Origin of the sequence: Thalassolituus alkanivorans (assembly GCF_020447205.1) — a bacterium.
Taxonomy (GTDB): domain Bacteria; phylum Pseudomonadota; class Gammaproteobacteria; order Pseudomonadales; family Oceanobacteraceae; genus Venatoribacter; species Venatoribacter alkanivorans.
This window is the reverse complement of record NZ_JAJAEL010000008.1, coordinates 1-41,481: the sequence shown is the minus strand read 5'-3', so window position 1 is coordinate 41,481 and position 41,481 is coordinate 1. Positions and strand designations below refer to the sequence as shown.

General features: G+C 55.2%; 45 protein-coding genes and 1 tRNA gene. 22 read left to right on the top strand and 24 right to left on the bottom strand.

Features of this window, described 5'->3' with window-relative positions; translation table 11 throughout:
* Positions 1-23 precede the first annotated feature (23 nt).
* The 7 genes from LGT44_RS05730 to LGT44_RS05700 all read right to left on the bottom strand — a co-directional run bounded on the left by LGT44_RS05730 (position 24) and on the right by LGT44_RS05700 (position 4,983).
* Positions 24-845, bottom strand: coding sequence for a hypothetical protein (locus LGT44_RS05730; protein WP_230332186.1), 822 nt, complete (start codon positions 843-845; stop codon positions 24-26).
* Positions 846-847: 2 nt separating this feature from the next.
* On the bottom strand, positions 848-2,143 hold the full coding sequence (locus tag LGT44_RS05725) for a dicarboxylate/amino acid:cation symporter (protein WP_225691207.1): 1,296 nt from the start codon (positions 2,141-2,143) through the stop codon (positions 848-850).
* Positions 2,144-2,226: 83 nt separating this feature from the next.
* On the bottom strand, positions 2,227-2,598 hold the full coding sequence (locus LGT44_RS05720; protein WP_145467543.1) for an SCP2 sterol-binding domain-containing protein: 372 nt from the start codon (positions 2,596-2,598) through the stop codon (positions 2,227-2,229).
* A gap of 35 nt (positions 2,599-2,633) precedes the next feature.
* Positions 2,634-3,200, bottom strand: a complete 567-nt coding sequence (locus LGT44_RS05715) for a DUF1415 domain-containing protein (RefSeq protein ID WP_268866396.1) — start codon at positions 3,198-3,200, stop codon at positions 2,634-2,636.
* 14 nt (positions 3,201-3,214) lie between these two features.
* Complete coding sequence (locus tag LGT44_RS05710; RefSeq protein ID WP_145467539.1) at positions 3,215-3,487, bottom strand: HU family DNA-binding protein; 273 nt, start codon at positions 3,485-3,487, stop codon at positions 3,215-3,217.
* A gap of 94 nt (positions 3,488-3,581) precedes the next feature.
* Entirely contained in the window at positions 3,582-4,739 is a 1,158-nt protein-coding gene (locus LGT44_RS05705; RefSeq protein ID WP_145467537.1) for an FAD-dependent oxidoreductase, read from the bottom strand.
* A gap of 79 nt (positions 4,740-4,818) precedes the next feature.
* Positions 4,819-4,983 (bottom strand): rubredoxin, encoded by a 165-nt coding sequence (locus LGT44_RS05700; protein ID WP_145467535.1) that lies wholly within the window; start codon positions 4,981-4,983, stop codon positions 4,819-4,821.
* A gap of 209 nt (positions 4,984-5,192) precedes the next feature.
* Here LGT44_RS05700 and LGT44_RS05695 point away from each other — a divergent pair, with 209 nt between their 5' ends.
* From LGT44_RS05695 to phoR (LGT44_RS05680), 4 genes are all read left to right on the top strand, one after another.
* Entirely contained in the window at positions 5,193-5,759 is a 567-nt protein-coding gene (locus LGT44_RS05695; protein WP_230332187.1) for a chorismate--pyruvate lyase family protein, read from the top strand.
* 36 nt (positions 5,760-5,795) lie between these two features.
* Positions 5,796-6,695: a 4-hydroxybenzoate octaprenyltransferase gene (gene ubiA / locus LGT44_RS05690; RefSeq protein ID WP_230332188.1), complete on the top strand. Its 900-nt coding sequence runs from the start codon at positions 5,796-5,798 to the stop codon at positions 6,693-6,695.
* A gap of 158 nt (positions 6,696-6,853) precedes the next feature.
* Positions 6,854-7,552, top strand: a complete 699-nt coding sequence (gene phoB / locus LGT44_RS05685; RefSeq protein ID WP_145467530.1) for a phosphate regulon transcriptional regulator PhoB — start codon at positions 6,854-6,856, stop codon at positions 7,550-7,552.
* A gap of 5 nt (positions 7,553-7,557) precedes the next feature.
* A complete protein-coding gene (gene phoR / locus LGT44_RS05680) occupies positions 7,558-8,967 on the top strand; it encodes a phosphate regulon sensor histidine kinase PhoR (RefSeq protein ID WP_230332189.1) in 1,410 nt (469 codons plus the stop codon).
* Here phoR (LGT44_RS05680) and LGT44_RS05675 read toward each other — a convergent pair.
* Both LGT44_RS05675 and cysZ read right to left on the bottom strand, forming a co-directional pair.
* Positions 8,904-9,842 carry a response regulator gene (locus tag LGT44_RS05675; protein ID WP_145467526.1) on the bottom strand — a complete coding sequence of 313 codons (939 nt, stop codon included), beginning with the start codon at positions 9,840-9,842 and terminating at the stop codon, positions 8,904-8,906. The genes phoR (LGT44_RS05680) and LGT44_RS05675 overlap by 64 nt on opposite strands.
* Complete coding sequence (cysZ, locus tag LGT44_RS05670; protein WP_230332190.1) at positions 9,814-10,617, bottom strand: sulfate transporter CysZ; 804 nt, start codon at positions 10,615-10,617, stop codon at positions 9,814-9,816. The genes LGT44_RS05675 and cysZ overlap by 29 nt, the downstream gene beginning before the upstream one ends.
* 118 nt (positions 10,618-10,735) lie before the next feature.
* Between cysZ and trmH the strand changes: the two genes are divergently transcribed.
* Entirely contained in the window at positions 10,736-11,419 is a 684-nt protein-coding gene (gene trmH / locus LGT44_RS05665; protein WP_230332191.1) for a tRNA (guanosine(18)-2'-O)-methyltransferase TrmH, read from the top strand.
* Here trmH and LGT44_RS05660 read toward each other — a convergent pair.
* Positions 11,383-12,198, bottom strand: coding sequence for a hypothetical protein (locus LGT44_RS05660; RefSeq protein WP_230332192.1), 816 nt, complete (start codon positions 12,196-12,198; stop codon positions 11,383-11,385). The genes trmH and LGT44_RS05660 overlap by 37 nt on opposite strands.
* A gap of 531 nt (positions 12,199-12,729) precedes the next feature.
* Positions 12,730-13,050, bottom strand: a complete 321-nt coding sequence (locus LGT44_RS05655; RefSeq protein ID WP_225691213.1) for a DUF3392 family protein — start codon at positions 13,048-13,050, stop codon at positions 12,730-12,732.
* Between the two features lie 193 nt (positions 13,051-13,243).
* Here LGT44_RS05655 and LGT44_RS05650 point away from each other — a divergent pair, with 193 nt between their 5' ends.
* A complete protein-coding gene (locus LGT44_RS05650; protein WP_230332193.1) occupies positions 13,244-13,714 on the top strand; it encodes a hypothetical protein in 471 nt (156 codons plus the stop codon).
* Positions 13,715-13,772: 58 nt separating this feature from the next.
* Here LGT44_RS05650 and LGT44_RS05645 read toward each other — a convergent pair.
* Positions 13,773-13,848: transfer RNA gene (locus tag LGT44_RS05645), tRNA-Thr, on the bottom strand.
* A 267-nt stretch (positions 13,849-14,115) separates the two neighbouring features.
* On the opposite strand from LGT44_RS05645, the gene phoB (LGT44_RS05640) reads away from it, so the two are divergent.
* Positions 14,116-14,820: a phosphate regulon transcriptional regulator PhoB gene (phoB, locus tag LGT44_RS05640; RefSeq protein ID WP_145467515.1), complete on the top strand. Its 705-nt coding sequence runs from the start codon at positions 14,116-14,118 to the stop codon at positions 14,818-14,820.
* 10 nt (positions 14,821-14,830) lie between these two features.
* On the top strand, positions 14,831-16,111 hold the full coding sequence (gene phoR / locus LGT44_RS05635) for a phosphate regulon sensor histidine kinase PhoR (protein ID WP_225691216.1): 1,281 nt from the start codon (positions 14,831-14,833) through the stop codon (positions 16,109-16,111).
* Positions 16,112-16,196: 85 nt separating this feature from the next.
* On the opposite strand, the gene LGT44_RS05630 is transcribed toward phoR (LGT44_RS05635), so the two are convergent.
* From LGT44_RS05630 to LGT44_RS05605, 6 genes are all read right to left on the bottom strand, one after another.
* A complete protein-coding gene (locus tag LGT44_RS05630) occupies positions 16,197-17,165 on the bottom strand; it encodes a porin (protein WP_230332194.1) in 969 nt (322 codons plus the stop codon).
* A gap of 303 nt (positions 17,166-17,468) precedes the next feature.
* Positions 17,469-18,182 (bottom strand): phosphate signaling complex protein PhoU, encoded by a 714-nt coding sequence (gene phoU / locus LGT44_RS05625; RefSeq protein ID WP_145467509.1) that lies wholly within the window; start codon positions 18,180-18,182, stop codon positions 17,469-17,471.
* Positions 18,183-18,194: 12 nt separating this feature from the next.
* On the bottom strand, positions 18,195-18,998 hold the full coding sequence (gene pstB, locus LGT44_RS05620; protein ID WP_230332195.1) for a phosphate ABC transporter ATP-binding protein PstB: 804 nt from the start codon (positions 18,996-18,998) through the stop codon (positions 18,195-18,197).
* A 41-nt stretch (positions 18,999-19,039) separates the two neighbouring features.
* Complete coding sequence (gene pstA, locus LGT44_RS05615; protein ID WP_230332196.1) at positions 19,040-20,320, bottom strand: phosphate ABC transporter permease PstA; 1,281 nt, start codon at positions 20,318-20,320, stop codon at positions 19,040-19,042.
* Positions 20,313-21,686 (bottom strand): phosphate ABC transporter permease subunit PstC, encoded by a 1,374-nt coding sequence (gene pstC, locus LGT44_RS05610; RefSeq protein WP_230332197.1) that lies wholly within the window; start codon positions 21,684-21,686, stop codon positions 20,313-20,315. Before pstC ends, pstA begins: the two co-directional genes overlap by 8 nt.
* 89 nt (positions 21,687-21,775) lie before the next feature.
* On the bottom strand, positions 21,776-22,819 hold the full coding sequence (locus LGT44_RS05605; RefSeq protein ID WP_230332198.1) for a PstS family phosphate ABC transporter substrate-binding protein: 1,044 nt from the start codon (positions 22,817-22,819) through the stop codon (positions 21,776-21,778).
* 233 nt (positions 22,820-23,052) lie between these two features.
* Between LGT44_RS05605 and LGT44_RS05600 the strand changes: the two genes are divergently transcribed.
* The 3 genes from LGT44_RS05600 (at position 23,053) to LGT44_RS05590 (ending at position 25,503) form a co-directional block, all read left to right on the top strand.
* Entirely contained in the window at positions 23,053-23,595 is a 543-nt protein-coding gene (locus LGT44_RS05600) for a TRAP transporter small permease subunit (protein WP_230332199.1), read from the top strand.
* Positions 23,588-24,964, top strand: coding sequence for a TRAP transporter large permease (locus LGT44_RS05595; RefSeq protein WP_230332200.1), 1,377 nt, complete (start codon positions 23,588-23,590; stop codon positions 24,962-24,964). Before LGT44_RS05600 ends, LGT44_RS05595 begins: the two co-directional genes overlap by 8 nt.
* A 95-nt stretch (positions 24,965-25,059) precedes the next feature.
* Positions 25,060-25,503, top strand: coding sequence for an acyl-CoA thioesterase (locus tag LGT44_RS05590; RefSeq protein ID WP_230332201.1), 444 nt, complete (start codon positions 25,060-25,062; stop codon positions 25,501-25,503).
* A 46-nt stretch (positions 25,504-25,549) separates the two neighbouring features.
* Here LGT44_RS05590 and glmU read toward each other — a convergent pair whose 3' ends face one another.
* The 4 genes from glmU to LGT44_RS05570 form a co-directional block, all read right to left on the bottom strand.
* Positions 25,550-26,914 carry a bifunctional UDP-N-acetylglucosamine diphosphorylase/glucosamine-1-phosphate N-acetyltransferase GlmU gene (glmU, locus tag LGT44_RS05585; RefSeq protein WP_230332202.1) on the bottom strand — a complete coding sequence of 455 codons (1,365 nt, stop codon included), beginning with the start codon at positions 26,912-26,914 and terminating at the stop codon, positions 25,550-25,552.
* 99 nt (positions 26,915-27,013) lie between these two features.
* On the bottom strand, positions 27,014-27,976 hold the full coding sequence (egtD, locus tag LGT44_RS05580; RefSeq protein ID WP_230332203.1) for an L-histidine N(alpha)-methyltransferase: 963 nt from the start codon (positions 27,974-27,976) through the stop codon (positions 27,014-27,016).
* A 63-nt stretch (positions 27,977-28,039) separates the two neighbouring features.
* Positions 28,040-29,200: an ergothioneine biosynthesis protein EgtB gene (egtB, locus tag LGT44_RS05575; protein ID WP_230332204.1), complete on the bottom strand. Its 1,161-nt coding sequence runs from the start codon at positions 29,198-29,200 to the stop codon at positions 28,040-28,042.
* A gap of 109 nt (positions 29,201-29,309) precedes the next feature.
* Entirely contained in the window at positions 29,310-30,140 is an 831-nt protein-coding gene (locus tag LGT44_RS05570) for a metal ABC transporter solute-binding protein, Zn/Mn family (protein WP_230332205.1), read from the bottom strand.
* Between the two features lie 61 nt (positions 30,141-30,201).
* On the opposite strand from LGT44_RS05570, the gene LGT44_RS05565 reads away from it, so the two are divergent.
* From LGT44_RS05565 to znuB, 3 genes are read left to right on the top strand one after another with little or no spacing between them, the layout of a single operon-like run.
* Positions 30,202-30,678 (top strand): Fur family transcriptional regulator, encoded by a 477-nt coding sequence (locus tag LGT44_RS05565; protein WP_145467485.1) that lies wholly within the window; start codon positions 30,202-30,204, stop codon positions 30,676-30,678.
* On the top strand, positions 30,675-31,460 hold the full coding sequence (gene znuC / locus LGT44_RS05560) for a zinc ABC transporter ATP-binding protein ZnuC (protein WP_230332206.1): 786 nt from the start codon (positions 30,675-30,677) through the stop codon (positions 31,458-31,460). The genes LGT44_RS05565 and znuC overlap by 4 nt, the downstream gene beginning before the upstream one ends.
* Before the next feature lie 2 nt (positions 31,461-31,462).
* Positions 31,463-32,269, top strand: a complete 807-nt coding sequence (gene znuB / locus LGT44_RS05555) for a zinc ABC transporter permease subunit ZnuB (RefSeq protein ID WP_371736702.1) — start codon at positions 31,463-31,465, stop codon at positions 32,267-32,269.
* A gap of 360 nt (positions 32,270-32,629) precedes the next feature.
* Here znuB and yihA read toward each other — a convergent pair whose 3' ends face one another.
* Entirely contained in the window at positions 32,630-33,283 is a 654-nt protein-coding gene (gene yihA, locus LGT44_RS05550) for a ribosome biogenesis GTP-binding protein YihA/YsxC (protein ID WP_145467481.1), read from the bottom strand.
* A gap of 141 nt (positions 33,284-33,424) precedes the next feature.
* Between yihA and LGT44_RS05545 the strand changes: the two genes are divergently transcribed.
* The 8 genes from LGT44_RS05545 to LGT44_RS05510 all read left to right on the top strand — a co-directional run bounded on the left by LGT44_RS05545 (position 33,425) and on the right by LGT44_RS05510 (position 41,289).
* The gene (locus LGT44_RS05545) at positions 33,425-33,724 is read left to right on the top strand and encodes a c-type cytochrome (protein ID WP_255605696.1); all 300 of its coding nucleotides are present in this window, start codon (positions 33,425-33,427) and stop codon (positions 33,722-33,724) included.
* A 48-nt stretch (positions 33,725-33,772) separates the two neighbouring features.
* Positions 33,773-34,375: a c-type cytochrome gene (locus LGT44_RS05540; RefSeq protein ID WP_230332207.1), complete on the top strand. Its 603-nt coding sequence runs from the start codon at positions 33,773-33,775 to the stop codon at positions 34,373-34,375.
* A gap of 156 nt (positions 34,376-34,531) precedes the next feature.
* Positions 34,532-35,179 (top strand): thiol:disulfide interchange protein DsbA/DsbL, encoded by a 648-nt coding sequence (locus tag LGT44_RS05535; RefSeq protein WP_230332208.1) that lies wholly within the window; start codon positions 34,532-34,534, stop codon positions 35,177-35,179.
* A 1-nt stretch (position 35,180) separates the two neighbouring features.
* The gene (locus LGT44_RS05530) at positions 35,181-35,969 is read left to right on the top strand and encodes an endonuclease/exonuclease/phosphatase family protein (RefSeq protein WP_225691225.1); all 789 of its coding nucleotides are present in this window, start codon (positions 35,181-35,183) and stop codon (positions 35,967-35,969) included.
* Positions 35,970-36,083: 114 nt separating this feature from the next.
* Entirely contained in the window at positions 36,084-37,739 is a 1,656-nt protein-coding gene (locus tag LGT44_RS05525) for a GGDEF domain-containing protein (RefSeq protein ID WP_230332209.1), read from the top strand.
* Between the two features lie 108 nt (positions 37,740-37,847).
* On the top strand, positions 37,848-38,654 hold the full coding sequence (locus LGT44_RS05520; RefSeq protein ID WP_145467474.1) for a DeoR/GlpR family DNA-binding transcription regulator: 807 nt from the start codon (positions 37,848-37,850) through the stop codon (positions 38,652-38,654).
* Between the two features lie 3 nt (positions 38,655-38,657).
* Positions 38,658-40,472: a glutamine--fructose-6-phosphate transaminase (isomerizing) gene (gene glmS / locus LGT44_RS05515; protein ID WP_230332210.1), complete on the top strand. Its 1,815-nt coding sequence runs from the start codon at positions 38,658-38,660 to the stop codon at positions 40,470-40,472.
* A 139-nt stretch (positions 40,473-40,611) separates the two neighbouring features.
* Positions 40,612-41,289 (top strand): TnsA endonuclease N-terminal domain-containing protein, encoded by a 678-nt coding sequence (locus LGT44_RS05510; RefSeq protein ID WP_230332211.1) that lies wholly within the window; start codon positions 40,612-40,614, stop codon positions 41,287-41,289.
* Between the two features lie 32 nt (positions 41,290-41,321).
* Here the strand turns inward: LGT44_RS05510 and LGT44_RS05505 are convergent.
* A partial coding sequence (locus LGT44_RS05505; RefSeq protein ID WP_230332215.1) for an IS3 family transposase occupies positions 41,322-41,481 on the bottom strand: 160 nt, incomplete at its 5' end.

Here is a 41,481-nt window from a genome sequence, read left to right as displayed (position 1 = left end):
TTTTTTTTGCTCAGAAACAGGCGTTACCCAGCCTGCCCGCTCAGGCTTTGTTTCACACCCGCCAGCCATTGCTGCAGTACCGGTTCACGGTAGGCCTGAGCCAGTCGCTGCAGTTCGTCATTCGGGGTGGTGCGGTGAACGTAGAGCAGAAACTCCGTCACGTCGCGCTGCAGACCGGCCTGCCAGTTTTCCGGTGGCTGCCAGTCGCGCAGCACCGCCTGCAGTTGCGGATACACACTGCTGCGGGTAACGCTGAGCAAGGCCGAGAACTGCATGGCTTCGTCCAGCTGCTTAATCAGCGCTACCCGCGCAGGTGCTGGCGGCTGCTGACGCAGACGGCTGATATAGTCCTGATAGTTACGGCTGTTCTGATCGGCAATGGCGCTGAGTTCTTTGTTACGCGCATTCTGCAGACGACGGCTGTTCAGCGTGCTCTGCAGCAGTTCGCGCTGCTGATCATCGAGAGAGGCCAGCGCACTGGCCAGAGTGTTCTGCAGAGCGTCCGGCGCCCACAGCGGCGTCAGCCGGTCGACAACATCGTACTGAAAACCGAGCGGAGCCTGGGTTTCATTCAGAACCTGCTGCGCCAGATTACGTGCCTGTTCCCCCAGTCCCTGCAGACCAGAAGCGCCGATAATGGCTTCGAGCTGTTGCTGCGCCTGCTCGGCGGCCTGTTGCCTTGCCAGCTCCTCAGCACTCAGCTGAGCATCCGCTTCAGCATTGCTTGCCACCGGCATGGATATGGCACTAATTCCCTGCGCGGCATTAATACCGCCCTGCTCCGCACTGATTGCCGGCATCGCTATCGTGCTGACCAGCAGCACGGCCAGCATAGAACGCTGCATCTTCAATTCTGTTCTCCCGCTTTGGGGTTGTTGTAAGTGTCATGGTCAAGCGCCCCTTCACTGCGCGCCACCACCACCGAAACCATAGCATCGCCGGTAACATTCACGGCGGTGCGCATCATATCGAGAATCCGGTCAACGCCGATAATCAGCGCGATCCCTTCGACCGGTAATTGTACCTGTTCCAGCACCAGCGCCAGAGTAACAAGGCCAACCCCCGGCACACCGGCGGTACCGATTGAGGCCAGCATGGCGGTCAGTACCACCAGCAGATACTGGCTCAGAGTCAGGTCAATACCATAGGCCTGGGCAATAAAGGCTGTCGCCACGCCCTGCATAATCGCCGTGCCATCCATATTGATGGTTGCCCCCAGTGGGACGGAGAACGCCGCCACACGATTCTGAACCCCGAGACGCTGCTCAACCGCACGCAGGGTAACGGGCACCGTGGCCGTACTGGAGGCGGTGCTGAAGGCAAATAACTGCACATTGCGCATTTTACGCAGAAAAACTCTCGGTGACAGACCAGACAGGCCTTTCAGCAATAAGGGGTAAACCACAAAGCCATGCAATAACAACACGCTGGTGACGGTCAGCATATAGAGCGCCAGATCACCGACCTTACCAATCCCCTGTTCGGCAAACAGGGTAAACAGCAAACAGAACACACCGTAGGGCGCGAAGCTCATCAGCAGCGTAACCAGCTTCATCAGCACTTCGTTCCAGTCGTTAAAATGGCTGCCAATGCGCTCACCGTATTCACCGGCACGGCCAATGGCCACACCGATCAGCAGGGCAAAAACAATCACCTGCAGCATGGTACCTTCGGCCATCGCCTGCACCGGATTGCTGGGGAAAATATTGGCCAGCACGTCGATCAGCGCCATCGGCTGCGGCGGCACATAATCGCCCCCGGTGTTCTTATCGACACCGGCACCGGGTTGCCACCAGCCAGCCAGCAGCAGCGCCAGCGAAATCGCCAGACCGGTGGTCGCCAGATAGAGCACGATGGTTTTCAGACTCAGGCGACCGAGAGAGCCCTGATCGCGCAAATGACAGACACCACAGACCAGCGATACAAACACCAGCGGCACCACCAGCACTTTCAGGCTGGCAATAAAGATTTTGCCGCCCAGCAGAAACAGCCCATGGGTAAGAAAATCATCAAGGAAGTAGTGCAGATATCCCTGCCACACAGGGTCACTCAGCAGGTCAGGAATCAGCAGCAAACGCTGGGTCAGACTGCCCAGCAGAATGGCAGCGGTCATGGCTATCAGAATCTGACGAGTAAGGCTCATACGGATATCCTATTGGCCGGGCCGCCGCGACCAGAGCCGGACGGTAAAGCAAAACCGCGGACGGTGCCGCGGTTTTTATGTTGTTATTTTTTTTTCGGTTTCAGGTATTTGCTCACACCCTGGAACCACATGACCAGTGACAGATCACCGGCAATTTTAATGTCTTTATCCTGAATGCCTTTCATAAAAGCATTTTTGTCTTTCGACGTCAGGATACGCAGACCAGTATCAGCGTTTTTGAAGCTGATGGTAAAGGCCGGATTTTTATGCGCCTTACGCTTGCTGCGTACGCTGTTGTCGGCAACGACATAGTGACGGACGATACCGCCATCTTCGGTCTGCAGCTGAAACGCAAAATCTTTGCCTTCCAGTTGCTTACGGAAATCAGGATTTTTACGCGCCGCTTTTTTCATCAGCAGGCCCAGGGCCCACAGCAGCAGTTGGAACTTGATCATGACACGTCCTCGGAATGGTAGAGAAAAAGAGTCTCTCAGGATTCCGGTTGTTCGGTGATGTCGCCTGCATCCTGAAAGAGGCGCGATTGTGCCAGAGCCGGCATACATTGCAAAAGACCTTCTTTACCTAAGCGGCGCATATGCTGGCGATTACGTTCAGGAATACGTTCCGGACGGCTGACACTGGCCAGCGCCTGCTCGATATCCGCCTCGCGGATAATATGCAGCATCGGGTAGGGAGAACGGTTGGTAAAGTGGCTCATATCGTCTTCATCCTCACCTTCAAACAGGTAATGCGGATGAAAACTGGCCAGTTGCAGTACGCCTTCATAACCCATCTGAGCCAGCAGATTGTCGCAAATCAGCAGCCAGTTCCAATACAGGTCAAAGTTGTCAAAGCAGGAAGGTACAACAAATAACGCAGTGGGTAATTGCGCCGCATCGGCCTCGGCAACCTCACGCAGCAGTTCCATAAACTGCAGGGTGGCCTGCTCCGGGTCGGAGCTGTCACAGACATCGATACGCAGGGAATCAAAAACAGGAGCGGCAAAGGGGCAGAGCCCCTCGCCGATAACCAGCTGCTTAACCCATTCCCGGGTCAGCAGCTTTGCAGTGCTTATTGCACGGCCTCTTTCAGACCTTTACCAGGCTTGAATGCCGGTACTTTGGCTGCAGCGATGGTGATTGGAGCACCAGTCTGAGGGTTTTTACCCTGACGTTCAGCGCGCTGACGCACTTCGAAAGTACCGAAACCGATCAGGCTGACAGAGTCGCCTTCACTCAACGCTTTAGCAATCTGATCGGTGATCACGGTGATCACTTCTGCTGCTTTTTCTTTGCTCAGATCTGCTTTTTCAGCGATGGCCGCGGCCAGTTCTGGTTTACGCATGGATGATTATCCTTATTGGGCTGTAGTGGTCCCCGATTCCCCGGGGAGAACGTTATCCCCTGCCAATAGCAGGGGAGCGTGAAGTAACGAGAGGTCAGGGCAGAATAGCCGGCAGCTCTTTGTTGAGTGCTACTTTATTCATAACCCTGGCTCCGGTCAAAGCATAGCCGAGCAATTCGCCGTTTTCGTTGCGGAACTCGGCCTGAACGTCGGCTCCGTCACACTCTGTCTGCCACATACCTGAAACGCCCGGTGCCGGTGGCGAAACCACCACAGGTACAACCGGGGTTTTCACCGTGACCGGCATCACGCCATAGCTCACATCCGTTGCTTCACCGGCCAGGGTTTTGGCCAGCGCGCGGGCGGATGCCATCAGCGGCAGCACATACAGCAGCACACGGCCTTCGACCTCAGCACAGTCGCCCAGCGCGTAGATATCCGCTTCGCTGGTCTGCAGCTGACGGTTAACCACGATACCGTGATTCACCTGCAGGCCGGCTTTAATCGCCAGGTCCAGACGCGGACGCAGACCAATAGCAGATACCACAACGTCGGTTTTCAGAGTCTCGCCATTACTCAGGGTCGCGCTCAGCTCATCGCCATCGTGCACGATACGGCTGACCAGCGGGCCAAGATGGAAACGTACGCCCATGCCTTCCAGACCCTGCTGAACGGCATTGGCGGCTTCCGTTGGCAACAGTGATGGCAGCAGCTGCTCACATGGCGCAACCACGTCGATATCAAAACCACCGTTGGCCATATCGTTGGCGTATTCACAGCCAATCAGGCCGGCACCCATGATCAGTACCCGCTTTTTGCCATCGGCAGCGGCACGGAAACGGGCGTAATCTTCGAGATCGTTGATGGAATAAATACGATCACCGGCATCACCTTCCACCCGCGGACGGATCACTTCCGCGCCCCAGGCCAGCACCAGTTTGCTGTATTCAACCGGCTCTTCGCCGATAAACACTTTATGTGCCGCCGCATCGATATGGGTTACGCGGGTATTGGTGCGGATAACAATATTCAGCTGTTCGGCCATCGCCGCGGCACTGGCCATCGCCAGTTCATCGGCGGTTTTGTTCTTGCCGAAGCCTGTGGATAACATCGGCTTGGAGTAATTACGCCCGTCGTCGGCGGTAATCATCAGAATATTCTGCTGCGGCGCCAGCTTACGCAGTTCTTTGACCAGGTTATAACCGGCCAGCCCGGTTCCGATCACTACAATCGGGGCAGTATTCTCATTCATAGACTTTTATCCGGATGGAGACAGGTGAGAAAAGGACAGGAAGTGCGGAAGCACTTCCCGGATATTGAGCGGGGAGGGATCAGATTTCTACCATCTCGAAGTCTTCTTTACCCACACCGCAATCAGGACAAATAAAGTCTGCGGGTACATCTTCCCAGCGGGTTCCCGGTGCCAGACCTTCTTCCGGAGCGCCCAGCTCTTCATCATAAATCCAGCCGCAAACAACACATTGCCACTTTTTCATACTATTACCTTAAAAAATACCGATTTTCAGAAAGGCGCTAAAACTACTCAGCCGCCGGGGGAAAATCAACGGTCAATTCCGGGCATTTGCCAACCGCGATTGGCCAGCCAGGCCCGCCCGGACTTGCCTGACGCCCCGATTTAGCGCATCCTGCGCGCCTGAAATGATCCCCGGTTTACCGGATGTCTGCGTCTCCACCGAGCCCGTTCATGAAGGCATTGTCCTCCCTGCATACGCCGGCGATTCCGTCTCTGGCACCTGTGCTGCACCCATCTGCTCCGTCATGGTCCAGCCGTAACCGGCGCCGGGCGTTCTCTCTACCACCCGTCTGGCGCGACTGGTTGCTGAACGAACAATCGCTGACGGCGCGCCTCAGCGCCCTGCGCCCGGGCACCTTCAATGTACAGGTACTGGCGCAGTATTACGGCGAACCGACCACGGTCGAGCGTCAGGCCCTGAAGCTGTATGGCAATCAGCGGTTATGGATCAGGGAAGTGATTTTGCGTCTCGGCGATGTGCCCCTGGTGTACGCCCGCACAGCGGTTCCCCTGAGCACCCTGACCAACAGCGAACGGCGCCTGCAGGCACTGGGCTCACGCTCACTGGGCAGTTATCTGTTCAGCCAGCCGTCGCTGCGCCGCACGCCACTGCAGGTCAGCCACTGCAAAGCCAATGCACTGGGGTTAGAATGGTCACGGCGTTCGGTATTTACCCTGCACGGTAAGCCACTCATGGTGTCGGAAGCGTTTTCCCGGCGCCTGACCGAATTTCTCTGAAGGGCAGACCGGCCCCCGGCAAGAAGAAGAACTGTTATGTCCGCATTAACCCAACTGCTTGATCGTCACTGGCCGTCCCGCTGGGCACGCTGGCAGGACTGGATTGCCATTACCCGTCTCGACCGCCCGATCGGTTCTTACCTGCTGCTCGGACCAACGCTGTGGGCTTTATGGATTGCCGCGGCCGGCGTACCCGACCTGAATCTGTTGCTGATTTTCACCGCCGGTGTGTTTCTGATGCGCTCCGCTGGCTGCATCATCAATGACTTTGCCGACCGCAAAGTCGACGGCCATGTTAAACGCACCGCTGACCGGCCGCTGGCCACCGGCCGCATGACCAGCAAACAGGCGCTGACCGGCTTCGCTGTGCTGGTTTTACTGGCCTTCCTGCTGGTGCTGCTGACCAATACCTTCACCATTATGCTGTCGTTTGCCGCCCTTGGGCTGGCGTCGCTCTACCCTTTTATGAAGCGTTACACCCACCTGCCGCAGGTGTTTCTTGGTGCCGCTTATTCCTGCGCCATTCCGATGGCCTTCGCCGCGCAGAGCAACGAAATTCCGGCCGTTGCCTGGCTGCTGTATATCGCCAACCTGTGCTGGACCGTGGCTTACGACACTATGTATGCCATGGTCGACCGCGATGACGACCTGAAGATCGGCATCAAATCCACCGCGGTACTGTTCGCCGAACTGGATCTGGCAATGATTGCTCTGCTTCAGGGTATAACGCTGTTCTGCCTGTTGGCTGCGGGTAACCAGCTGGCGCTGAGCTGGCCGTTTTATGTTGGTCTGCTGTGCGGCGCGCTCTTCTTTGCTTCGCAGTTATGGCAGATCCGCTCACGCGGCCGGGAGGTTTGTTTTACAGCTTTCCGCCAGAGTTACTGGTTTGGCCTGATTATCTGGGCCGGCCTCGCAGGCCATTACCTGCTCGCCTGAAGCGCATTCTGCCCGGGCGTTCTCCGAGCACCTCCGCACAGAATGTGCAGAAAGTTCCGCCAATCGGTCGTTACTGAGTCAGTTGTCACATCCCTGTAACATTGCACCAGTGTAATACCAGCGCAATACGGGATTGTGACACTTGCGTGACGACAACTATGACTAAAGCAGGCAAGACGGTATTAATCGTCGATGATGAAGCGCCAATCCGCGAGATGATCGCGGTCGCCCTGGAAATGGCAGGCTACGAGTGTATGGAAGCCGCCAGCGTTCAGGAGGCCCATGCTCATATCGTCGATAATAAACCAGATATGATTTTGCTCGACTGGATGCTGCCCGGCACCAGCGGCGTGGAGTTTGCGCGCCGTCTGAAACGGGATGATCTGACCGCCGAGCTGCCAATTATTATGCTCACCGCCAAAGGCGAAGAAGACAACAAAGTACAGGGGCTGGAAGCCGGTGCGGATGATTACATCACCAAACCCTTTTCCCCGCGTGAACTGGTTGCACGCCTGAAAGCCGTGCTGCGCCGCGCCACACCACAGGGGATTGAAGAGCCTATCGATGTCGGTGGCCTGATGCTGGACCCGGTCTGCCACCGCGTAACCTCACACAGCAGCCCGATCGATATCGGCCCGACCGAATACCGTCTGCTGCAGTTCTTTATGACCCATCAGGAGCGTGCCTATTCACGCGCTCAGCTGCTGGATCAGGTGTGGGGAGGCAATGTGTATGTCGAGGAGCGTACTGTTGATGTACATATCCGCCGCCTGCGCAAAGCATTGGGAGAAACCCACGAGCATCTGATTCAGACCGTTCGCGGCACCGGCTACCGCTTCTCGACCAAAGCGTCCTGAAACCGATGAGCCCGGTCTGGCGCAGGGAATTGCGCCGCCTGTGCTATCTGCTGCTGCTCGCACTGAGTATCGGCTTCAGCTTTCACCAGCCTGGTACAGCGCTAGCAATGGCACTGGCTGGTTATACCGCCTGGCAATGGCTGCAACTGTCGCGCCTGCAGCACTGGTTGCAACAGGGCCAGAGCACACCGCTGCCACGCACCGTCGGCGTCTGGGGCGCGGTTTTCAGCGAAACCCAGAGGCTGCAACAACGCAGCAGCAAGCATCAGCAGAAACTGCAGGCCATCATCAACCGCATTCAGGATTCCACTGCAGCCCTGCAGGATGCCGTACTCATGGTCGACAGCCACGGCAATCTGGAATGGTGGAATCATGCCGCCAGCAAATTTCTCGGACTGCGGGCGCCGGTCGATGTCGGCCAGCCCATTACCAACCTGATCCGCAACCCGGCTTTTAACGACTACTTTAATCACGGCGAGTATGACGAGCCGCTGGAGATAAAGTCACCGGTTAACAGCCGCATTCATCTGCAATTCAACATTACCCAGTTTGGCCGTAAAGACCGGCTGCTGGTCGTACATGACATTACCCGTCTGAAGCAACTGGAGCAGATGCGCAAAGACTTTGTTGCCAACGTCAGCCACGAATTACGTACGCCACTGACCGTGGTATCCGGTTACGTCGAAACCATGGCCAGTGTCAGCGATCAGCTGCCGCCACGCTGGGGACGTATGCTGGCGCAGATGAGCGAGCAGAGCGCGCGTATGGAAGCGTTAATCAAAGATCTGCTGATGCTGTCACGGCTGGAAACCACCCAGCAGGAACAGCCACAGGCGGTGGCGATTGAACCGCTGCTGGCCAGCATTGCCGCTGATGCCCGGGCACTGAGTCATGAGCGCGGCCACGACATCCGTCTCAGCATCGACTGCCCGGTACAGTTACTGGGCTACGCCGACGAACTGCGCAGCGCTTTCTCCAATCTGGTGTTCAACGCGGTAAAATACACGCCGGATGGCGGCAAAGTGGAGTTAAGCTGGTACTGCAACGATGACGGCGCTTTTTTTGCGGTGCGCGATAATGGCAGCGGCATTGAGGCGCATCATTTACCACGCCTGACCGAACGTTTTTATCGCGCGGACCCAAGCCGCAACAAAGCCACCGGCGGTACCGGACTGGGTCTGGCCATCGTCAAACATGTGCTGTTACGCCATGAAGGGGAGTTGCTGATCGAAAGCGAACCGGGCAAAGGCAGCTGTTTTACCTGCCATTTCAAACCGCAGAAGCTGGTTGGCTGTATGCCTGAACATAAAAAAGCGGGCACCGAAGTAAACCCGGTGGAAGCGCTGACTGCTCAGCGCACCTTGGCGATAAAACGTGACAGCGTTGCCAGCTTTTCCGGGTCGTCATCAACGTAGCGGATCAGCATCTGAATGGTCTGTGCATCAGGATGGGGTTCCTGTGCCTGCATCATGCGTACATAACCGTTAATACGGGCGACATCGCCGCTGTCCTGATCAACAATATCCAGCACGACCTGCTCCAGCAAAGCCGGTAACGGCCCCTCACGACGAAAGACGCCGATCAGCTCCTGCAGGCTGATATCTTTAATCACCAGTTTGGCGCTGCCACCCGAGCCAAAACGTACACTGGCCAGACCGCGGGCCTTGGCGGCACTTTTGCGGGCTGGAGCGGCCTGCTCACCCATTAATACGGATGCGCCGCCCAGGTCAGCAGCAGCAACGGTTTTCGGTTCAGCCATGGCTTTAGGCGTTGCGCCCATCAGCACGGATGCGCCGCCCAGATCTCCGCCGGCCACCTTGGCCGCTCCGCCAACGCTGGCAGCGCCCAGCACATCAGCAGAACCATTGCCGGCTGCCGTTTTACTCTCGCCCTGATTGGGGCGGATTTTCAGATGTTTGTAGACCAGTTTGGCCAGCTTACCGACGAAATTTTCGCGCGTGAAAGGCTTGCCGATATATTCCGAGACGCCCGCCTCCACTGCTTTCAGCACGTGATCGCGTTCGCCGCGACTGGTGATCATCATAAAAGGGACTTTTTTGTAGCGCTCATCGGCGCGCATCCACTGCAGAACCTCAATGCCTGAAACTTCCGGCATTTCCCAGTCGCACAACACCAGATTGATGCTCTTGCCATTCATGATGCTGATGGCCTTACGGCCATCGACAGCTTCATGTAATTCGCAGCCCGGGTAAGTGTCACGGACTGCTTTTTTTACCAGATCGCGGATAAATGCTGCGTCATCAACGACCAGAATGTTCAGTGCTGCCATCGGCTAACCTTTGCCTGTGGGTATCCCCTTCAGCATAGCCGAATCCGCCGACATTGCCCGGCTGCCCCAACCGCTCAAGACGCAGGCGGGTTGCACCGATCACCGCCGCCGGCATCACAAACCAGTTCACCAGCGGAATCATCATCAGAAAGGCCACCACCGCGCCAAAACTCAGCACGGTGAGGTTGTCGCCAGCCATGGCTTTACGCATCTCGGCAAAACTGCGGCCATGATTATCAAAGGAATAATCGATGTACTGCAGCGCCACCACCCAGCTGCCGAACCAGAACCACAGTAACGGGCTGGCCAGATTCAGGCCGGGAATAAAACTCAGCACCAGCAACAGCAGGTAACGCGGCAACAGATAACCCAGCTTGGTCAGCTCGCGGCCAAAGGTGCGGCGGATCATCTTCAGCACAGGCTCTTCCGGCAGCACGATACCCGCACGGCGTTCGACCTGTTCGCTCAGCAAACCATTAAGGGGACTGCCCAGCGTGACCAGCAGGGTACTGAAGAAATACGCCATCACCAGCAGCATGGTCAGCAGTGCCAGTGGCATCAGTAACCAGTACAACCATTCCAGCCAGCCCGGCAGCCAGGCCACCAGGGATTCAATCCAGCCATTCAGCTTGCTTCCGCCCCACCAGCTGGCGGCACTCATCACGACGATATTCAGCAGTAATGGCAAAGCAACAAAGCGGCGCAGGCCCGGCTCGCGTAACGAGAGGAAGCCCTGCCATAAGTAATGCCAGCCAATAAATGGGTTGCCGTTCATAGATAGCTCCGTGCATCAATCCGGGCGCTTTTATACAATGCATCCCTTTGAATAACCACCCAACAACCCGTGCTGCTGACAGTTAAAAGCGGCCAATCTGAACCGGAGAACCGTGCCCGTGACGCCGCAACGTCTGGAGAGAATTCATCAAACCCTGAGCCTGCGCCAACCCGATTTAACCGTACTGACCGACGAGGTGCATAAAGACCGCAACCTGTCGGCCATCGTCCGTACCTGCGATGCCTTTGCTGTGCCCGAAGTCCACTGTGTCTGGCCCGGAGATCAGTACCGCCTGCGCCGCAACCAGACCGCCGGAGCGGGCTCCTGGGTCGATGTACAAACCCACCCTTCTATTGATACCGCCATAGAACACCTGCAGGAGCAGGGCTTTACCGTCTGCGCCGCCCACTTCAGCGACCGCGCAGTCGACTTCCGCGATTATGATTTCACCCGCCCAACCGCACTGATGCTCGGTAATGAGAAAGAAGGTATCAGTGCCCAGGCCGCCGGGCTGGCCGACGAGCATCTGATCATCCCGATGCAGGGCATGGTGCAATCCTTTAACGTATCGGTTGCTGCAGCGATCATTCTCAGTGAGGCCCAACGCCAGCGTGAGGCAGCCGGGTTGTTTGACGAAAACCGCCTGGATGAAGAAACCTACCAGCGCTTACTGTTTGAATGGTGCCAGCCCACTATTACCAAACTCTGCCACAAATATAAGCTGCCTTACCCGGAGCTGGGAGAGGACGGAGAACTGGTGGACCCTCAGGGATTTTCTGCTCTGGTCAACGGCCGCAGCTGATATTCCCAGCTCAGGTCACGGTTATTGAACCGCATCTGTGCCAAAGGAATGCGCTGATAGCGGAAATCCTGCTGCCAGAACTGCAACAGGCCCTGCTCAAAGCGGCGCGGAATCTGTGCACCCAGTAATACCACGCGCAGCGCTTTCGGTGGCAGCCGCAACAGCCACTGGCGCTGCTGACCAACCTGAATGGACTTATCCACAGACTCGCGCGCGCAGATCAGGCGCTGCTCCGCCAGAGGCGCCTGAGCCGCCGGGTCACAGCACAGACTATCGGGCAGCCGTGACGCTCTTGATGTCTGGTAACTGACGGGCTGAAACTGCGCATCCTGCCACAGCTGGGGATCAATCCCTAACCAGATACCGTGAAAACCACCCGTCTGCTGCCAGGCTAACGGACAATAGGGGTCGCTGAAAAAACGTTGCAGCAACCAGTCCTCAGGTTTGCCGATATCCTCTTCTGCCCGCGCTTTACGCTGGGCAACCAATGCCGCTTCTATATCTGCACGCTTGCTCTCCGCCTGACGCAGAAAATCATCGCGGCTGATCAGGCTGCGCAGGTTATCCGGCAGGCGTTCGTATTCGGCATGCATATGTGTCAGATAATCTTCCGCAGCAATGCGTAGCGGCGCTGCCTGAGCAGGAGGCGGCAATAACCAGGGCAGTCCACTGGCGGTTGCCGGTAATAATGGAATAAATCCACGCTTCAGCAGTGGAATGGCTTCTTCTCCTAAAGGCAGATATACCAATTCCGGCGGCAGACTGAGGGTATTACTCATAAAAACGCATGACTCCTGAAGAACCGTCGACAGATAAACGCCCGCCCCCTTGTGCGATATATCTCACAAGACAGTGCGACATCTGGGTAAAAAGCACTGGATGCGACGGAAGAAACGACACAGAAAAAATGTAAGGCATTGATTTGTAATAACTTTTTAAAAGCACGCTATATCTGATTAACCACAGTATAGAAAACCTGGGCTATCCCAGAAGGTCGATTCTGCTATCTTTAATTCCACAAGGACGAACGCACTGCCGGGATGGCAGTGATCAGGAAGATAGCGCTAAGGATTGCAGTCACGGATAGATAGTCGGCGAAGGATCGCTGGTCAGGGATGAGCAACCGCGAAGGATAGCGGCAAGGATGAACGAAGACTAGGACGCCAGGATGGCGCTAGGGTGCTGTGGCGGTCAGGACAGGATGTCCTGACCGCCCGATTTTTTTGGGGCACGCGAAATTTTTGCTGTACCCACTTCACTCCCTCAATCCCCGGCAACAGCCCAATCGCAGACTTCTTCTGCATTATTAGTCAGCGGCTGTGATAACGCTCTGCCAGTAAACCAACACCGACAAAAGCCCCCACTACCACACTCAGAAACATCCCCGATGACAGCGTGCGTAAATAGCTGTCGAGTACCGGCGTCAGCCACACCGACAAGGCACCATAGCCAAACGTACACAACGCAATAAAGACCCCGACACGCACCCAGATGGGATGTGGACGCACTAACCGGCGTACCAGATCGTTGATCGTATCGCCAAAAATAACCAACAGGGTTGCTACCAGCGCCAGCGCTATATCATCGGTATGTGGCCGGACATGGCTGGCGAGGGTCTGAATCAGGGTCATGCAGGTTCTCCGTCAGGTGAATAAATCTGTCCGCTGAAAGCAAAGCAGACAGGCATCACATTAGTCCGAAAGAACAGCCTGTTCCATTTCTGTTACGAATAAAAACTGAACGTTAACTAAACAGCGTGGTGTTCCATCACCGCTGTGCCATTCTGGAGATGTGCAGTAAAGGACATAATAAGGAACTGCGGACATGAATGAACTTCCTCACCGCCTGGGACAACTGCTGTTGCAGCAGCAGAGTATTACAGAAGAGCAATTACAACAGGCGTTGAGCTATCAGGCGCAGAACCCCTGTCAGCTCGGGCAGGCATTGATTCAGCTGGGATTTATCGATGAGCGTGCCCTGCGTGGCGTGTTGCGCCGCCAGCGCTGGCTTAAGCCTTGTGCAGCCTGCTTTGCCCTTATCGCTCCCTTCTCAATGACCTGGGCGGATGAAGACAAAGAAGCCGCTTTCAGCAGTGACTGGCTGGAAGCCAGCCACTGGGATCTGGTTGATGATGAGCGTGTAACAGAACATTCGTCATCGGTTGATCTGATGAAGTTTGTTGCGCTGACCGCCTGGGATATTTATCAGGGCGAACCAGTGCCCGGAGAAGTGCGTTATAACGTCAGCCAGACCAACAATAAAGGCTACAGCCTGGAATTATCGATGCGTTTCTGAATACCACCACGCCCGAAAAGCATAAAAAAAGCCCGTCCAATGGACGGGCTTTTTAATTTGGTGCCGGCACCAAGAGTCGAACTCGGGACCTACTGATTACAAGTCAGTTGCTCTACCGACTGAGCTATACCGGCTAAGTGGGCGGGGATATTACTGACCTGCCTCTGCCCCGTCAACCGCTTTTTTGGCTAAGCCTATGAAAATTATCGCTTTATCGTGTTTTCAGTCAAAACAGCTATATTCCGGCCACAATCCGACGGATTAACACGCCTGATGGGCGGTTTGCTCTGTGCATTGGCAGACATAACCGTCTGCCCGGGCCGATTAAATTTAGGGTGAACAGTGCTTAATAAAACTGTCACAATCAGCATCGGAAATTTGCCGTAGAATCGAGGACCCTTATGAGCGGTGGCTATATTCTCGTTGTCGATGACGAGCCTGCAATTTGCGATATGATCCGAACCTGCCTTGAACTCGCAGGCTTCCGTGTGAAGCTATCTGCCAATGGCCATCTGGCCCATCAGATGATCGTCAATGAACGTCCGGATCTGGTAATCGCCGACTGGATGATGCCAATGCTTTCTGGAATTGAGCTGACCCGCCGGCTGAAGCGTGATGAGCTTACCGCCGATATTCCGGTCATTATGCTGACCGCCCGGGCCGACGAAGACGACCGTATCAGCGGCCTCGACAGTGGCGCCGATGACTATATTCTCAAGCCGTTCTCCACCCGTGAGCTGATAGCCCGAATCCGCGCCGTATTACGCCGCACCAATGCGCTGATTGATGACGTGCCGGTGAAGGCCGGTAAGCTCAGCCTTGACCGTTCTTCCCAGAACGCCAGTATCAGCGGTCAGCCTGTTACTCTTGGCCCGCTGGAATTCCGTTTGCTGGAATTTTTCATGCTCCACCCCAATCGCGTATACTCCCGCGCCCAATTACTGGACCGGGTCTGGGGCGGCAATGTCTACATTGATGACCGCACGGTGGATGTGCATATCCGGCGTCTGCGTAAAGCGTTATCGATCGATGATCAGGAACAGATGATTCAGACCGTACGCGGTGCCGGTTACCGTTTTTCTCCGTCCGATGAAGTAAAAAGCTAAGGGGAAGTGTGTGCAGCAGGTTGCCTGGCAACGTGAGTTTTTCCGTATTCTGGTCGTGGTTGGACTGGGTTTTGCGCTTGGCTGGTCGTCGGGCCATGCCATCTGGGGGCTTATCCTCGGCCTGTTAACGGCCCAGGTTATGGCCTTCCGCGCAATGGCCAGCCTGTACCGCTGGAGTTACCGCCAGGGTCCGCCACCACAGGACAGCGGCCTGATTGGTTACAGCGTGGATAAACTGATCCGCCGCGAAAAGAACCTGAAAAACAAACTGGCACAGCAGGCCGTGCAACTGCAGCGTTATAACCAGGGTATTGAATCGCTGCATGATGGTGTTGTAATCATCGGTCAGGAAGGCTACATCACCAACTTCAACGGTTCGGCTTCCCGCCTGCTCGGTCTGCGCAAAGAAGACAGCGGCCAGCACATCACCAACTTAATCCGTAATCCACGTTTCACCCGTTATTTTAACGAAGGCGATTACAGCTCTTCTCTGCAGTTTGATGTCAGTCATCGTAAGCAATTCAGCCTGCAGATTCAGATCACCCAGTTTGGCCTCGACCAGAAAGTCATGCTGGTGAAAGACATCACCGAGCGTAAGCGGGTGGAAACCATGCGGCAGAATTTTATTGCCGACGTCTCGCACGAGCTGCGCACTCCCTTAACCGTCATTAATGGTTATCTGGAAATGCTCGGTGATATGGAGTTACCGCCCAGCCTGCAAAAAGCTATCTCGCAGATGAATGGCCAGGGTCAGCGTATGAAGAGTCTGGTCAACGACCTGATTGAGCTGTCCAAGCTGGAAAGCGCCAACACAGAACAGCTGGGTGACTGGTTTAACCTGCAGCAGCTGGGCTACTCGGTGGTTGACCAACTGCAGGCTTACAGCGAAAACCGCATCGTCTTTAAATGCACGCAGCAGATTGAGATTCAGGGCTTCAGTGATGAAATGAGTTCGATACTGACCAACCTGCTGACCAATGCCATTAAATACGGCGGCGAAGGCAAAATTGAATTTGCCATCCGTTCAGGCTTTGACGGCGTAAAAGTAAGTATCAGCGATAGTGGCCCCGGCATCCCGGCACAGCATATCAGCCGGCTGACCGAACGCTTTTATCGTGTTGACGATTCGCGTGAATCCACCGTCGGTGGTTCCGGTCTGGGACTGGCCATCGTTAAACACGCTCTGGAGCATCACGATACCGTGCTGGATATCGAATCAACGCTGGGTAAAGGCAGCACGTTCAGTTTTATTATTTCTTCCGACCGCAGCCGGGTTGTGGAAAAAGACTGAGTATTTAACGCCTTAACGCGGACACAAAAAAAGCGCCTTAACGGCGCTTTTTTGTTTCTGCTTTCAGCATCGACACATGCCGCTATCAGAATTTGTATTCCAGACCCGCACCGTAGTACTGAGCGTTTACGCTTTCGTCATCAGACTCTTCGCTGGTTGCATAAACAAAGGTCTTGGCATTTTTAGCCAGCTTGTAATCAGCACCCAGACTGTAGCTCACGCCACCTTCTTTCTTAATATCAGACGCGCCGTACTGAGCCTTCAGCGTTACGTCAGACGTTGCTTTGAATGCTGCAGAGGCCATCCAGCCTTCTTCAGAGTTGCCATCAGTGTCCAGAGTTTCCCACAGCGCGCCCAGCTGCACCGCGCCCACTTTGTACTGACCAACCACACGCTGAGCGTCAACTTTCTCACCGTTTACTTCGTTGTCATAGGCATAGGCTACGTAAATATCGCCACGGGTATACGCCAGAGACGCTGACAGGCCGTTGTTTGTGTCTTCATCTTCGGAGTTCAGATGATCAACAGTTGCAACCAGACCGGCAAAAGACGGGGAGGTATACTGCACACTGTTCTTTGAGCGGTTTTCGCTTTTGGAAATGATGTTTTTGATATCACCACGCAGATCGTTAAACAGATCGACTTTGTTCTGTACGCTTTTGAACGGTGTATCAAACATACCGGCCTGCACACGGCCAAAACCACCTTCGATACCGATAAAGGTATTACGCTGAGACAGGGTAGAGTCGTACTCGAATTTGTCCCCGTTATCGTCTTCGCCTTTCAGTTTTTTTGCACCATTATCAGCAAATACTTCATATTCAACTTGGTATACAGCCTTCAGGCCATGCTCCAGAGCAATCTTACCTTTCACACCCAGGCGGGATGCATTGGAGTTCAGCTGAGAGAAGTTACCGGCGTTTTCTGGCTGCACAAATTCCTGAGTGACGTTGATCTTGCCGTAGAATTCCGGCTTTTCAATTTCAAGATTAATGGTTTCAGCCTGAACCAGAACCGGAGAGGCGATAGCGAGAGATAAGGCGATTTTTTTCATAATGAGTCCTGAATAATGTCGTGCAGTGTTATGGCCCATTACCGGTAAGTGCCGTATCAGGCAACAGGCTGGCCGATAGGTGACAATTCTGTTTCAGTTACATTACAGAATTATGACATCAACAACATTTATTGCAGCCAGATGACAATTCCGTGAATGTTTTATGAATATACCTCCCGGCTATCTGTCTAAGTTAAGCCCAGATACGCCACTTTGCTTTATTCCGGTGCGTACAATCCTGACTTGTATCCACAAAAAAGCCCGCACTGAGGCGGGCTTTGATATTCAGTCAGCGTACAAAAATCACTCTTTGTTGGCCTGTTCTTCTATTTCAGTCAGTGAGCTGTGGCGAACGTCGGTTCCTTTCACCAGATAAATCACCTGCTCCGAAATGTTACGGGCGTGATCACCAATACGTTCGATGGCACGCAGAATCCACAGGATATTGATCGCCTGACCGATAGAGCGCGGATCTTCCATCATATAAGTGATCAGTTCACGCAGGGCCGAAGCGTACTGCTGGTCGACCAGTTTATCGTTGCGCACAACGTCAATGGCGCCATCCACATCGTGACGGGCGAAAGCATCCAGTGCACCGGAAATCATTTTCACAACTTCAGCGCCCATATAACGCATCGCCTGCTGACACAGCTGGTTGCTGCTGTTATCGGCAACTTCCAGAGTGTGAATGGCAATCTTGCTGGCTTCGTCACCAATACGCTCAAGATCGCGCACAACGCGGGATACTGCCAGTACCATGCGCAGGTCAGAAGCAGCCGGCTGGCGACGCACCAGAATCTGCGTGCACTCGTGGTCGATGTTCACTTCCATCTTATCCACTTCGTCTTCACGGCGGATAACATCATCGGCCACACGGGTATCACCGCTGCAGATAGCCTCAATTGCATTAGCCACCTGACGCTCGACCAGACCACCCATACCCATCATATGGTTGCGGATCGCTTCCAGATCAGCGTTAAACTGTCCGGAAATATGCTGGTTAAAATTCATTTCCATTGTCGCGTCCCCTTACCCGAAACGGCCGGTGATATAGGCTTCTGTTAATGTGTGCTGAGGCGTCGTAAACACCTGATCGGTCGGGTTTACTTCAATCAGCTGACCAAGGTGGAAATACGCCGTACGCTGTGACACCCGCGCAGCCTGCTGCATAGAGTGGGTAACGATGGCGATGGTGTAATTCTCACGCAGTTCGTCGATCAGTTCTTCAATCTTAGCCGTTGCAATCGGATCCAGCGCTGAGCAGGGTTCATCCATCAGAATCACTTCCGGATCGACCGCAATAGTGCGGGCGATACACAGACGCTGTTGCTGACCACCGGACAAACCTGTGCCGGGTGAGTGCAGACGATCTTTTACTTCATTCCACAGGCCTGCACGCTGCAGACTTTTTTCCACGATCTCATCCAGGTCAACACGTGAATGCGCCAGGCCGTGAATTCGCGGGCCATAGGCGATGTTGTCATAAATGGATTTCGGAAACGGGTTCGGCTTCTGGAACACCATACCAACCCGCGCACGTAAAGGCACGACATCCACTTTCGGATCGTAAATATTTTCACCGTCGAGCAGAATTTCACCACTGATACGGCAGATATCGATGGTGTCATTCATACGGTTCAGACAACGCAGGAAGGTCGATTTACCACAACCGGACGGGCCGATCAGGGCAATCACTTCGTTGGCACCGATATCCAGGCTGACATCAAAAATGGCCTGTTTTTCACCGTAAAAAACGCCGACATCACGGGCCTTTAATTTCGGATTTTCACAAAAAGCGGCGCCATTGGTTTTGTGGTTTTCGATGATGCTCATAATCTCTTTAATCCAATCAAATCGTTAATGTGTCAGACCACTTACCAGCGGCGTTCCAGACGACGGCGCAGCATCACCGCGGCGGTATTCATCGTCACCAGGAAGCCCAGCAGCACCATAATGGCACCGGACGTACGCTCCATAAAGGCACGCTCAGGACTGTCTGACCAAAGGAAAATCTGTACCGGCAATACGGTGGACGGGTCATTAATAAAACCTGGCACATCAACCACAAAGGCCACCATACCGATCATCAGCAGCGGTGCCGTTTCACCCAATGCCTGAGCCATACCAATAATGGTACCGGTCAGCATGCCCGGCAATGCCAGCGGCAATACGTGGTGAAAGACCACCTGCATTTTCGAAGCACCCAGACCAAAGGCCGCTTCGCGGATGGATGGCGGTACGGCTTTAATCGCTGCACGACCGGAAATAATAATGGTCGGCAAAGTCATCAGCGTCAGCACCAGACCACCGACCAGCGGGGTGGAACGTGCCACACCGAAAATATTAATAAAAATAGCCAGACCGAGCAGACCAAAAGTAATGGATGGCACCGCTGCAAGGTTATTGATATTAATTTCAACAAACTCGGTAATTTTGTTACGCGGAGCAAATTCTTCCAGATAAATAGCCGCCGCCACACCAATCGGGAACGACAGCAGAAAGGTAACCAGCAAGGTCAGGAAGGTACCGGTAATAGCACCACGGATACCGGCCAGCTCAGGCTCACGCGAATCACCGTTAACAAAGAACAAGGTGTTGAACTGGGTCTTCAGCATGTCCTGATCAATCCACTGCTCAAGCCATTTCACCTGAGTTTCACTCATACGGTTATTATGAAGCTCGGTTCCACGGTCATGTTTGAACCACTGATCAACATCGTCATCCGCAATCAGGTTAACACTCAGCTTCTTGCCCAATAACGACGGGTCTGCAATCACCGCTTCCTGCAGCTGCCAGGCTGCACCGGCACTGATCATGCTGTACAGCTGGCGGCGCTCACCGCGCCCCTGCGGCTGCACCATAGCTTTGAAGTGCTGCTTAATCAGACCTTCGAAATCAGCATTACGGATTTCCTGGTCATCGGCTTTTTTGTTAATACCGAGAAAGTCTGCATCGATCAGAATTTCGGTCTGAATAACCGTCTGACGGAACGCCGACGCACCTTTATTGATGATGTCGCCAAACAATCCCACCAGACACAGCAGACCAAACAACACCGATGCCATACCGTACGTGCGGAAACGCTTTTCCGCCGCACGGCGGCGCACCATGCTTTTTTCAACTTTTTCGCGGGTACTTAAAGAGGTATTAGTCATATTGTTCCCGATATTTCTGTACTACTTTCAGGGCAACGAAGTTGAGCGCCAGCGTCACCAGGAACAGCACCAGTCCCAACGCGAAGGCCGCCAATGTTTTCGGTGAATCGAATTCCTGGTCACCCACCAGCAGGGTTACGATCTGTACGGTTACGGTGGTCACCGAATCCAGCGGGTTAGCCGTCAGATTCGCAGCCAGACCGGCCGCCATGGCAACGATCATGGTTTCACCAATGGCACGCGATACCGCCAGCATAATGGCACCAACAATACCGGGCAGAGCTGCCGGAATAACCACTTCTTTAACGGTTTCGCTCTTGGTGGCACCCAGACCATAACTGCCATCGCGCAGCGATTGTGGCACGGCGTTGATCACGTCATCCGACAACGATGAAACGAACGGAATAATCATAATCCCCATCACCAGACCGGCGGCCAGCGCACTTTCCGACGATACCGTCAGCCCCATCGACTCACCCAGCTCACGGATCACCGGAGCCACCGTTAACGCGGCAAAGAAGCCGTACACAACGGTTGGAATACCAGCCAGAATTTCCAGCGCCGGTTTGGCGTACTGGCGGATAGTCGGCGTGGCGTATTCCGATAAATAAATCGCCGCCATCAGACCAACAGGCACCGCGATAAACATCGCGATTAAAGAAATAAGCAAGGTACCGGCAAACAGTGGTACCGCACCAAAACTGCCGGAGGAGCCGGATTGGTCGGCACGCAGAGCCACCTGAGGAGACCAGGTGGTGCCAAACAGAAATTCAAACGGGCTGACTTTACCGAAGAACTGCCACGCCTCGTACAGCACTGACGCCAGAATACCGAGGGTGGTCAGTACCGCCACACCGGAGCTGGCAAACAGCAGACGGCGGACAATGCTTTCAACCTCGGTACGGGCGCGCATATCGGCTTTAATGCGGCGCCAGGTTAACGCAATACCCAACAGCGCCAGCGACAACACCATGCCACTGTGCAACAGCAGAGTACGTTCCTGCAGTTCGATCAGATGGCGCACCGCCGGTTCCAGCTCCGGTGCCGCACTGATACCTGAACCAATAGCCAGGTTATGCACTTTGCTGATGGCCAGCTGAATATCAGACGAGCTGCCCTGCTGAATGGCTTCCGGCAGCTGGGCGATCAGCAGATGATCAATGACCGGCGCTTCGGCCAGCCCCCAGATTAGCAGTAATAACAGTGGCGGCAGGCCCGTCCACAGGGCCATCAACGCACCGTAGTGAGTTGGCAGTGAATGCAGGCGCATGCCTTGGCTGGCAATTGCCCGGGCCCGGTTCCGTCCCAGCAGATAAGCTCCGCCGAGAAGAATCAGAACCGCAATGATCAAGCTACTGTAATTCATGGGTCATTGATCTTTAAGTGGTTGTGACATGCAAAAGCCGAGGCGATTGCCTCGGCTTTTACCGCGGGTCTTCAGACCGCGCTCGCTGCTTACTTAGCGGCCAGCGGTGTCAGATTTTTCACAGTTTTCAGTACGCGGACACGTTCTTCATCCGTCATCGGGATCATGCCCTTATCTGCCAGGTAACCGTCTTCACCCATCGCACGCTCAGAGGTGAATTCAGCCAGATATTCTTCAATACCAGGGATTACGCCAACGTGTGCCTTCTTAACATAGAAGAACAGGGAGCGGCTGACCGGGTAAGAACCATCGGAGATCGCGTCAAAGGTCGGCAGTTTACCGTCAACGGTTGAACCCTGCACTTTATCTGCGTTCTGCTCCAGGAAGCTGAAGCCGAAGATACCGAATGCATCCGGGTTAGCGACCAGTTTCTGTACGATCAGGTTATCGTTTTCACCGGCTTCAACATAAGCGCCGTCTTCACGCAGACCATGACATACCGCTTTGTATTTGTTCTTGTCGCTGTCTTTCATCGCTTTGATGAATGGGAAAGCCTTACAACCACCTTCCATTGCCAGTTCTACGAAGGCATCACGGGTACCGGATGTTGGTGGTGGTCCCAGAACTTCGATTTTCTTCGCTGGCAGAGCAGGGTTTACGTCTTTCCAGGTTTTGTACGGGTTTTCGACCAGTGTGTCGGAACCGTCTTTAGCCGGAACCATTTTTGCCAGCGCCAGGAAGATATCCTTACGGGTCAGTTCCATATGTGGAGCCGCTGCTGTGTTGGCAAATACGATACCGTCATAGCCAACCATCACTTCAACGATCTCAGTTACACCATTTTTGGCGCACAGTTCGATTTCAGAAGATTTGATCGCACGGGAAGAGTTGGTGATATCCGGTGTCGCATCACCCACACCAGAACAGAACAGCTTCAGGCCGCCACCGGAACCGGTAGATTCAACTTTCGGAGTACGGAAGTTTGTTGCTTTGCCGAAACGCTCAGCCACAACGGTAGAGAACGGGTAAACAGTGGAGGAACCCACAATGCTGATGTAATCACGTTCAGCGTGAGCCGTAACACTTACGACAGATGCCAGCATTGCGGCGCCAGCTAACAGAGCTTTTTTCATCTTTGCTTCCTTTTGTATTCCGGTTGTTACCAATCCAGGAACAGCGTTGGCTATTGGATGAACGTGATTATTGGAGCGCAATGTTACAGAAATATGACAGGCAGGCAATTTATTACAACACCATGACAGTTGTGTGACACAGGAATCGGACTGCAAGCCGCATGTTCTGTGGGTATAATGCGCCGCCCGGGCCTGCTGCGCCCTTGTTCTGCCGCCAATAATAAGAGCACCCGATGACCCAGAACCTGCTGAATTCCCTGCTACAACTGAACCGGCTCACCCGGCTTATCGGCGAATCCGTACGCTGGCTGTCATTGCTGATGGTGATCTTTTCCTGTCTTGTGGTCGTGCTGCGCTACAGCTTCAATATCCCGTCCATTGCCTTACAGGAAGCGGTGATGTATCTGCATGCGTCGCTGTTTATGCTGGGCGCGGCCTATACCTGGCAGCAGGGCGGACATGTGCGGGTGGATGTGTTCTACCGCAACTGGTCGCCACAGCGTCAGGCCTGGGTAGACCGTCTCGGTATTCTGTTACTGGTACTGCCGGTGTGCCTGTTTATGCTCTGGGTCAGCTGGGATTACGTGGCCAACGCCTGGGCCATTGGCGAAAAATCGCCGGAAACCGGCGGCCTGCCCTTTGTTTATCTGCTCAAAAGCCTGATCGTCGCCCTGCCGCTGCTGATTATTCTGCAGGCGCTGGCCGAGCTGGCCAATACCTTCGTGCCACACACCGATGCACATGAAAGCGCGGAGGTAGAAAAGCACTATGGCTGAGTTAATGCCGCTGCTGTTATTTGTGCTGGTCTGCCTCGTTCTGATGTGTGGCTTTCCGGTGGCCTTTACCCTGGCCGGTACCTCGCTGCTGTTTGCCGGTGTCGGCGTATTAACCGGTACGCTGGATGATGCCTTCCTGCATGCGCTGCCGAACCGTATGTTCGGCATTCTCAGCAACCAGATCCTGATCGCGGTGCCGCTGTTTGTGTTTATGGGCGTGATGCTGGAGAAATCGCGTATCGCCGAACGTCTGTTGCGCAATATGGGCTTGCTGTTTGGCCCGGTGCGCGGTGGTCTGGGTTTTTCTGTGGTGATTGTTGGCATGCTGATGGCGGCCAGCACCGGTATTATTGGCGCCACCGTAGTGACCATGGGCCTGATCTCGTTGCCGACCATGCTGCGTCAGGGCTACAGTCCGGCGCTGGCAACCGGCAACATCTGCGCAACCGGCACGCTGGGGCAGATTATTCCGCCATCGACGGCGCTGATTATTCTTGGCGATGTGCTGTCCAGCTCGTACCAGCAGGCGCAATTGAAGATGGGTATTTTCAGCCCGGAAACCATCTCAGTGGCCGATTTATTTGTTGGTGCACTGATCCCCGGCCTGATGCTGGTTGCCGCTTATCTGCTGTACATCGGTCTGGTGGCTCTGTTCCGTCCACAAGCCGCACCGGCCGTCAGTGACCGGCCACCACTGGACAGCGCTTTTGTGCTCGAATTACTCAAAGGGTTGCTGCCACCACTAGCGCTGATTATCGCCGTGCTCGGCTCAATTCTGACCGGTATTGCTACCCCCACCGAAGCCGCCGGTATCGGTGCCGGTGGCGCCCTGCTGCTGGCCATTGCTTACCGCGAGTTTGATATTGCGCGTTTAAAAGAAGTGATGGATGCCACCCTGCAGGTCACCAGCATGGTGTTCCTGATCTTTATCGGGGCTGCGCTGTTCTCGCTGGTATTCCGCGGTTTTGGTGGCGAAGAGTTGGTGCATTCGGCCTTTACCAGCCTGCCTGGTGGAGTGTTCAGTGCCATGCTGATCGTGATGCTGGTGATCTTCCTGCTCGGCTTTATTCTCGATTTTATCGAGATCACCTTTGTGGTGGTGCCAATTGTTGCGCCGGTACTGCTGATGATGGGCGTCGACCCGGTCTGGCTGGGCATTATGATTGCCATTAATCTGCAGACCTCATTCCTCACGCCACCCTTTGGTTTTGCCCTGTTTTACCTGCGTGGTGTAGCGCCAAAAGAAATTGCCACCCGCACCATTTATCACGGCGTCATGCCTTTTATTGCCATTCAGCTGTTGATCCTGCTGCTGCTGGCCATCTTCCCGCAATTGGCCACTTGGTTACCGGATCAGCTCTATGGCTGATCCGGCCTGCCGCTAAAGTCGTATTGGCAGCGGATGTGCTGGGGGCAGAAAACCAGTACACTCCGCACAAAATAATTCCAACCAGGTAGAGCCCCATGGATCCGATAAAGGACGCCGTCGACCATTCCCACGAGCACTCCCCTGAAGATGTCCGTGAAGACTGCGAGCCAACCCCCGAAGGCGAGCTGGCCCTGCGCCTGATTCCCACCCGCAGTGAAACCAATGTTCATGGCGATATCAGCGGTGGCTGGGTGGTCGCGCAAATGGACCACGCTGCCGAAAGCGTCGCCAGCCGTCTGGCTCAGGGCCGGATTGCGAACGTTGCATTGGAGTCGGTGGTGTTTATGTCACCGATTCGCATCGGCGCGGCCGTGTGTTTTTATACCCGCCTGCTGGATATCGGCACCTCTTCCATCCGCATCGCTATCGAAGTGTGGACGCAGAATCCGAACGAAGTGGAACGGCGCAAGGTAGTCGACGCCGTGTTTGTGTATGTTGCTATCGATGAAACCGGGCGTATCCGCCGCGTTCCGCGCTGAGGACGGCTGAAATAACAGGAGCCAGAGCGGCTCCTGCGGTCTGTACTTACTGCTTAACCGGACGCGCCCAGCCCGTCACGTTGCGCTGCTTACCGCGTGCCACGGCCAGCTCTCCCTCAGCCACTTCTTTAGTGATCACCGAACCCGCGGCGACCGTTGCGCCGGCACCGATTTTTGCCGGTGCCACCAGCGAGGAATTGGAACCAATAAAAGCGTTGTCGCCAATTTCGGTTTTAAACTTGTTCACGCCATCGTAGTTACAGGTAATGGTTCCCGCCCCAATATTCACGTCTTTACCGATCTCAGCATCGCCGATATAGGTCAGATGGTTCACCTTGGAACCTTCACCGATCACCGACTTTTTCACTTCGCAGAAGTTACCGACCTTGGCACCGTTATGCAGCTCGGCGCCCGGACGCAAACGCGCGTATGGGCCAACATGGCAGTCAGCGGCCACCAGCGCCTGATCGATCATGGAATAACATTCAATCTCACAGCCCTGCCCGATGCGGCTGTTTTTGATCACGCAGTACGGGCCGATCTGTACGCCGTCTTCCAGCACCACATCACCTTCGAACACACAGCCAACGTCGATGCGCACATCATTACCGGCCTTCAGAGTGCCACGGATATCAATGCGCGCCGGGTCAGCCAGCGAGACGCCATCGCGCAGCAGCTGATCTGCCAGCTGGCGCTGATATACACGCTCCAGACCAGCCAGTTGCAGGCGGTCATTCACCCCCTGCACTTCGTATTCATCCTGTGGATGAATCGCACGTACCGCCACACCCTGTTCCACCGCCATGGCGATCACGTCGGTCAGGTAATACTCTCCCTGAGCATTATTGGCGGAAAGCTTTGGCAGCCACTCATTCAGCAACGCGGCTGAGACTGCCAGAATGCCGGTGTTCACCTCACGGATTTTACGCTGCAGATCGCTGGCATCTTTGTGTTCAACAATGGAGAGAATATTACCGGCATCATCGCGCACGATACGGCCGTAGCCGTTCGGATCGGCCAGTTCTACCGTCAACAGCGCCAGAGCATGACCGTCATGGGTCTCATTGAGCAGTTTCTGCAGGGTTTCTGTGCGGATCAGCGGGACATCGCCATACAACACCAGCACGGTGGATGCCGGATCAACTTCAGGCATCGCCATGGCCACCGCATGACCTGTGCCTTTCTGCTCCGTCTGCAGCGCCCAGGTCAGCGGAAAGTCCGTGATCTGTTCTTTGACTACATCAGCCCCGTGTCCGATCACCACATGCTGCTTTGCCTGTGGCAGCGCCGCTGCGCTGTTGAGTACATGCGCCAGCATCGGCTTGCCAGCCAGACGATGCAGTACCTTCGGCAGGTCCGATTTCATACGCGAGCCTTTGCCCGCAGCCAGAGTAACGACGGCCAGTGTCATAACAGCAATATCCACAGAAAATAGTGGCGGCTATTCTAACGGGCCTGCGCTACCTGTCCAGCTGCAGTGCGGCGGACAGGCACCCGCTTTGCTGTGCATTTACACGCCCTGCAGCAACACCAAAGCAAAGTAATTTTGCCCATCAGTCCATATCTGACGGGTTTCAAATCCGGCGCTGCGGGCCATGCTTTGCAGCGCATCGGGGCGGTATTTGCAGGAATTTTCGGTGTGAATACTTTCGCCTTTACGCAGTGCTATCTGCTGACCGGCAACATTAATCATCTGATCAACCTCACTGATCAGATGCATTTCGATGCGCGATTGCTCTGAGTTGTAGCGTGCCTCATGGCGGAAGCGCTGCTCATCGAAGCCAGCGCCCAGCGTCTGATTCAGATGACGCAGCATGTTTTTATTAAAGGCGGCGGTTACGCCCTGCTGATCGTTATAGGCGGCTTCCAGCACCGCCGCATCTTTTTCCAGATCCACGCCGAGCAGAAAATAACTGCCACGCCCGAGCGTCTGGCGCACGCGCTGTAAAAACTGCTGCGCTTCCGGCGGCGTGAAATTGCCCAGGCTGGAACCGGGGAAAAATCCCAATTTGCGTTCGGCTTGTTCAATCTGACGCGGCAGACTGAGCGGCTGGCTGTAATCCACACAGGCGGCATAAATACTCAGCCAGTCGTAGTCGTCCAGCAGACGCTGCGCGGCGGCCAATAAAAACTCACGGCTGATGTCCATCGGCACATAACAATCCGGGCGCAGTGCTTCTAACAGCAAACGGATTTTAAGACTGGCCCCGGCACCGTATTCCAGCAGCACACTGCCAGCCCCGACGATGCGTGCAATCTCACCGCCGTGCTGGCGCAGTAAGCCAATTTCGGTACGGGTCAGATAGTATTCCGGCAGCGCGGTAATCGCCTCGAACAACCGTGAGCCGCGCTCATCGTAGAACAGTTTGGCTGGCAACGTTTTCTGCCGTTGCGCCAATCCTTTCAGAACTTCTTCGCGCAGATCCAGCGGTGCGGGTAAGTGATCGAAAACCTGCAATACCTGTCGTTTCATACCGTGTCTCCCGTCATGCCATCCGTTGTGTGGTGTCATCGGTTTTATATTGTTTTCAGGGCGTTATGCGGTGTCGCGGGCTAAGCGCAGGCCGGTAAACTGCCAGCACTCATGGGGGTAGAAAAAGTTGCGGTAAGTAATACGGCTGTGACCTTCGGGCGTGGCGCAGGAGCTGCCACGCAATACCATCTGATTGCACATAAATTTGCCGTTGTATTCGCCCACTGCACCAGCAGCAGGACGGTACCCCGGATAAGCCTGATAAGAGCTGGCGGTCCACTGCCAGCGGCAACCAAACAGCTGCTGCAACTGTTGCGGATACAACCGTGCAGCGCTCTCCCATTCCGCTTCGGTCGGCAGGCGCGCACCGGCCCAGCGGGCGTAGGCATCGGCTTCGTAAAAACTGATATGGCAAAGTGGCGTGTGCGGGTCGAGCGGCTGGCGGCCGGCCAGGCCGTAGGTACTCCATTCATTATTTTGCCGGCGCCAGTACAGCGGCTGCCGCTCCTGTGGCGACAAACTGCTGATCCAGCTCCAGCCATCGGCCAGCCACCATTGCGGCTGCTGATAACCGCCCTGTTCAATAAACTGCAGGTATTCCGCATTGGTGACTAAGCGACTGGCGATTTCTCCGCCCTGCAGCCACTGGCGGTGACGCGGGGTTTCGTTATCAAAGGCAAAGGCCGGGCCGCTGTGGCCGACCTCGGTAACGCCTTCTGTCAGTGGCAGCCAGTTCGGTGCTGTCTGTTCTGCAGAATGCTGTATGGCCTGCTGATACACAGGTTCCAGCGGATTCTTTGCCCAGCAATACAGCAGGTCGGTGAGCATCAGCTCCTGATGCTGCTGTTCATGATTCAGCCCAAGTTCAATCAGTGGCTGCAGGCCGGCGTCATGCATCAGGGGCTGCATGGCCTGATCAATATGAGCGCGATAGGCCAGCACCTCATCCAGCGAGGGGCGGGATAACAGACCGCGCTGCGCGCGCGGATAAGGCTGGCCAATGCCGTTGTAATAGCTGTTAAACAGATGGCCGAACAGCGGGTGAAATTCCTGATAATCAGGACGGTGGGGTTTAAGCAGAAAGGTTTCGAAGAACCAGCTGGTGTGGGCCAGATGCCACTTCAGCGGACTGGTGAATTCAGCGGCCTGCAACTCGTGGTCGGCGGTATTCAGCGGCTGGCACAGAGCGAGTGTCTGTGTCCGGACCTGCTGGTAAAGCTCCATTTACTTTCCTCCATGACGCACACTGGTCAGACCTTAACCTGACCGAAAGCGCCCGCCATGGCAAGTCCGCATCATGGATTGGCCTGATCAGGACACAGGCCGGTCTGGATCAATCCGGACTTAAACAGGTGGCAAAACGCTGGGCCAGATCCTGGATAAAGTCAGGGTAGCCACTCTTTGTCACAGAAATATGACTGGCCACCGGGTCCAGCTCGCCCTGTTTAACATCCAAACCACGCACCACTGACTGCACCAGCGCCGGTGAGAATTCCGGCTCACTGAACACGCACACCACTTCGCCGGAGGTTAGCTGGTCGCGCATGCGTTGCAGGGTTTTCATACCGGGCTTCTGCTCCGGTGACAGGGTAAAGGCACCGACCTGATTGAGTTGCATGGCCTGCACCCAGTGATCATAGGCCCGGTGAAAAACAAAGAAACCACGACTGCGCAACGGCGCCAGTAACTGCTCAGCGCGCTGTAAAGCAGCATCAACATCCGCCGCGAAGTTACCGGCAGGCAGCTCCAGCGCACCGGCCAGCTGCTGCTGAGCGCGTACCATCATGGCCGGCGAAAACCACCAGTGACCATCGTTCGGCTGGCCTTCTTCACGCAGTTTTGCAACATCAATCCAGATTTTGTCCGGCCAGCGGCGGGCAAAACCGCTGAGGTAAGGCTCAGCCTGAGCACCGGCCCAGATAATGACATCGGCATTCTGGATAACATCAATATCGGATGGGCGCAGGGAGAAGTCGTGTGGCGTCATCCCCGGTGGCAGCAATACGCTGAGTTGTTCAGCTTCCACCAGTGAGGCGGCCATCAGCGCCAGCGGATGAACACTGGCCAACACTTTGTATGGCGGTTCATGGCTGATAGGGGCAGCCTGACCGCTCAGACTGAGACTCAGCAACAGTGAAATCAGCAGCAGCGGCAAATTCTTCATTGTATCGGGGCGTTCCTGTCGTAGAATTGCAACATTATAACCTAATCTCCGAGGCGCGACGATGGCTCAAAACGTCTATAAAGCCCATGACCACCACGCCTGCATCGACAGTGCCGTTTCCCGCGCCCGCACCCTGTGCGAAGAACAGGGCGCACGCCTGACCCCGGTACGCCAGCGTGTGCTGGAACTGGTCTGGGCCAACCACAAACCGGTTGGCGCTTACGATCTGCTGCCGAAACTGGCGGAAGAAGGTTTTAACTCCGCACCGCCGACCGTTTACCGCGCCCTCGATTTCCTGCTCGATCTGGGTCTGGTGCACCGCATCAGCTCCCTGAATGCCTTTATTGGCTGCACCCATCCGGGCGAAGCGCATCCCAGCTGCTTTTTTGTCTGCCGCGAATGTGGTGAAGCGCAGGAGCTGGATGCCGAGCAGGTGAATAAAATCGCCCGCCAGGCCGAACAGATGCTGGGGGTGAAAGTCGAGCAGCAAATGACCGAACTGATGGGCCTGTGCCCAAGATGCCAGGATGCCGTATGAGCAGCGCCAGTGCCGCAACGATTCTCAGCGCCAGCCAGCTGCAGCTGGTACGCCAGCATAAAACCGTGCTCAACGATATCAGCCTTAACCTTAAAGCCGGCCAGATCATTACCCTGATCGGCCCTAACGGCTGCGGCAAGTCGACGCTGATTAAAGTGCTGCTGGGGCTGGAAACAGCCGATTCCGGCAAGGTCACGCGCCGCCCCGGACTGCGTATCGGCTATATGCCGCAGCGCCTGAGCCTTGATCAGCGCATGCCGTTAACCGTCACCGGCTTTCTGCAGCTGGCGCGCGGCGCCAGCAACGAGCGTATCAGCTACTGGCTCGACCGCCTGAGCATAGGTGCGCTGGCGCAACAGTCGGTGCATGATTTGTCCGGCGGCGAATGGCAGCGGGTCTTACTGGCCCGCGCGCTGCTGATCAAACCCGATCTGCTGGTACTCGACGAGCCGGTGCAGGGGGTTGATGTACAGGGCCAGCTGGAGCTGTACAGCCTGATACCGCAACTGCGGGATGAACTCGGCTGCGCGGTACTGATGGTGTCCCACGACCTGCATCTGGTCATGGCCGCCACCGACGAAGTGATCTGCCTGAATGGCCATGTCTGCTGCTCCGGACATCCGGATACGGTTTCTATTGATCCGGCGTATATCCGCTTATTCGGCGCCCGCCCACAGGGACAACAACAGGCCCCCATCGCTCACTACACCCATCATCACGATCATCAGCACTGTGCCGACGGCCATGTTGAGCACCACGCACCCGGCAAGGAGATTCTGTGAATCTGTTCGATTACTGGTGGCTGATGCCATTAATGGCGGGGGTTCTGCTGGCCCTGGTGGCCGGACCACTGGGCAGCTTTGTGGTGTGGCGGCGCATGGCTTTTTTTGGCGACACCCTGGCCCACGGCGCTCTGCTGGGCATTACCTTTGGCGTGCTTACCGATATCAACCTGACGCTGGCTCTGGTGCTCGGCTCTGTGCTGCTGGCGCTGCTGTTACTGCCGCTGCAGAACCGCTCGCGCTTATCGTCCGATACCCTGCTGGGCATTGTCTCACACAGCACGCTGGCGATTGGTCTGGTGACACTGAGTCTGGCCCAGGGCATCCGCGTCGATCTGATGGGTTATCTGTTTGGTGATCTGCTGGCGGTGGAGCGTATCGATGTACTCTGGATTCTGCTGGCGGCCATTCTCATTGCTGTGCTGCTGTTCTGGCAGTGGCGGGCGCTGCTGGCGATTACCGTCAGCCAGGAACTGGCTGCGATCGATGGCCATCCGGTGCAACGTCTGAACCTGATGCTGATTCTGCTGCTGGCGTTACTGGTCGCTCTGGCCATGAAGGTTGTGGGGATCTTACTGGTAAGCGCCCTGCTGATTATTCCGCCGGCGGCGGCGCGCAGTCTGGCGCGTACACCGGAACAGATGGTGTTTCTGGCCAGTGCGACCGGTGTTATCTCGGTGCTGTTAGGCTTGTGGGCATCGTTCCGTTTCGATACGCCGGCCGGCCCCAGCGTGGTGGTTGCGGCTACCGCCCTGTTTGCATTCAGTCTGGTGCTGCAGAGTCTGCGCGACGCCCGACGTCCTGCCTGACAGCAGCACCAAACACAAACCAAACATAAATAACGGACAAAAAAAGACCCGGTCGCCATTGGGGGCAAACGACCGGGTCAACTTCGGATCATTGGGGAAGTACCGAAGAAAAAGAACTACCTGAAAAAGCATCCAGAGAGAAGTCATGCGTCTGGTCATCAATTCCCGAAAGAATGATTAAACTATAGCCACGGATTCGTAATTTGCTGGCTGCAGAGACGCATTTCAGTTGTATTTTCTTATGACGAATAGCTGCGCAATAAATATCAGCAATGACAGTAGGACCGGATGATCTGTAGCTCTGCGGCCGCCGTAAACGGCCTCAGAAAAAGGCAGGAGGCCGGCAAACGCCGGCCAGAGTCAGGCTTCTGGTGTTTCTTCTGTTTCCGCAGCCACATCTTCGGGCGGCAGCAACCAACTGTTCAGACGCTTTTGCAGTTCGTCGGTGCCTTCACCATTCAGCGATGAATAGGTCTGCACACTGACCAGCTTACCCAGCGACGATACCGCCTTGCGCACCTGCAGTAAGGCACTCTGCGCCGGGCCGCGTTTCAGTTTGTCGGCCTTGGTCAGCAGAATATGCAGCGGCATTTCAGAGCGCTTCGCCCACTGAATCATAGCGTTGTCGAATTCTTTCAGCGGATGGCGGATATCCATCAGCAGCACCAGACCAATCAATGCATCGCGGTTCTGCAGATAATTATCCAGCTCGCGCTGCCATTCGTTTTTCACCGCCAGCGGCACTTTGGCAAAGCCGTAACCGGGCAGATCGACCAGTGCCAGCGGCAATTCGCCAATCTGGAAATAGTTAATTAACTGCGTACGGCCTGGAGTTTTACTCGTACGCGCCAGTTTTTTGTGACCTGTTAACCTGTTCAGTGCACTGGATTTTCCCGCGTTGGAGCGGCCGGCAAAGGCTACTTCCCGCAAAATATCCATCGGACACTGGCTCAGCTTCGCGGCGCTCTTAACGAAGTGAGTGTTGGTATAGGTCAAGGATTCCTGTTCTATCATGGGGTAAACGTAATGACCGTCCGGAAATTAATGTTATATAATGCTTGGCCTTTGGATGACGCACCCATTCTATCACAGGGCGATGAGTCCGGGGCTAAGCTGTTTTAACCATCTAAAACATGCAATCAGAGAGAGACTCCTATGATTAAAAAATTAGCGGTGATGGCTGCTGTAACCGCAGCGATGAGTGCAAATGTTCAGGCCTTCGACGTAGCGGCTAAATACCAGCAGACCTGCAACGCATGCCACTCAATGGGAGTTGCCGGTGCACCGAAATCCTTTGATAAGGCCGCCTGGGAGCCTCGTATGGCTAAAGGTATGGATGCTCTGATAACCAGCGTCACCAACGGCTTGAATGCCATGCCGCCACGCGGCCTGTGCATGGACTGTACTGCTGACCAGTACAAACAACTGATCAACTACATGGCAGCGCCCAAGTAAGCGCGCCCCTGAGTAGTAGACGAATTCACATACAACCTGGACCTGATGATGAAAAACCTGTTGATTAGCCTGATCGTTTCTGCCGGACTGATGTCCGTTGCTCACGCCGGTGATGCTGAAGCCGGTAAAGCAAAATCTGCTACCTGTGCGGCCTGCCACGGTGCCGACGGTAACAGTCTTGCACCAACTTTCCCGAAAATTGCAGGCCAGGGTGAGCGTTATCTGATCAAACAGATCAAAGATATCCGCGATGGTAATCGTCAGGTTCCGTCAATGGCTCCTTTCGTTACCGGCCTGAGCGATACCGATATTGCTGATCTGGCTGCTTACTTCAGTGCTCAGGTGCCAACTACTGGTGGCGCAAAAGAAGAACTGGTTGAACTGGGCCAGCGTATCTACCGCGCCGGTATCGAAAGCAAAGGCGTTCCGGCTTGTCTGGCATGCCACGGTCCTGACGGTAAAGGTATCGAAGCCGCTGGCTTCCCACGCCTTGCTGGTCAGCACGATGCCTACACCCAGGCTCAGCTGACTGCATTCAGCATGAACCAGCGCACCAATGATGGTGATACCCGCATGATGCGCGATATCGCTTATCGCCTGCATACCACTGAAATCGAAGCAGTGTCTTCGTACATTCAGGGTCTGCGTTAATCCGCAGATAAAAAAAGAAGGTGGCCTCGGCCACCTTTTTTTATGCCTGCAGCGCACAGCCCCTTGACCCGTCTTTGCATTTTGACGGTGGGCGATACCGAACCTTTATGCAAAAATGCGTCTAACAAAATCTGATTAATAAGAATGGAGTAACCCATGTTGTCACAGGTAACCAAATGGATGGCAGCCGCTGTATTGCTGATCAGCGCCAGCGCCAGCGCCCAGGCTGCAGAATACGAAGCCGGTAAAGAATATAAAGTACTGGCCGAGCCGGTACCTGTGCTGGCCGATGGCAAAGTGCATGTCGAAGAAGCTTTCTGGTATGGCTGCCCGCACTGTTTCCACCTCGAAGACATCATCACTCCATGGAAGAAAAACCTGCCGGCCGACGTTGCCTTTGAAGGCGTTCCTGCCATGTTTGGCCGCGCCTGGGTGTCCCACGCACAGTTCTATTATGTAGCGGATGTGCTGGGCGTACTGGATCAGGTACACGGCGATATTTTCAAAGCCATCCATGTTGAACGTCAGCGTCTGCTGGACCGTGATGATCAGCGCGATTTTCTGGTCGCCAAAGCTGGTGTAAAAGCTGCTGATTTCGATAAAGCGTATGAGTCTTTCACCGTGAAAAGCCGTATGAAGCAGGGTGATCAGCGTATCCGCGCGTTCCAGATCTCCGGCGTACCGGCACTGATCGTACAGGGCAAATACATAATCGACGCCACTTCAGCCGGCGGCCAGGACAAAATGCTCAACGTTGCTGACTACCTGATCGCCAAAGAGCGCGCAGCACTGTCCGGCAAGTAACATGACCCATTTCTGCACTCTGCAGGAATTCACAGCGGCACCCCGTGCCGCTGACACCCTTCGTTTACTCTCCTTCAATATGCAGGTCGGCATTCAGACCGGCGGCTATCACCACTATCTGTTACGCAGCTGGCAGCATTTATTACCCTGCCGTGAACGCGACTGGGCATTAAGCCAGATTGCACAGTTAATCAGCCCCTTCGATATTGTTGCCCTGCAGGAAGCCGATGGTGGCAGCTGGCGCAGCAGCCAGGAAAATCAGGTCGAACGTCTGGCACGGGAAGCCTGCTTCCCGCACTGGTATCAGCAAATCAACCGCAATCTGGGCAAGCTGGCACAACACAGCAATGGTTTACTGACACGACTGCCGGCGGCACGGGTGGAGCAACATGCACTGCCCGGCCTGCTACCCGGACGCGGCGTAATGCTGTTGCGTTTCGGTGAAGGCGAGCAGGAACTGGTGGTTGCCATCACGCATCTGGCACTGGGCAAACGCACACAGTTCAGCCAGCTCGATTTTCTCTGCGATCTGGTGGCCGATGCGCGGCGGCTGGTAATCATGGGCGACCTCAATCAGGAGAGTGAAATCCTGCTGCATCAGAGTCCGCTGAAGCGGCTGGCACTGCACCGGCTGGAACAACACCTGCCGACCTACCCCAGCTGGCAGCCCAGCCGCGGGCTTGATCACATACTGTTAAGCGACAATATTGAGCTGAAGCGCATCGCCGTTATTGATCATCCGCAGTCGGACCATTTGCCCGTTGCCGCCGAGATTGTCCTGCCCGGATAAGCTGACGCCGGTCATGATTTTTCCGCCATCCGGCGCGGCAACTTCGGTTGCCTTACCTATACTTAGCCTGACTATTTTCAAAGCCCACCAATAGAAGTAACCCGAGGACGCAACATGGCAGAGGGAACAGGGTCGGATTCCGCCCGGCGCTGGCGCGACAAATATCTCGACCTGTTAGACAGCCACGAGAAACTCAAAAACTCTTCAGAACAACAGCACGACCAGATGCGCCGTGGCCTGGTCATGGTATCCCTGCTGGCTGAAGGCCAGGCTGCCGGTGTCGACAAATCACTGAACGATCTGCGCGAAGCCCTGAAACCCGGCGCCAATGGCATGAACCGGGTAATGGATGAGCTGGAGCGGGCCGTCAAACGTTTTGAAGAACAGAACACCGCCCAGGCCGAAGTGCTGTTGGGACAACTGGCAGACACCGCCGAAAAACTGAGCCTGTGCCCACTGCCCAAACCACTGCTGAAACGCATCCGAGAAATCCGCAAAGGTGCTGCAAATGAGCTGCTAAGCTGGTCCGGCTACATCAACCAGCTGCAGAGCTGGATTCAGATCTTAGGTGAAATTGCCACCCTCGAAGGCTTTGAAGAACAGCGCAGCAGCAAATGGTGGCAGCGCTGGTTTAAGCCCAGCGACAGCAGCGATGAAGGTGACGATAACAATATTGTTTCTGACAGCGATGCAGAACATGACGACCATCCGGAATCTGAACCGGGCTTTTCTCATATCGCTCAGGAAGTCTCTGAAACCCTGCTCAACCTGCTGTCACAACTGGTAATTCCTGACCGCCTGAACCATACGGCCCTGAATCTGCAAAACCGTCTGCAGGAAGGTCTGAACTGGTATGAACTGGTGCCTCTGCTGGAAGACACCACCGAATTCCTGCTTGAGTGTCTGGGCAACAGCCAGACCGAGCTGGAGCAGTTTCTGCAAAGCCTCGATCAGCGCCTGAAAGCCATTCAGATACTGGTCAGTGAAGCCAGCCAGGGACAACTGGAGCGCAAGCGCGCCCGCCTTGATCTCGACAGCATGGTGCGCGACCAGATTGCCGATATCCGCTCGGTAGTCACCGGCTCCGGCGATCTCGGCGAGCTGGGCGTCAGTGTGCGTGATCACCTGACCATGATCGTGCAGGCGATGGAGAAATATCAGAAGGAAGAAGAAGAGCGCGAAGAACGCCTCGCCGCCAGGCTGGAAATGCTGCAGGCGCGGCTGAGCGAAATGGAAAAAGAAGTCACCGAAAGCCGGGTTGCCATCGAAGAACAGAAGCGCCGCGCCACCCACGATAACCTCACCGGCCTGCCCAACCGTGATGCCTATCAGGCGCGTCTGGCGGAAGAGCTGCTGCGCCGCAACCGCTATGGGGGTTCGCTGGCTTTGGTCGTGGGTGATGTCGATCACTTCAAACGCATCAACGATAATTATGGCCACCTGGCCGGTGATAAAGTGCTGCAACTGATCGCCCGCTCATTGCGCAAAAACCTGCGCGATGTCGATTTTATCGCCCGCTACGGCGGTGAAGAATTTGTCATCCTGATGCCGGAAACCAATACCGCCGATGCGATGATTGCCGCCGAGAAGCTGCGCGCCAAAATCGAAAACAGCCCGTTCAACTTCAAGAAAGAACGGGTTCCTATCACCATGTCCTTTGGTGTCAGTGAGTTTCATGCACTGGAATCACCGGACGCCGTTTTCGATCGTGCCGACAAAGCGCTGTATCAGGCCAAAAACGAAGGCCGTAACCGTATCTGTCAGGGCTGATAGCCCTGACAGATAGCGCCACAATGGCAGAAATCTGGCTATTACTATTGATCTTTTCTTTCGCTCTGATAAATTCCCGCGTCAAATCTTTCGATTCGAAACATAGCGATGCCAAAACGCAATACGGTACAACGCCGCCACGGCATTCTCAGCCAGCTGAGCAAGCACGGTCAGGTACAGGTCGAAGAACTGGCGCGGCGTTTTGATACCTCCGAAGTCACCATCCGCAAAGACCTTGCGACTCTTGAGCAAAGCGGCCTGCTGCTGCGCCGCTACGGTGGCGCAATTCCGCTGCCAAGCGAGCTGATGAGTGAACCTGCGGGCACGGATGATGGTCAGAGTCCTGCTCAACAGAAAGTTTCGAAACGAAAGCAGGCAATTGCCCGCGCCGCCGCCAGCTGTATCCGCGACCATAACCGCATCATTATCGATTTCGGCAGTACCACCGCCGCACTGATTCCTGAGTTGCAGAGCAAACGTGGCCTGGTGGTGATGACCAACTCGCTGAACGTTGCCAACGCCGTGCGCGAGCTGGAAAACGAGCCCACGCTGCTGCTCAGCGGCGGCACCTGGGATGCCCATTCCGAGTCCTTTCAGGGCCAGATTGCCGAACAGGTGCTGCGCTCTTACGACTTCGACCAGCTGTTTATCGGCTGCGACGGTATCGACCTCGAACGCGGCACCACCACCTTTAACGAGCTGCTGGGCTTAAGCCGGGTGATGGCCGAAGCGGCGCGCGAAGTGATTGTACTGGCCGAAGCCGACAAGGTCGGGCGGCGCATCCCCAACCTCGAATTACCCTGGTCAGCGGTCAATATCCTGATTACCGATGACCGGCTCAGCACTGAGCAACAGACATTAATCGAACAACAGGGCGTGCGCGTAATCATCGCAGCGCCAGACAACGGAGAATAAAAAATGTGTGGCATTGTCGGCGCGGTAGCGCAACGTGATGTGGCGGAAATCCTGCTCGAAGGTTTAAAGCGTCTGGAATACCGCGGTTACGATTCCGCCGGTCTGGCGATCATTAATGATCAGGCCGAACTGAAACGCCTGCGTCGTCTGGGTAAGGTTCAGGCACTGGCCGATGCGGTCAAAGCCGACCCGCTGCCGGGCGGCACCGGCATCGCCCACACCCGCTGGGCGACCCACGGTGAACCGTCCGAAGCCAACGCCCACCCGCATATTTCCGGCGACATCGCCGTGGTGCATAACGGCATCATCGAAAACCACGAAACCCTGCGCCGCGAACTGCAGGCTCAGGGTTATGTGTTTACCTCGCAGACCGATACCGAAGTGATTGCGCATCTGGTCGAGCGCGAACTGAAAAGCGCCGACTCGCTGCTGGCCGCCGTTATGGCCGCCCGCAGCCAGCTTCACGGCGCTTACGGCATGGTAGTGATCGAGCGCCAGCAGCCAGAGCATATGATCGTCGCCCGTTCCGGCAGCCCGCTGGTGATTGGTTTTGGTATTGGTGAGCACTTTGTGGCGTCTGACCAGCTGGCCCTGCTGCCGGTGACACGCAAATTCGCGTTCCTCGAAGAAGGTGACGTAGCCGAGATCCGCCGCGACGGCGTCAGCGTTTACGATCGTGACAACAACGCCGTTGAACGCGAAGCCCACGAAAGCACCGTCGAACACGATGCCGGTGACAAAGGCGAATTCCGCCACTACATGCTGAAAGAAATCTACGAACAGCCGCAGGCCATTGCCAATACCCTCGAAGGCCGCCTGTTTAACGGCCAGCTGAACCTCGAAGCACTGGGCGATCTGAGCGGTATCGAGCAGGTACAGATCATCGCCTGCGGCACCAGTTATCACGCTGGTATGACCGCCCGCTACTGGATCGAAGATATTGCCGGTGTGGCCTGTAATATCGAGATCGCCTCGGAATTCCGTTACCGCAAATCCGTGGTGCGCCCCAACAGCCTGCTGGTCACCATTTCCCAGAGTGGCGAAACCGCCGACACTCTGGCCGCCCTGCGTCTGGGTAAAGAACTGGGCTTCAGCAAAACACTGACCGTCTGTAACGTGCCCGGCTCTTCACTGGTGCGCGAATCCGATATGGCGCTGATGACCCGTGCCGGTGCCGAAATCGGCGTGGCCTCCACCAAAGCCTTCACCACCCAGCTGGTTGCTCTGCTGCTGCTGACCGCGGCACTGGGTCGTGGCCGTGATATGGATAAAGCCAGCGAACAGCGTATCGCCGACGCCCTCACCAGCCTGCCGGGCTTGATCGATAAAGCACTGCAGATGAACACCGACATTCAGAAACTGGCCGAACATTTTGCCGAGAAGCACCACGCCCTGTTCCTCGGCCGTGGTGACCAGTACCCGATTGCGATGGAAGGTGCGCTGAAGCTGAAAGAAATTTCTTATATCCACGCCGAAGCCTACGCCGCCGGGGAACTGAAACACGGCCCGCTGGCACTGATCGACGCCGAAATGCCGATTGTCGTGGTCGCGCCGCATAACGATCTGGTAGAAAAACTGAAGTCGAATATCGAAGAAGTGCGCGCCCGTGGCGGCGAGCTGTACGTGTTTGCCGACGAAGCGGCGGAAATCAGCCCGCAGGCCAATATGCAGGTGATGGCCGTTCCGCACTGCGACGACATCGTTGCACCGGTGCTATACACCCTGCCGCTGCAGCTGCTGAGCTACCACGTTGCCGTGATCAAAGGCACCGACGTTGACCAGCCACGCAATCTGGCGAAATCGGTTACTGTGGAATAAAGGGGAACATCATGGCCAATGAAAGTGTAGCATCAAAATAAAGTTGGTAACTGAAAAATAAAGTCGGTAACTAACAAAAAAAGTTGGTAACTTTGAACACCTATGGCAGAGTCATGCTATCTCCATAGGCGTTCAAAGAATGAGCAACTTGAAACTGGACAAGCGCACCATCCAATGGCTTAAGGCCAAAAGAGGCTTTGGAAATGGTGCCAACTACTCCCCCTGGCTTACGGTCAGGGATGTACCTTCGCAAGGTCGCGCTCACAGAGTGCACGGGCACCTGACGCAACGCACACACCACCTACTATCCGATCTTGAGTTTTCCACCTTTCTTCTGCTCGAATGGAATCCATTTGTTGTTGATATCAGAGAACAATTTCCTCTGGATGTCGAAGAGACCACTGCAATTGCAAAGGAGCTTGGGATTCGCCACCCTGAAATATCGGGACACACCCATGTCATGTCCTCAGACTTCCTTGTGGATATGCAGGAATCAGCCATGGGGCCAATCAAGAAAGTAGCAATCCAGGTGAAGCCACTTGAAGCGCTCATGGATAGTAGAACACTTGAGAAATTGAGAATTGAACAACGGTACTGGGAAAAACAGGACGTCACCTGGAAGATTGTGACTGAGAGGGATCTTCCACCGACCTACATCAAAAACCTCATTTTTTTACACCCGGCAGCACGCCTGACCGAGCCGATGGAAGTACTGATAGCAATGATTCCTGAGATTCATGCACATCTATCTCGCTATCAGTCAACAAAATTGCCGGATATCGGGATGATGATCTGTAGTAGTTCAGACCCGATCTGACAGTCGCCCGTTTTAAGCTGGTGCCTGTCAGGTTACATCTGGGTTAAATTCTTTTCTGCCCAGATTCGTTTTCCATCCAGTAAAGTGTCCATTGGTGTTCGGCCGCAGCACATTTTACCCTGATGGGTTCGTTCATTGTTGTAATATTCCAGCCACTCGTCCAGATCTTTCTGTAGCTCATCCAGAGACTGA

Excerpts from the sequence above, each read along its gene's own strand:
- LGT44_RS05730 (WP_230332186.1), bottom strand. The coding sequence starts at position 845 with ATGCAGCGTTCTATGCTGGCCGTGCTGCTGGTCAGCACGATAGCGATG.
- LGT44_RS05725 (WP_225691207.1), bottom strand. The coding sequence starts at position 2,143 with ATGAGCCTTACTCGTCAGATTCTGATAGCCATGACCGCTGCCATTCTG.
- LGT44_RS05720 (WP_145467543.1), bottom strand. The coding sequence starts at position 2,598 with ATGATCAAGTTCCAACTGCTGCTGTGGGCCCTGGGCCTGCTGATGAAA.
- LGT44_RS05710 (WP_145467539.1), bottom strand. The coding sequence starts at position 3,487 with ATGCGTAAACCAGAACTGGCCGCGGCCATCGCTGAAAAAGCAGATCTG.
- LGT44_RS05705 (WP_145467537.1), bottom strand. The coding sequence starts at position 4,739 with ATGAATGAGAATACTGCCCCGATTGTAGTGATCGGAACCGGGCTGGCC.
- LGT44_RS05700 (WP_145467535.1), bottom strand. The coding sequence starts at position 4,983 with ATGAAAAAGTGGCAATGTGTTGTTTGCGGCTGGATTTATGATGAAGAG.
- LGT44_RS05695 (WP_230332187.1), top strand. The coding sequence starts at position 5,193 with ATGAAGGCATTGTCCTCCCTGCATACGCCGGCGATTCCGTCTCTGGCA.
- ubiA (WP_230332188.1), top strand. The coding sequence starts at position 5,796 with ATGTCCGCATTAACCCAACTGCTTGATCGTCACTGGCCGTCCCGCTGG.
- phoB (WP_145467530.1), top strand. The coding sequence starts at position 6,854 with ATGACTAAAGCAGGCAAGACGGTATTAATCGTCGATGATGAAGCGCCA.
- phoR (WP_230332189.1), top strand. The coding sequence starts at position 7,558 with ATGAGCCCGGTCTGGCGCAGGGAATTGCGCCGCCTGTGCTATCTGCTG.
- LGT44_RS05675 (WP_145467526.1), bottom strand. The coding sequence starts at position 9,842 with ATGGCAGCACTGAACATTCTGGTCGTTGATGACGCAGCATTTATCCGC.
- cysZ (WP_230332190.1), bottom strand. The coding sequence starts at position 10,617 with ATGAACGGCAACCCATTTATTGGCTGGCATTACTTATGGCAGGGCTTC.
- LGT44_RS05660 (WP_230332192.1), bottom strand. The coding sequence starts at position 12,198 with ATGAGTAATACCCTCAGTCTGCCGCCGGAATTGGTATATCTGCCTTTA.
- LGT44_RS05655 (WP_225691213.1), bottom strand. The coding sequence starts at position 13,050 with ATGACCCTGATTCAGACCCTCGCCAGCCATGTCCGGCCACATACCGAT.
- LGT44_RS05650 (WP_230332193.1), top strand. The coding sequence starts at position 13,244 with ATGAATGAACTTCCTCACCGCCTGGGACAACTGCTGTTGCAGCAGCAG.
- phoB (WP_145467515.1), top strand. The coding sequence starts at position 14,116 with ATGAGCGGTGGCTATATTCTCGTTGTCGATGACGAGCCTGCAATTTGC.
- LGT44_RS05630 (WP_230332194.1), bottom strand. The coding sequence starts at position 17,165 with ATGAAAAAAATCGCCTTATCTCTCGCTATCGCCTCTCCGGTTCTGGTT.
- phoU (WP_145467509.1), bottom strand. The coding sequence starts at position 18,182 with ATGGAAATGAATTTTAACCAGCATATTTCCGGACAGTTTAACGCTGAT.
- pstB (WP_230332195.1), bottom strand. The coding sequence starts at position 18,998 with ATGAGCATCATCGAAAACCACAAAACCAATGGCGCCGCTTTTTGTGAA.
- pstA (WP_230332196.1), bottom strand. The coding sequence starts at position 20,320 with ATGACTAATACCTCTTTAAGTACCCGCGAAAAAGTTGAAAAAAGCATG.
- pstC (WP_230332197.1), bottom strand. The coding sequence starts at position 21,686 with ATGAATTACAGTAGCTTGATCATTGCGGTTCTGATTCTTCTCGGCGGA.
- LGT44_RS05605 (WP_230332198.1), bottom strand. The coding sequence starts at position 22,819 with ATGAAAAAAGCTCTGTTAGCTGGCGCCGCAATGCTGGCATCTGTCGTA.
- LGT44_RS05600 (WP_230332199.1), top strand. The coding sequence starts at position 23,053 with ATGACCCAGAACCTGCTGAATTCCCTGCTACAACTGAACCGGCTCACC.
- LGT44_RS05595 (WP_230332200.1), top strand. The coding sequence starts at position 23,588 with ATGGCTGAGTTAATGCCGCTGCTGTTATTTGTGCTGGTCTGCCTCGTT.
- LGT44_RS05590 (WP_230332201.1), top strand. The coding sequence starts at position 25,060 with ATGGATCCGATAAAGGACGCCGTCGACCATTCCCACGAGCACTCCCCT.
- glmU (WP_230332202.1), bottom strand. The coding sequence starts at position 26,914 with ATGACACTGGCCGTCGTTACTCTGGCTGCGGGCAAAGGCTCGCGTATG.
- egtD (WP_230332203.1), bottom strand. The coding sequence starts at position 27,976 with ATGAAACGACAGGTATTGCAGGTTTTCGATCACTTACCCGCACCGCTG.
- egtB (WP_230332204.1), bottom strand. The coding sequence starts at position 29,200 with ATGGAGCTTTACCAGCAGGTCCGGACACAGACACTCGCTCTGTGCCAG.
- LGT44_RS05570 (WP_230332205.1), bottom strand. The coding sequence starts at position 30,140 with ATGAAGAATTTGCCGCTGCTGCTGATTTCACTGTTGCTGAGTCTCAGT.
- LGT44_RS05565 (WP_145467485.1), top strand. The coding sequence starts at position 30,202 with ATGGCTCAAAACGTCTATAAAGCCCATGACCACCACGCCTGCATCGAC.
- znuC (WP_230332206.1), top strand. The coding sequence starts at position 30,675 with ATGAGCAGCGCCAGTGCCGCAACGATTCTCAGCGCCAGCCAGCTGCAG.
- yihA (WP_145467481.1), bottom strand. The coding sequence starts at position 33,283 with ATGATAGAACAGGAATCCTTGACCTATACCAACACTCACTTCGTTAAG.
- LGT44_RS05545 (WP_255605696.1), top strand. The coding sequence starts at position 33,425 with ATGATTAAAAAATTAGCGGTGATGGCTGCTGTAACCGCAGCGATGAGT.
- LGT44_RS05540 (WP_230332207.1), top strand. The coding sequence starts at position 33,773 with ATGAAAAACCTGTTGATTAGCCTGATCGTTTCTGCCGGACTGATGTCC.
- LGT44_RS05535 (WP_230332208.1), top strand. The coding sequence starts at position 34,532 with ATGTTGTCACAGGTAACCAAATGGATGGCAGCCGCTGTATTGCTGATC.
- LGT44_RS05530 (WP_225691225.1), top strand. The coding sequence starts at position 35,181 with ATGACCCATTTCTGCACTCTGCAGGAATTCACAGCGGCACCCCGTGCC.
- LGT44_RS05525 (WP_230332209.1), top strand. The coding sequence starts at position 36,084 with ATGGCAGAGGGAACAGGGTCGGATTCCGCCCGGCGCTGGCGCGACAAA.
- LGT44_RS05520 (WP_145467474.1), top strand. The coding sequence starts at position 37,848 with ATGCCAAAACGCAATACGGTACAACGCCGCCACGGCATTCTCAGCCAG.
- glmS (WP_230332210.1), top strand. The coding sequence starts at position 38,658 with ATGTGTGGCATTGTCGGCGCGGTAGCGCAACGTGATGTGGCGGAAATC.
- LGT44_RS05510 (WP_230332211.1), top strand. The coding sequence starts at position 40,612 with ATGAGCAACTTGAAACTGGACAAGCGCACCATCCAATGGCTTAAGGCC.